The sequence below is a fragment of the Bacillus cereus group sp. BfR-BA-01453 genome (genome assembly GCF_022662915.1).
Classification (GTDB): domain Bacteria; phylum Bacillota; class Bacilli; order Bacillales; family Bacillaceae_G; genus Bacillus_A; species Bacillus_A paranthracis.
This window is the reverse complement of record NZ_JAKUEN010000010.1, coordinates 115,343-173,013: the sequence shown is the minus strand read 5'-3', so window position 1 is coordinate 173,013 and position 57,671 is coordinate 115,343. Positions and strand designations below refer to the sequence as shown.

Genomic DNA, 57,671 nt, shown 5'->3' with positions numbered 1-57,671 from the left:
TAGAAGATGAGAAAAAAGAAGTAGAAAAAGATAAAGATAAAGATAAAGAATAGTATAGTGGGTGGAACCTCTAGTAAGTGAGATACTAGAGGTTCTTCTGTGAATTATTCGAATAATGTACATTTTAATATATTGTTTTAATTATTTAATTTATATAGAATGAAAAGGGTATGTATTAATTCTTTAATAGAAAAAGAGATAAAGAGTTGATATATTTTAATCGTATAATTTATATAAAGAAATTAAATGTAAGGTAATTACATTTAAAACGGTATGGAGGGGTAGAGATATGCTTCAAGGGAAATTAAGGAGAAGTAGTTTAAAAGCAAAGTTACTTGTGTCATTTGTTATCATTTTAGTTCTTCCAAGTATTGTAATTGGTTGGACGTCTTATCAACAAGCGAAGACAAATTTTAATGAAACAATTTTACAATCAGCGGAAGATAACGTAAAGATTTTAAATAATGTTATTAATAAAGAGATAGACAGTAAAAAGGTAGACGCAGTATATTTTACAAAGTTATTTAACGGAGTAAGTTACGGAACTGATCAGCTCCAAAATGTGCAAAATAAATTAGAAGAATATAATAAATTACATCCAGAAATAGAAGCAATTTATACGGGATCTAGTACGGGGCAATTTATTCAATCACCGTCTATTCAAATGCCAGATGGATACAATCCTACCGAAAGAGATTGGTATAAAGAAGCAGCGAAAAAAAGCGGAGAAGTGGTTATCACAGCCCCATATAAGTCAAGTACAACAGGGAATATTGTTATTACAATAGCAAAACAAAATGAGGATAAGAGCGGTGTTCTCGGTATTGATTTAATTATTAATGATATTGTAAATACTTCAAAAATGGTCAATATCGGCAAAAAAGGATATGTAGCAATCTTCGACCAATCTAAACATGTAATAGCACATCCGACGATGAAACCGGGTGACAAAATAGAAGAAAAACTTGAGAAGGAATTGTACAAACAGGAAACAGGCGATTTTAAATTCAAACTCGATGGTGATGATCGTAATGTTACCTTTATAACAAATAAGCAGACTGGATGGAAAATAGCAGGAATTATGCCTTCAAAAGAAATTATTGAAGCAGCTAATCCTATTTTCTATAAAACGCTAACTGTTATTGGTATTTCATTAATAATTGGTGGGATTTTAATTTACTTCATAATTGCTTCTATCATTAGTCCGTTAAAACAACTTGTTATATCATCGAAAAAGATTAGTGAAGGCGATTTAACAGAAACAATTACAGTTCATTCTAAAGATGAAATTGGACAGCTAGGAGAAAGTTTTAATGAGATGGCGGCATCATTACATCAGGTCATTTCCAATATAAATACTTCAGCAAGTCACGTGGCGGCATCTTCAGAAGAATTAACAGCTAGTATGAAGCAGACAAGTGAAGCGACGGAACAAATTACACAAGCAATAGAGCAAGTGTCGAGTGGGGCTGAAATACAAACGAAAGAAGTTGAAGAAGGCGCAACATTATTAGAAGAAGTTACAGAAGGAATTCAGCGTGTTGCAGATAGTTCTTCATTAGTATCCACAGCATCTATGTATACGAAGAAAAAGGCTGAAGATGGTGGGAAGTTAGTTGAACAAACTGTGAATCAAATGCAATTAATCCATGAGTCTGTTTCACAATCAGATAAAGTGATTGTTTTGTTAGATGATAAATCAAAACAAATTGGAGCAATTCTTGAGGTGATTCAACACATTGCAGAGCAGACCAATTTATTAGCGTTAAATGCGGCAATTGAGGCTGCAAGAGCTGGAGAGCAAGGAAGAGGATTTGCAATTGTAGCAGATGAAGTACGAAAATTAGCTGAGCAATCAGGACAGTCTTCTACGGAAATTGGAAAACTAGTGAAAGAGATCCAATTTGATATAAAGGAAACGGTAAGTTCTATGAAGCAAGTTGGGACAGAAGTACAATCAGGGCTTGTAGTTGCAAATGAAACGAAGCAAAGCTTTGCTGAAATACTGAAATCTACGGATGATACAGTTGTACAAATTGATAACATGGTAGATGTAGCGAAGCAAATGACAGTAGATGCAAGACAAGTAAGTGCATCCATTAATGAAATTGCAGCTACGATTGAAGAAAATGCAGCAAGCGTTCAAAATATTGCTGGTTCCTCTGAAGAACAATTAGCTTCAGTAGACGAAATAAATGCAGCAGCAGTTCACTTATCACAAATGGCAGAGGAATTACAAGAGATGATTGGTAAGTTTAAAGTGTAATAATAAATGTTAAGAAACGAGGTAATAATTTTACTTCGTTTCTTTTTTTACGAAGAGAAAAAGAAAGAAATATAGAGTAACCGTGTTATGATTTAAGTATAATTAAAAAAGACTGTATATTCTTTAAATTGTACTTTTAATCATGTTAGGGGAATGGTTTTGAAATTGAAAAAATTAAAACTACAACCGAGAATTACTTTAACAATTAGTACACTTATTTTAGTTGTACTTCTGTTAACAAGCTATTTATTCTATTACATATTGTCTGAAACGGTAGAAGAGCAAATTGGGAAACGTGCTTTGCATGTTGCGAAAACCGTTGCTGCTATACCTGAAATAAAAGAAGCTTTTCAAAAAGAAAACCCAGCTTCTATCATTCAGCCAATAGCAGAGAAAATTCGAATTGATACAGATGCTGATTTTATTGTAGTTGGAAACAAAGAGGGGATTCGATATGCGCATCCAGAGCGAGATAAAATAGGAGAAGCAATGACTGGTGGAGATAATGAAGGGGTTCTATTAGAAGGGAAATCTTATGTTTCGAGAGCAACTGGATCATTAGGCCCTTCATTACGCGGGAAAGTTCCAATCCGTAATCAGGAAAATGAAATTATAGGTGTAGTGTCTGTTGGATTTTCAATGGATGATATTCATGGAGCAGTAGAAGTATATGGAAAGCGTGTATTTTGGATTACAATAATAGGTCTTTTAATCGGGGTAATTGGTTCTATATATTTAGCGGGAAGTATAAAAAGAATGATGTTTGGGATGGAGCCAGAAGAAATTTCATCTTTATATGAAGAGCATAGTACAGTGATTCAATCTGTACGGGAAGGGATTATTGTTATTGATCAAAATGGAATGATTAGTTTAGTCAATCAAGCAGCTTACGATATTCTTTCGCTAGATGAACAACGAAATATTATTGGAGAATTCATTTTAAATATAATTCCTAATTCAACGATATTAGATATACTTCAAACTGGTGAAGAACAGTTTGATCGTCAATTAAATATAAAAGGGCAGGCTGTTATTGCGAATCGTTTACCGATTAAAGTAAAGAATAGAGTAACGGGTGTTGTATCGAGCTTACGTTTGAAATCTGAAATGGATCAGTTAACAGCAGAGTTATCTCAGACGAAGCAATATACAGAGGCATTACGAGCGCAAACACATGAATATAACAACTTATTGTATACGCTTTCAGGACTTATTCAGTTAGAATCATATGAAGATGCTTTAGAGCTAATTCATAAGGAAACAGCGATATATCAAGATTTTGTCCAATTCATTATGAAGCGAATTCAAAATCCATGGTTAGGTGGAATTTTAATTGGATTCTATAATAGAGCAAGAGAGTTGAAGATTGATTTTATGCTAGATCGTGAAAGTAGCTTAAAAAAATTAAGCCCGCATATTGAGAGTAATTATGTCGTTTCTATTTTAGGAAATTTAATTACGAATGCATTTGAAGCAATTGAAGGAAATGAAGAGAATGATAAGAAAGTAAGAATGTTTGTAACTGATATCGGAGAAGAAATAGTAATTGAAGTGGAAGATTCAGGAGAAGGGATTCATGATGAAGTCATTACTAGCATATTCTATAAAGGCTTCTCGACGAAAGAGGGCGGGAAGCGAGGATATGGGTTAGCAAAAGTGAAAGAGTTAGTAGAAGATTTAAATGGAAGTATTGCAATCGAAAAAGGGGATTTAGGTGGCGCATTATTTATTATCGCATTACCAAAAGAGAGAGGCGAATTGTAATGGGTGAGGAGATTGAAGTATTGATTGTAGAGGATGATATTCGAATTGCGGACATTCATCGTCGTTTTACTGAAAAGGTTGAGGGGTTTAAAGTAATTGGAACAGCAACGACTGGGGAACAAGCGAAAGAATGGTTAGATCTTGTGAAACCACAGCTCGTTTTATTAGACGTGTACTTACCTGATATGCAAGGAACGGAACTTGTCACATATATTAGGCATCATTTACATGATACAGATATTATTATGATTACAGCTGCATCGGAAACAGATGTAGTGAGGCACGCCCTGCGGGGCGGAGTAACAGATTATATCGTAAAGCCACTTATGTTTGATCGATTTAAAGCAAGTTTGGAAAATTACCAAAAAAAGCTTGTGCAGTTAAAGAAAAATAACCAATTATCTATCGAACAAATAGAACATCTATGGTCTCAAAGAGGCGTAAAGGGAAATGAAATAGAATATGCGCCGAAAGGTATAGACCCTTTAACTTTAGCAAAAATAAAAAAGCATATGTTAACAGTGAATGAAGAAGGAATTACAGCAGAAATGTTAAGTGCGATGGTAGGAGTAAGTAGGTCGACAGCGAGGCGTTATTTAGAGTATTTAATATCAGGAAAGAAAGTACATGCGGAACTTACATATGGGAGTGTAGGGAGACCGGAGAGACGGTATTTTCTTGTTTCTTCATAATAAAAAAGAGAGTAGAGGATATGTGTCCTCTACTCTCTTTTTGTCTTATATTGGAATAATCCCAATTACTATCCCAGTAATCAACATCACCATTGTCGTTCCAACTGCCCACAATAAAGTGAAGCGTTGATGTTCACCAAAATCAACTTTGGCCATTCCGACTAATAAATAAGTGGATGCGACAAGAGGGCTTAATAAGTGAACAGGTTGCCCGAGTAAGGAAGCGCGTCCCATTTCGGCTGCACTAATTCCGTAAGCAGCGGCAGCTTTCGTTAAAATAGGTAATACGCCGAAATAAAAAGCATCGTTGGACATGAAAAATGTGAACGGCATACTAAGAAGTGCCGTAATAATTGGCAGTTGTGGTCCAAGAGCATCTGGTATAAGAGTGACTACACTTTGAGCCATTGCATCTACCATTTTCGTTCCTGATAAAATACCAGTGAAAATTCCAGCGGCAAATACGAGAGAAACAACCGCTAATACATTTCCTGCGTGAGAAGCAATACGTTCTTTCTGTTGTTCTAAGTTCGGATAGTTAAGCATAACAGCAATAGCGAAAGCAATTGTAAATAAAACAGGTAACGGCATAACTTCTAGTATGAGACAGACAAGTAAAGTAGCGGTTAATAAAAAGTTAATCCATAGAAGTTTAGGGCGCTTATGAACAGCAGATTCCACTGTGGCAGCTTGCTCATCTGTTGTTTGCATTTGTTTTAAATATTGTATATCCATAATTCCTAAACGCTTTCTTTCTTTTTTTCCAAGATAGTAAGCAACGAAAACGACCCAAAGTGTACCAGCAATCATTCCTGGTATAAGTGGTGTAAAGAGCTCTGATGCGTCTAGTCCAAGTGCACTCATAACACGAGCTGTCGGTCCACCCCACGGTGTAAGATTTGTCACCCCTGCACCTAACATAACAACCCCAGCTAATATAAGTGGATTCATTCCAAGGCGTTTATATAGTGGGTACATTGCGGAAACAGTAATCATATACGTTGTTGTTCCATCTCCATCTAATGAAACGATAATCGTAAGAATTGCTGTACCAACAACAATTTTTAAAGGGTCTCCTTTTACAAATTTCAAAATCCGACTAATGACAGGATCAAATAAACCGCTATCAATCATAATTCCAAAATACAAAATAGCGAACATAAGCATAATACCAGTAGGTGCTAGTTTTTGAATTCCTTCTAACATCATAGGTCCCATATTTGCATAAAAACCACCAATTAATGCGAAAGTAATTGGAATTAATATTAATGCGACTAGTGCAGACATACGTTTCGTCATAATTAAAAACATAAAGACAAATACCATCGCAAATCCAAGTAGTGCTAACATGTAATCTCCCCCTCAAAAAATGATTGCGCTTTCAAAATGGAATGAAAATTCAGAAAAAGATTTTTTGTTTATCATAAAAGTATCCATCCAAATGGTAAATAATTTGAAAAATAACATCATTAGAAGCATAATTTTTATTTTGGTCATTTTGTTCACGGTAGTTAATTTGAATTTTTAAAAAGTAAGCTGCTCTCCGTAAGAATGGTAGAATAAGATGAAAATATTGAAGTGTGAAATAGGGAGTAGGTTTTATATGAAAACAAGAATGGAAGAGATTTGTAGTTCTTATGAAGGAAAAGTAGAAGAGATTTTTGTTAATGAATCTTCTTACGTATATGAGTGGGAAAAATTAATGATGATCCGAAAAACTAACGGTGAGCTTGAAAAGGTTGCAGTCGGCATTAGTGGAAATATAAGATTAGTAAATGTAGTTGTTGGGCAGCAAATTTATACAGGTACATTATTAGTTAGGTTGGAAGATGATTTATTAATTACAGGTTGTGAATGATGAGAGGTGTGTAGAGAGAACTACACATCTTTTTTGTTCCATATATTACAAAAGACACATCATTTTTTCACAAATCGCACACAAGTTTTTGATATGCTTCTTGTAGAAGATAGGGTTAGGGGAGAATAATACAATGAGAACAAAGTATGTAATGCTTGCTATATGCTTATTCTTTGTCTTTACAATTGTAGGATGTGGTAAGAAACAAGCAGAGGCTGTGGCAATTGATGAGAAGCATGATAAGTGTGATATTTGCCAAATTGGGGTAATGGATAATCAATTTGCAACAGAAATCATTTTAGAAAATGGAAAAGCATTAAAGTTTGATGATATCGGTTGTATGTATAAATGGATGGAGATTAATCCAGGCGAAAAGACAAAAGAAAAATTTGTTCGAGATTATGATTCGAAAGATTGGGTTTCGTTAGAAGACGCTACTTATGTATATGATAAAACAATTACAACACCAATGGCTTATAATGTCATTTCATTTAAAAACAAAAAAGATGCAGAGAGCTTTGTATCTAACTATAAGGGGAAAGTTCTCTCGTATAAAGAGCTAGCAGAGCATAAATGGGAAATGAATAAAGAAATGATGGGGAACCCGAAAAAGGGAAATCACGGTGGGCATCATTAATACTAGAAAAAGACAACTGCATAGTTGTCTTTTTCTAGTATTATTCAGGTGCAAATATAGAAAAGGTGTAAAATTTTTAGAAGAACGGTTACAATGGAATATAGTAACCTAAAGCAATCATTTACCCCGTATTAACGGGCAGTAAAACTCCCACCTCAGAATTAGGCAGGAGCAAAGAAGTTAGGTGGGAGATCAACAGCCCGTAAATACCCGATTGGTTCAACTAATAATCAGTGGGGTGAACCCTCCCACTGATTAAAGTTTCACTTTATGTACTTTTTAGAAATGTATACAAATACGGTAAAATCGTGCTAAACTAATTGCTTCGCTAATATAAGTTGAGAAACTTAGGTATAAGTTTAGATAATCCGATTAAAGAAGGAATATAAAGGGCTTATGGATAAATGTACTCAAGAAGAGTTATTGTATGTGATGGAGGAATGGTTAAGAAAACATTATCTTTCATAGGAGCTGTAGTTGTGAGAAAACAAAAAATTTTATTATGTATGTTATTAGGACTTTTAATGACGGTAGTGGCTTGCGATAAGCAAGAGGAGCCAGAATCGAAACCGGTTCATGTGAAAAACGAAAAGAAAAAAGAACAGCATAAAGAACAGGAAGAATCTAAAGAAGAAAAAAGTATAAATTTAATGGACAAACAGTTACTACTTTCTGCGACCCTTGGAGACACAGAAACAGCTATGAAGCTGATTCAAGATGGGGCTAATATAAACGTAGAAGGTGACAACGGAGAAACACCTATCCTTGCAGCAACGTATCAAAATCATGTAGAGACAGTGAAAGCATTAATTGGTGCAGGTGCTAATATTGAAAGTAAAGATGAGAAACAAAGTAATCCATTTCTTTATGCAAGTAGAGAAGGATATACAGACATTGTAAAGCTACTAATTAATGCAGGAGTTAATACGAAAGAAACGACTAAATCAGGTGGAACAGCACTCATTTCTGCATCTGAGCGTGGCCATGTAGAGGTCGTAAAAGAATTGTTAGAGCATACAGATATTGATGTGAATTATAAAAATGCTCGTGGTGGAACAGCTTTAGTAGAAGCAATCGTATTAGGAAATGGTAGTGAAAACCATAAGAAAGTAATTCAAATGCTTATTGACCACGGGGCAGATGTAAATATGGCCAATAAGGAAAATATTACGCCACTGCAATATGCTGAAAAAAGAGGTTTTAAAGATATTGCAAATATGTTGAGGGCAGCTGGAGCGAATGAAGTAGTACAGCCACAACAACCAGTAGAATAAAAAACGAAAAATAATCCCATTTAGATAGACAGAATGAAGAAATCAGTTAGCATGATGGATTCAGTAATGTGTATGTAAATGGGTTTTTTGTTTTGGAAAAAATTATTTGAAGAGGGGGGGGATAGATACACAGTAAACAAGGAGGAGAAAACAATTTAAGCAGAAATTTTACTTGTTTATAACCAACTAGGAATAATAAAGTATGTAAATGAACATGGAAATAAGAAAGCCGTATCCAAAAGGATACGGCTTTCTTTAGGAGATAAGGGATCAAAAAAATGAAGAAGTCTTATCTCTTTTATATGAGTAAAGGGTCTAGAATGAATCTTGTCCTTTTCATTATTTGTTTAACTCCATTGCAACTTGTTTGCCATTTACGAAAACCTCTGCCACTGCTACCATAACTTCCATCACTTTTTTCATTTCTCATCTCTCCTTGTTTTTTTGTTTCATTTCTTACTTTTAGTATAAGGAAATATAGCAATTGCAACTATCGAATTGGATGACAAGAGACTTACATTGTTGTAAGGATAATCGCTTTGTTTGTAATAAAAGTGATTCTGAATATGATTTCGGAAATTTCTGTCGTTTTGAACTATAATTATAAAGAGAGTGGTTTAGAAAGAAGGGGATAATATGAAAAGAATTCTTGTTATTAGTGATATTCATGGAGAGATAGAAAAGTTCGAACAGTTATTGGTAGAGGCTCAATACGATGTAAGGCAGGATCAATTAATTTTACTGGGGGATTATGTAGATCGTGGTCCAAATGCGTGTGCAGTAATTGAAAAAGTAAAAGAGTTAAAAGAAGATGGAGCCTTCGTTCTAAAGGGCAATCATGAAGATATGATGATTAAGGCGTTAACGACAGATGAGGAACGTTCATGGAACCATTGGGTAAAAAGGAATGGTGGAGATAAGACTTTATATAGTTATGGATTTGTAGAAGGAGATATTGTGGTTAATGAGGGGAATTTCAAAAAACCGATTTTACAATCTCGTGTATTAGATGAACATGTAAAGTTTATTCAAGAATTAGATCATTACGTTGAAACAGAAGAATATATATTTGTACATGCTGGTGTTGAGCCATTGAAGCATGTTTCGGAATGTGAACCATATACGTTAATGTGGATTCGTAATGAGTTTCATAGTGGGTATAGTGATGAAAAGGTTGTTATATTTGGTCATACGGAAACAAAAACGCTTCATGGTAGTGAGAATTGTGGCGTATATTTTGGGAGCAATCGTATTATAGGAATTGATGGCGGTGCTGTATATGGCGGCCAGCTAAATTGTTTAGAATTGCCGAGTAAAAAGGTATACGTAGTAAAAAATTGAAAGAGATAAGAAGAATCTTATTTCTTTCAATTTTTTATTAAGCTAAATTTAAGGAAGAGCTTGTATAATAAGTCTTCCAAATTTTATGTCGAGAAAAACGTTAAAATGTAATTATAAATAGAATTGAACAATATGGTGGAAGGTGAGAATATGCGCTTACTCGTAGTAGAAGATAATGCTTCTTTATTAGAATCTATTGTCGAAATATTACACGACGAATTTGAAGTAGATACAGCATTGAATGGAGAAGAGGGATTATTTCTAGCATTACAAAATATATATGACGCAATTTTGCTTGATGTGATGATGCCAGAAATGGACGGTTTTGAAGTAATTCAAAAAATACGTGATGAAAAGATTGAAACACCAGTCCTGTTTTTAACAGCGAGAGATTCTTTAGAAGATCGCGTAAAAGGGTTGGATTTTGGTGGAGATGACTATATCGTTAAGCCGTTTCAGGCTCCAGAATTAAAAGCAAGAATTCGTGCTTTGTTACGAAGAAGTGGTAGTTTAACAACAAAGCAGACTATTCGCTATAAAGGGATTGAACTGTTTGGAAAAGATAAAGATGTTCAAGTAGATGGACAAAGTATGAAGTTAACATTAAAACAATATGAGCTTCTAGAGTACCTCGTTCAAAATAGCGGAAAGATTTTAATGAGGGAACAAATTTTTGATCGTGTTTGGGGATTTGATTCAGATACGACAGTGGCAATTGTAGAAGTGTATGTACATCATTTACGTAAAAAATTAGAGCCATTCGGTTATCAGAAAGATATTCAAACCGTTCGAGGTATTGGATATATATTAAAAGAACAATGAAAAAGGGAAGTATGTTTCAGAAGACGCGTATTCGATTGACTATATTGAATTCATTAGTATTTATCATTTTGATAGGCGTATTAGGTAGTATCATTTATTCTTACACATATAAGCGTATTTATAGTGGAGTAAATGAATCGATAGAAAAAGCCGTTCAACATAGAAAGAATGCAGATGATAAAAAACTACCTAAAAAAATTAGGGGATATCCTCCAATTGGGGATCCAAGGATAATGGAGTTAACTTGGCTGGGAAACACGGTGGAGATAGATATTGAAAACGGCAAACGTCGTTTTATCTTTGAAGATAATTTGGAAAAATTTTCTCCAAAGAAATTAGGAACTTTACAAGATATAGAAGTACAAGGACAATATTTTAGAATATTTGCATTTCAGAAAGATGCAAAAATAGTTCAAATTGCAAGGGATATAACAGCTGAAAAAGAAATGTTACATACTTTATTTTTAATTCTTGTGATAGGTTGTAGCGTAGGAAGTTTATGTGCAATAGGAATTGGCTTTTTCTTAGCTGGCAGGGCACTCGTACCCATTCAAAATTCATGGGAAAAACAGCAGCAATTCGTTTCTGATGCATCACATGAACTAAGGACACCGCTTGCAGTTATTCAATCAAAAACAGATGTTTTATTCCAGTCACCATCCGCTACGATAGAAGAAAAAGCGATGGATATTTCTACAATTTCAAAAGAATGTAGGCGGTTATCAAAACTCGTTAGTAATTTATTATTGCTAGCGCGTTCTGATTCTAATCAAATTGAGATGGATAAGAAAACATTTGAACTCGATAAATTGTTAGAAGAAATAGTAGCTCCATATAAGGAGATTGCTTCTTATCAAAAAAAAGAAATGATATTAAAAGTAGAACGTGGCGTATCTTTTATGGGTGATAGAGAGCGGATTCATCAAATGATGGTCATACTGTTAGATAATGCGATGAAGTATACGAATGAAGGTGGTCATATTCAAATCGATTGTACGCAAATGAACAGTTCAATTCGTATACGAGTGAAAGATGATGGGATAGGAGTGAAAGATGAGGATATCCCCAAACTATTTAATCGTTTTTATCAAGGGGATAAAGCGAGAAGTACGTCAGAAGGAGCTGGATTAGGTCTTTCAATCGCAAATTGGATTGTAGAAAAACATTACGGAAAAATATCAGTAGAGAGCAAATGGGGAGATGCTACTTGTTTTGAAGTGATTTTCCCTAAAAACCAAAAAATATAAGTAAGAAGACGATCTTGTTTTTACAAGGTCGTCTTTTTTTAAGGGAAAGTTAAGAAACTATTTTTAACATGTATTGTATACGGAAAGTTCGCCCTATAAAGAAGCGATTATAAAAAGGTATTTGAGTAGATTACATCGATCATAATGTTATTTCGATTATGAATAGGGAATGATGGAAAAGAAAGTGTAAGAGGGAGGAATTAATTTTGAAAAAGAAAATGATGATGGTATTCACTATTGGAGTAATGAGTTTAAGTATATTAGGGGGTGCCTCTCCTTCTGAAACATCAAAAGGAAAGACAGATTACAAGCAGCGCAGCAAAGAACAATTAAACAATGGAAAGATACATGTTGTACATACAGAAGAAAAGGCGGAGAATTTAGGGATTGAAACGGCAGGGAAAGAACAAATTACGCTAGAAAAAGAAATCCATGAGACGGAAGTAGGAAGAGAAGCAGAACAGTTAGGAATTTTGATTGAAGGAAAAGATGTTGGAACTCTTTCAGAAGAAATCTATGAAACAAAAGTGAAGCAAGAAGCGTTAAAGCTAGGCATATCAATAGAAAATACATCAATTGTAAATTTGATTACTCAAATTAATACGATTAAAATTAGCGATGAAGCGGATAAATTAGGTATTTCAACAAATGGAAAAGAAATAGAGGAAATTGCGGAAGAAATCTATGGAACGAAAGTAAGAGAGGAAGCAAGGAAGTTAGAGATTTCACAAAAAGGAAAAGAGATAGAAGAGTTAGCACAAGAAGTGTACGAACAAAAAGTGCAAGAAGAGGCAAAAAAATATCATATTGATTTGTATGGGAAAGATATATATCAAGTATTAAGTGAAATTAATGAACAAAAGGTGTTACAAATGGCAGATGAACTTAATATGGATAAAACGAATAGGAACACTCAAGAACTAGCAGAAAAAATAAAAAAAGATCAGCCTGAAAAAGGAAAAGAACTAAATTTTGTACCGGTAATTCGCACGGATGCTGACGCGTTTTATTCTTATTTAACGAACTAAGAAGGGCGTGAGAGTGATACGAAGGTTTAAGTGGTATATATGCATAGCATTACTAGCTATAGCAGTATGGAACGTATATACAAATGGAATTACAAAGTATGTGGAGAAGTTAACATTCTTCCATATACGAAGCGGAAAACAAGTGGAGTTTGATCGTGATGAAAAGGTCATCTTATCAAATGTACCTTTCATTCAGCAGTTACCAGAGTTAGATAGAGGCTGTGAAGTGACGAGCTTAGCGATGATGTTACAATACGCAGGTATTACAGTGGATAAGATGAAATTAGCAAACGAAATAAAGAAAGTTGATTTTATGAACGATGGTATACGTGGGAACCCAAATGAAGGATTTGTAGGGAATATTTATACCTTTTCTGAATCTGGATATGGTGTATATCATGGACCGCTATTTCAATTAGCGAAACAGTATTTACCTAATAAAGCTGTGGACTTAACGGGGAAGAGTATAGGAGAACTTTATAAGAGTGTAAAATCAGGACAACCGGTAGTTATGATTACAAATGCAACATTTGCGCCATTAGATGAAGATGAATTTACTACATGGGAAACAAATAGTGGAGATGTTTCTATTACGTATAATGAACATTGTGTAGTACTTATTGGATATGATAAGGAATTTGTATACATTCGAGATCCTCTAAGTGATAGTTTAGATGTAAAAGTACCGAGAGAAAACTTTGAACAGGCATGGGTGCAAATGGGGAGTCAGGCGATTAGTTATGTGAAAAGCAATTAGTAAGGAAAGGGATGTAAGGAATTGTAAGAGGAGTTTTTGTGGGGGCTTTTTGTTACGAAATAAGAGAACTTCAGCATATATAATAAGCTGAAGTTCTCTTATTTTTTATGATTACATCTTTAGAAGTAGTGAATATGTAAAAATGCATAATTGACAAAAAAATTACATTTTATCATTATATATTGTTTTATATATGTTGCTTGTATAAAATTACACAAGTATTCACATTCCATAAAGGAGGCTTATTATGCAAAAAATATTTAACTGGGTTAAATGTATGAGTATCAAGAAAAAATTAATCATTTCATTTTTTCTAATTTTAACTATACCAGGACTTATTATCGGTGGTGTTTCATATCAAACTGCCAAAACAAATTTTGAACAACAAATCACAGGTAAAGCAAAGGAAAATATTTCGATTTTAAATACTGTTATTTCTCAAAATATAGAAGAGAAATTTGTTGATGCAGCATACTTTGCAGACATCTTAACAGAGGATACATATCCAAACGGACAAGAAGAAATAGTAAGAACGAAGTTAGCGCAATATATAAAACTTCATCCAGAAGTAGAAGGTATTTATATTGGAACGCAGACAGGAAAGTTTATAAGAGAACCATTTATCAAAATGGATGATGGGTATAATCCAACAGATAGATCTTGGTATAAAGAAGCACATGAAAATAAAGGGAAAGTAATTGTTACTGCACCATATCAATCAGCATCTACAAAAAATATGGTAGTGACAATTGCAAAAGAAGTAAAAGATGGTAAAGGTGTTATAGGAATTAACTTGAATTTAGATAACATCTTGAAAATTTCCAAAATGATTAACATTGGTGAAAAAGGTTATGCAGTTATTTTAGATCAAAATAAGCAAATTGTTAGTCATCCATCTAGAAAACCAGGTGCAAAAGTTACTGACCCTTGGATTAAACCGATTTATGAAGAAAAACAAGGAAATGTCTCTTATACAGAACAAGATGATAAAAAGAATTTAATCTTTGCAACAAATGAGAAAACGGGCTGGAAAGTAGTTGGAGTTATGTTTGATGAAGAAATTACCCAAGCTGCGAATCCAGTATTTTATAAGACTTTTATTGTTATTGCTATCGCTATTGTATTTGGTAGTGTATTAATTTATTTCATTACAAAGTCTATTACAAGACCATTAAGAAAAATAGCTGACTCGGCACATAAAATTAGTAAGGGAGATTTAACAGAGAAAATTACAATCTATTCCAAGGATGACATAGGGAAATTAGGGAATTCCTTTAATGAAATGTCTGCCTCTTTACAAGATGTGATTACTCAAATTAGTTTTTCAGCAGAACATGTGGCGGCATCGGCTGAAGAGTTAACAGCGAGCGTACAGCAAGCAAATGATGCGACAGATCAAATTACAATTGCAATGGAACAAGTATCAGGTGGGGCTGAATCACAAAGTCAAGGTGTTGAAGAAGGTGCGGCTACATTACAACAAGTAAATACAGCAATTCAAGATGTAACTGGAAGTGCAGAATCAATTTCTATCTCCTCATTGCATGCGAGAGAAAGAGCTGAAGAAGGGGAGGAATTGGTTGAACAAACAGCAAAACAAATGCAGTCTATTTCTAGGTCGGTATCCGAGTCAGATGCCATTATTAAACTTCTTGATGAGAAATCAAAGCAGGTAGGAGCTATTTCTGAAGCAATTCAAAATATCGCTACTCAAACGAACCTTTTAGCTTTAAATGCGGCTATTGAAGCAGCAAGAGCAGGTGAACAGGGCCGAGGGTTTGCTATTGTAGCAGATGAGGTTAGAAAATTAGCGGAGCAATCAGGAGAATCATCTGGAGAGATTGCGAATTTAATTGCAGAAATTAAGGCTGATATTGAACATACTGTTAAAGCGATGGATAATGTGAATGAGGAAGTTCAACAAGGTCTTGATGTTGTAACAAAAACGAAAGTAAGTTTTACGGAAATTTTAAGTTCTACTACACATATTGTTTCTCAAGTGAATGAAATGGTAGAAACAACGAAGAGAATTGCTGGAGATGCAAATGAAGTGACAAATGCTATTGATGAAATTGCAGCGGCTGCAGAAGAAAATACAGCTAGTATGCAAAGTGTTGCTGCTTCAACAGAAGAACAAGTGAATTCAATGGAAGAAATTAGTTCAGCTTCACAAAACTTAGCTGAGATGGCCGAAGAACTACAAGCGATGACTAGTAAATTTAAAGTATAATAACAGCAGATAAGTAAGGTGAGAATAATATCACCTTACTTATTTTTCTATTCAGCAATTAGGGGAGTCATTAACGGGATGAAAAAAAGAAAAAGACTATGGAATTTATGGAAAACGATTACATTGTTAGTTTGTACAGTTGTAATTTTTTCTTTACTTGTGACAGATATATTAATTAGTCACAATGTAGAACGGACAACGGAGGATAGCCAAGCAGAGAAAGCAAAAACAATTGCACACATTGTGGCGAATGATTCAATTGTAATTGATGGTTTAATTGGGAAAACAGATACTGCTGCAATCCAAACGTATACAAATAGAATATTAAAAAACACAGGTGTTCAATTTATTGTAGTTATGGACATGAATGGAATAAGAAAGTCACATCCAAATCCTCAAAAAATAGGTCATCATTTTATTGGGGGAGATGAAGGGCCTGTATTGAAAGGAAAGGAACATGTATCGCTGGCAGAAGGAACTTTGGGTATTTCAATGCGAGTGTTTGTACCTATATTTTCTGAAACAGGTGAACAACTTGGAGCGGTGGCCGTTGGTATTTCAGCAGATAATGTAAAAGAGAGAGTTAAGGAAAGTAGACATATCATTTATATTGGAGTTGGAGTTGGGGTACTAGTCGGAATGATAGGAGCAATATTGCTAGCTAGACATATAAAGAAAAGTTTATTTGGTCTTGAACCTCACAGGATAGCGAAAATTCTTGAAGAAAGAAATACGATGCTACAATCTGTAAAGGAAGGTATTATTGCTGTAGATAAAGAGGCCAATGTAACTTTAATAAATAATGAGGCAAAACGATTGTTTAAGAAAAGTGGACTTGAAGAAGATTTTATCGGTAAAGACGTTGAGTTGTATATGCCTAATTCGCGTATAAAGGAAGTATTACAAACTGGAGAGGTACAATTAAACGAAGAACAAAATATTTATGGAATTACGATTGTAACGAATCGTGTTCCTTTATATGTAAAAGGAGAAATAGTTGGCGCGATTGCAACATTTCGTGATAAAACAGAGATTAGAAAATTAGCAGAAGAATTAACTGGTATTAGGTTATATGCAGAAGCATTACGGGCACAATCGCATGAATTTATGAATAAAATGCATGTCGTATTAGGGCTTACACATATGAAACAGTATGAAGAATTACAAAAGTATATAAGTGGTATGGTATCAGAGCATCAATATGAAATTGGTGGGATTATGAAAAGAATAAAAAGTCCAGTATTTGCTGGTTTTTTACTCGGAAAACTGAGCTATGCTAGAGAGAAAAATATAAAATTAATTATAAGTGAAGATTCTTACATGCCAGAAATAGATGATGAAAGTATTACTCATGAACTAATTACGATTGTCGGAAATTTAATTGATAATGCATTAGAGGCAGTGACGAATTGTGAAAAGAAGCAAGTTGAAGTTGAGATACGATATGGGAATACATTAATTATTACAGTGCAAGATACGGGAAAAGGTATACAAGAAAAAGAAATAGAGGCATTATTTACGAAAGGTTATTCCACAAAGGGAGATAACCGTGGTTATGGTTTGTATCTTGTAAAAGAAAGTATACAGCGAATAAATGGGGAAATTCATATGCATTCATTAGTAGGAAAGGGAACAAAGATAACAATTGAAATACCTAAAGGTAGGGATGAGAGGCAAATATGATTAAAGTTTTAATTGTAGAAGATGACCCGATGGTAGCAATGTTAAATACGCATTATTTAGAGCAAGTAGGAGGGTTTGAACTTGTTCAAGCAGTTAATTCGGTAAAATCGGCGATAGAAGTATTAGAGGAATCAAGAGTAGATTTAGTATTACTTGATATTTTTATGCCTGAAGAGACTGGATTTGAGCTTTTAATGTATATTCGGAATCAAGAAAAAGAAATCGATATTATGATGATTTCAGCTGTACATGATATGGGGAGTATTAAAAAAGCATTACAATATGGCGTAGTAGATTATTTAATTAAACCATTTACATTTGAACGATTCAAAGAAGCATTAACTATATATCGAGAAAAACTTACTTTCATGAAAGAACAACAAAAAATTAGTCAATCGGAATTAGATTCGTTAATTTTGCAAAAGGAAAAAAGAGAGCCTACTGTTACTAAAGAGCTTCCGAAAGGATTAACGAAGCAAACGTTGCAATTAATTTGGCAGAAGATCGAGTCGCTGAATGGACGAGCGTTTACAACAGATGAAATGTCACAATTAGTTGGGATTTCAAGAGTTTCTATTCGGAAATATGTAATGTTTTTAACTGACATTGGAGTGTTAGAAAACGAAATGATGTACCAACATGTGGGGAGACCTGTAAGTAAACTAAGATGTGTTGATCAAAAGAAAATAGAGTTTTACGTATAAGCGACTTATTATAAGTCGCTTATACTTTTTTTAATTACAAAATCAATTACAAAACTTACAAAAACTATTTTTACTATTGAAAGCGTTTTAATATTGTTATTAAGAAAATAAGGGGGTGCCATATGGGAATTCAAAAGAATGTGGAAGCGGTATCATTTTCTGAAGGAAATGAAGTACAAAGAGAATCTTTCGCTTCTAAAATTATGAATGTAAAAATCGGTGTTATACCTTTACCGTTATATGTAGTATTGGCTGCTATTATTTATGGGGCATCTGTATATAATAAATTACCAGCAGATATGATTGGTGGATTTGCGGTTATTATGATCATGGGTATTTTCTTAGGTGACATTGGGATGAGAATTCCAATTTTAAAAAATATCGGTGGTCCAGCAATACTTTCGTTATTTATTCCATCATTACTTGTATTTTTTAACTGGATGAATCCAGCTTCAATGGAAGCTGCGACTATGTTAATGAAAAAATCGAACTTTTTATATTTATATATTTCTTGTTTAGTAGTCGGAAGTATTTTAGGAATGAACCGTAAAGTGTTAGTACAAGGTTTCGTTCGCATGTTTATTCCTTTAGTGGTAGGAACGTTAGCTTCTGTAGCGGTAGGATTATTGGTCGGTTCATTATTTGGATTTGAAATGAAGCAGACATTCTTCTTTATCATCGTACCAATTGTGAGTGGTGGTATCGGGGAAGGGATTTTACCATTATCGCTAGCTTATAGTGATATTTTAAACGAATCATCAGCAACATTTGTATCACAGCTTATTCCAGCGGCTATTATTGGAAATATGTTCGCTATTGTGAGTGCAGGGTATATGAAGCGTTTAGGTGAGAAGAAACCGGAGCTTAGTGGTAACGGTGTATTAGTAAAAACAGATAATCAAGCCGAGTTATTAAAAGAACAAAATACAGAGAAGCCAATTGACTTCTCATTAATGGGAGCAGGTTTATTAATCGCGTGTACGTTCTTCATCTTCGGAGGATTTGCTTCTAAGTTCATCGGTATCCCTGGGGCAATCATTATGATTTTCTCAGCAGCACTTGTGAAATACTTTAAATTAATGCCCGCAAAAATGGAGCAAGGAGCATTCCATTTATATAAATTTATTTCGAAGAATTTAACTTGGCCGTTAATGGTTGGACTAGGATTGCTATATATTCCGCTAAAAGACGTAGCAGCAGTTCTTTCAGTAGGATATGTTGTCGTATGTGCATCGGTTGTTCTTACAATGGTAGCGTCAGGTTTTCTTGTAGGGAAAGTGATGAAAATGTATCCAGTTGAATCAGCAATTGTAACTGGATGTCATAGCGGTTTAGGCGGAACTGGAGATGTTGCTATTTTATCAGCTTCAAATCGAATGGAATTAATGCCGTTCGCGCAAATTTCGACTCGTTTAGGCGGGGCAGCAATGGTTGTAACAGCGACAATTTTATTAAAAATGTTTTCATGATCAAACAAGCTAGCTATATAAATATAGCTAGCTTGTCAAATTAAGGGGAGATTATAAGTATGTTAGAAAATCAAATTAATGAGAGATCATTGTTATTGCATAAAGAATTAGTAGGAAAAATTGAGATTACAAGTAAAGTAGAAGTAAATTCAGCGGATGATTTAAGTCTGACATATACACCAGGTGTAGCGGAGTCTTGCAAAGCAATCGCAGCAGATGAAGAAACAGTGTATGACTATACAGCACGTGGAAATATGGTGGCAGTTGTCTCAGACGGAACAGCGGTACTTGGTTTAGGAAACATTGGACCAAAAGCGGCTATGCCTGTTATGGAAGGAAAAAGTATATTATTTAAAAAATTTGCGAATGTAGATGCTTTCCCGTTATGTTTAGGTACGACTGATGTGGATGAAATCGTTACCCTTGTGAAAAATTTAGAGCCTACATTTGCAGGGATCAATTTAGAAGATATTGCAGCACCGCGTTGTTTTGAAATTGAAAAACGATTAAAAGAAGAAACGAATATTCCTGTATTCCATGATGATCAACATGGAACAGCTATCGTCGTCTTAGCAGCTGTTATTAATGCATTAAAAGTTGTTAGCAAACAAATGGATCATGTGAAAATTGTTATTAACGGTGCTGGTTCGGCAGGAATTGCAATTGGAAAATTATTATTAAAGGCTGGTGCAAAGCACATTACGTTAGTTAGCTTAGAAGGTATTGTTTGTGAAGGTGAAGCATGGATGAACGAAGCGCAAATTGAAGTTTCAAAAAAGACAAATCGAGAACATGTGCGTGGAACGTTAAAAGAAGCGATTTATCAAGCTGATATTTTTATCGGTGTATCTGCCCCTAACGTATTAACGAAAGAACTTGTACAGATGATGAATGAGAAAGCAATTGTGTTCGCTATGGCGAATCCAATTCCAGAAATCTTCCCAGAGGATGCATTAAAGGCTGGGGCAGCTGTAGTAGGAACCGGGCGCTCAGATTATGCGAATCAAGTAAATAATGTATTGGCGTTCCCAGGAATATTCCGCGGTGCGTTAGATGTGCGCGCGACTGATATTACAGAAGAAATGAAATTAGCGGCAGCGTATGGGATCGCTAACATCATTACGGACGAAGAACGTAATGCGAATTATGTAATCCCGAATCCATTAGATAAAAGAGTTGTTCCAAGTGTTGCTGAAGCTGTGGCGAAGGCAGCTATTGATTCAGGCGTGGCGCAAATTACGAAAATACCAAGTTATTAATAGCTAAAAGCAGTGCCTAAAAGGCACTGCTTTTTTGAGATAAGAAATCAAAATAATGAAGAAGTGTAAAATTATTTATTTATGTTTCTTCACTATTTATTTAATTCCATTGCAACTTGTTTACCATTTACTAAAACCTCAGTTACTGCTACGATCACTTCTATCATTTTTTTCATCTCTCATCTCTCCTCGTGTCATTTCTTATTTTAAGTATAAGAGAAGAGAGTTACTTCAACTATCGAAGTACATGACGTAGAAATTACATTGTTGTAAGGAAGTGTTTTAGCTTTGTCACTTTACTCAGCAGTAATTACAAACTGATCATAATATTTTTCATTCACGTATATATTTAATACCCATAATCCAGATGAAGGTAGTGACATAGTGAGTGGGAGTTCGGTTGTAGTAGAATCAATTGTATTTGAAGTAGTCCAAGTTGGTTTAGAAGTTTCTTGTTGAAAGAGTACGGGTGTTGGGGTTACTGATCCTTGTTTTAGTGCAATAATAGATAGTTTTCCAGTTGGCATTTCAGGATCTAAAAAGTACCACATCATTTCATTTTTTTCATTTGCGATAATAGGGCTATCAGCCATTGCGATTTTTTCTTCGATACCTTTTAAAGGTGTTTTTTCTTGTATGAAGGAGGGTGTTTCTTCCCAATTTACATCTTTTAAAACGCTAAGATGAAAGAAGGAAGGTGCATTAACTTGGGTGGATGACGTGGCGATAGCTTCTTTTTTAGGTGCTTCTGAATCAGGCTGCAATTGCGAGCATCCAGTGATGAGAAAGGAGAAAAGTAGCATAGTTCCAATTTTTTTCATGGTGTCACACTCCTAATTTTTACTGTTAGTGTAATTGTATTTGCCAGAAAGAGGGACAATTCCTTTAAAGTATAAAAAGAGGTCGTAATTTTTGTACGACCTCTTTTGACATTTTTTATATTTGTTCAGTTGAAAAGGTTGGTTCTCGTTCTTTTTGTGGCATCGTCAAAAAAATAACAGAAAGAACGATACATACGCCGCCTAGTAATTGATACGCTCCAAATGATTCATTTAGCCAAGCGATTGAAACGATAGCTGCTACAAGTGGTTCAATGCTAGATAAAATGCTCGTTTCTGTTGCTGCTAAATATTTCAGACTACCGATATAAAGGAGGAAAGAAAGGGTGCCACTTATGATGATAAGAATAAGCATAGAAAAAGTTTTTAGTGTAAAAGTTTGTGAAAGCTGATCCCATTCAAACGAACGATTACAAATAAGCAGTGCAATTCCTCCAATTAACATCCCCCAGCCAATTACTATGGTTGTTCCGCATTCTTTAATAAGAGAAGCTGGATGGAGAGTATAAAATGCAAATCCAATTGCTGTTAATAGGCCAAAAATAATGGCTTCTTTCGATAAAACAATATTTTCAATTGAACCGTTTGTAATAATAAAGTACGTTCCCGTTAGTGCAGTTATAATTGCGAGTAGTTGCATAGAAGCAGGGAATTTTCGTTGTTCAAATGCGACATAAATGGTAATGAGAACAGGACCTAGAAATTGAAATAATGTTGCTGTGACCGCATTACTGATATGAACTGTTTCGATAAAGGCGTATTGTGCACCGAGCATGCCGAGAATAGAGAAAATAATAAGTTGTATAGAATGTCTAGTGTGTTTCCAAATTTGAAAAATGTTTTGTTTCTTTATCCGTAAAAAAGATAAAATAAATATTCCTGCAAGCAGTAATCGAATTGTTAAAAAATCAATTGATGATAAGTTAGTATGTTGAAATAGCCACTGAATCATCGGGCCAGATAACCCCCATAAGGTAGCTCCTGTAATAATCATAATGAGTCCAATCCGTCTACTATTGTTCATAATCATGCATCTCCTCTCGAGTATTTGATTTTTTATGTGTGACATGATAAAAGGAATTATATATATAATCTGGCACTGTAAAAAGTATCAGATTTCAGTTTTATTAAGGGGTCAGATGTTATGTTAGAATTAACGCCTAATTTAAATACGCAAAGTAAAATAGCGTTATACGTGCAATTGTATGAGTATATAAAAAAAGAAATTAAAGATGGAACGATTCCGGCTTTTACAAAATTACCTGCAAAAAGAAAACTGGCGAGCTATTTACAAGTGAGTAAGAATACAGTAGAAGCGGCTTACGAGCAATTACTTGCAGAAGGTTATATTGAGTCGGCATCGAGAAAAGGTTATTTTGTATGTAAAGTTGAACAAATGATTGATGTAGAAGGAAGCGAAGCGAAAGTAGAAGAAGTATCGTTTCGGGAGGAGAACTATACATTTGATTTCACACAAACAGGGGTTGATACGAATACTTTTCCGTTCACTACGTACCGCAAGCTTATTAATGATGTATGGCAGCCACATAATAATGAGTTGCTTTTTCTTGGACACCCTCAAGGGGAATTGAGCTTAAGGGAGGAAATTGCGAACTATTTGTATGAATCTAGAGGTGTACGTTGCTCAGCTAGTCAAATTGTATTAGGAGCGGGAACACAAATATTAGTGAAACTATTGTTTCAATTGCTAAAGGGAAGCAATTATGCAGTGGAAAACCCAGGGTATCATAGGAAAATGGTCGTTTTTGAACAGGGAGAAGAGAATGTTCAAATGTTGTCTTTAGATAGGGACGGCATTTGTATGGCAGATTTAGAACATAGCAATGCGAATGTTGTATTTGTTACACCTTCCCATCAGTTTCCGTATGGAATGATTATGCCTATTACGAGAAGGACGCAGCTTTTACAATGGGCGAAGAAAGCGAAAGACAGGTATATTATTGAAGATGATTATGATAGTGAATTTCGCTATTCTGGAAAGCCTATACCGGCGTTGCAAGGGTTAGATACAGAGGGGAAAGTTATTTATATGGGGACGCTATCTAAAGCATTATTGCCATCGCTACGGATGAGCTATATGGTGTTGCCGAAGAAATTAATTAAAAAGTATCAACAGCAATATTTATTTTATACACAAAGTGTTTCAAGAATGGACCAAGAAGTGATTAGAAAGTTTTTAAATGAAGGCTATTGGGAAAAACATATTCATAAAATGCGTGTCGTCTACCGGAAAAAGAGGGATCGGCTCGTCTTTGAAATAGAGAAATATTTCTCTAATTGTGTTGAGGTGATAGGGGAAGATTCGGGATTACACATTTTATTAAAAGTGCATAATGGAATGCGAGAAGAGGAACTCATTCAAGAAGCTGCGAAATATAGTATTAAAATATATCCTGTTTCTACGTACTATAAAGACGGTACTGCACCTGAAAATGTAGTTTTACTTGGGTTCGCGATTTTATCAGAAGAAGAAATTGCGAAAGCGATTCAATTATTGCATAAGGCATGGTATACAAGAAAATAAAAAAACATCCTCCAAGCATGAGGATGTTTTTTTATTATTTATTTTCATCTAAGAATAAGACCATATGCTCTTCGTCCCAATATTGTCCGTTATATTTTAATGAACGTTCTTGCACACCGAATGTTTTAAATCCTAATGATTCATAAAGTTTTTTTGCTCCATCGTTGCCAACAACAACATCAAGCATAACTTGTTCCACCTCTAAAGATTTAGCAAGCTCAAGACATTCTTTAATAAGTGCTTTTCCTGCTCCAAGTCCGCGTGCTTTTGGAGATACATATACAGAACCAATTTTAGCTTTATGTTCTTGTTTTACATATGGTTTCGTTTCCAGTGTTGCAACCCCGATTAATTTTCCATCTTTGAATGCGCCTAGCGTATAGTTTTCATCTTGTGCTAATTTTTGTGCTTTATATTCAATCGCACACTCTTTATTAATAATATCTTCATAAGAAGAGCTAAAAGCTTCAGGGTTTTGCTTTAATCCTTCTACACGAAGTTCTAAGTAAATTTCCGCTTCGTCTTTTGTTAATACATGGATATCCAATTATATCACCCTCCAAATCTTTGACAAATGTATCTTTACCCCGCATTAACGGGCAGTAGACTCCAACTTTAAAATCCAGCGAATGCGCGGAAGCTAGATTGGAGATAACTGCCCGTAAATGCCCGATTGGTTCAACCAATAATCCATGGGGTGAACCATTCCATGGATTAAAGTTTCACTTTATTTTATATTGAAATAAGAATAATTTCAAAAGCTTAGCCTAAATGAGCTGATTTTATGAACAAAATAACACCAGTAGTGTTTACTACTACTGGTGTTTTCACACACATATTATTCAAAAGGTAGCTCAATTATAAAGGTTGTTCCTACCCCTAATTTGCTTGTTGTTAGAATGGCACCGTTATGCAATTCCACAATTTCTTTCGCAACAGCTAGCCCGATACCTTTTCCTCCAGTAGCTCTCGTTCTAGATTTATCAACACGATAAAAACGATCGAAAATATGCGGAATATCTTCCTCAGGAATACCTTCACCTTCATCTTGTACACTTATTGTAAAAGAATTTGTTTCTGTGAGTACGCGTATTGTAATAGTGGTGTTTTCTAGCGAATGTTGATAAGCATTGTGTAATAAATTTAACATAACTTGTTCCATACGTCTTTCGTCTATGCAAACTTCTAAATCATCTTTACAATATACATGGAGTTGCATTTGCTTATTCGTTAATGTTGTTTTTGTTTTTTCAACCATTCGCTCTAAAAAAGGCCTAAGAAGCACTTTTTGTTTTTTTATAACAAATTGGTGTTGTTCTAATTGTACAAGCATAAATAAATCTTGAACGAGATCAGTTACACTATCTGTTTCATCCTCAATGATTTGTAAGTATTCTTCTCGCTCTTCTTTCGTTAAAGTGTCTCTCTTTGCTACTTTCGCATAACCTTTCATATAGGTCAATGGAGTTAATAGTTCATGGGCGACACTAGCAAGAAATTCATTGCGTTCTTTTTTCATATAAGTTAGTTCACTGGACAAATCTTCAATCGTTTTTGCTAAGCTTCCAAGTTCATCATTCCGTTTAATACCTAATTGAATTGGCTTATTTAATTTTGACATTTTTTCTGTTGCCCTCTTCATTTTTATAAGCGGTTCTGTAATAACACGAGAAAAAACAAAGACAGAAATAGTCGTTAGAATAACAGTCAAAACACTAATGATAAGAAATTGGTTCATGAGTTTAAGTAACATATTTTCTAAAAAAGATGTTTTTAATAACATATATAACTTTCCTTGAAACTCTGCTGTATTAAGTGGGCTTACCGTTGTGATGAATTTTGATTTTTTCCAGTTCTTTTCGACAACTAATCCGTTGGCTGGAATATGTTCTGTTTTACAAGTAAGTTGTTTTTGCATCGCCTTTGTTACAGGTTCTGAAGTGGAAATGATTTTTCCATTATTGTCCGTTATAATGATAGCTATATCAGAGTTAGCAATTGATTCTGATTCAACTAAGTGTTCAGCCTCATCAGCGATATCGAACTCTGGGTATATAGGACGCTTAGGATTTTTATTGTATTCAGCGCGTTCGCCGTGTTTCTTTTCTTTAGCAAATGCACTCCACTTTGCGCGTTGTGTAATTTTGTTACTATAGCGATTACCTTTTTCTAAAAGAGCTAGTGTTTCTTCCTCAATCCGCATTGTTGAAATACTTTTGTAAAAAGATACGAAAGCAATTGTTTCAATACATAAAGCTAGTATTAAAAAGTATGTCCCAATTTTAAGTGAAAGTTTACTCATTTTCTCACCATACCTTATTTCATATAAAGTGAAACTTTAATCAGTGGTATGGTATTTTCCACTGACCGAAGTAATTATTCACTTTTCCATTTATATCCGACTTTATAGACAGTTTCCAAGTAATTTTCAACTGGAAATCCTTTTTTACGTAATTTATCACGGATATTGCGAATATGTGAATCGATTGTTCTATATTCAATGTCTGTTTCATAACCCCAAATTTTTTCGATTAAATCATCTCGGCTATAAGCACGGTTTGTATTTTGTAAAAATAGTCCAAGTAACGAAAATTCGATAGGAGTCAGTGAGATTTTTTCGTCATACACTGTGACAGTATGTTTCGTTTTATCCCACTCAATACCATTGAAGCTAACAAACCCATCTTTCTTTGTACGGCGTAATATAGCCTCAATTCGTGCAACTAATACATGCTCATCAAATGGTTTTGTAATATAGTCATCTGCGCCGATCGTAAGGCCTTTTACCATATCGTAATTTTGATTACGAGCTGTTAGCATAATGATTGGAACGTTGGAAATTTGACGGATTTGATAGCAAGTATCCCATCCATCCATATTCGGCATCATTACATCTAACAAAACAATATCAAAGTCTTTTTGTTCTATTAACTTTAGTGCTTCAAGGCCAGAGGTAGCTTTCATACAAAAATAGCCACGAGGACTTAAGAACAAATCTAATAATCGTAACATACGTTCTTCATCGTCTACTAATAAAATTTTCACCATAATCTTGTGCACCCCAAACTGTTCATTCTACTTGTATAGTTTACATGAAAATGATAAAAAACTCTTTTTATGTGATTGAGTGGAAGAGTGATTTCTCGCTCAGAGTAATTGACATAAAAAATGCACTAGTTTTGCACAACTATTTTTTATAATAGAAAACGTAGCGACACAAAATACCCTATGTTGCGACATAACGTCATGTCATTTTATTTATAAAATGACAATTCCATTCTATTGTGTATGTGAGATAGAGAGGGTTTTCGTATTCACCTCGCATCGGATAAGAAAAATTTCCTATCTCACACTTTTTTTAAAAGGAGATCATACACATGAATCCAAAAGAAGAAATTTCAAAAAAAGAAAAGCAAGATCGTAATACGGTTGTCATGTGCGTTGCCGTATCTATGGTTATTATTATAAGTTGTGTAAATAAAATTTTGGGGATTTTATAATATAAAAAAAGCTTATTGCTTCTTAAGAAGCAATAAGCTTTTTTCGTTGTTAGGGGGAGTATTTTTATATAATAAACCAAGGTAAAATTGCTAATCCAGAAGTTACAATTGCTGTAGTAAATATTAAAAGCATAGCTCGTTTGTTTTGTTTCATGTCACATTCTCCTCTACATATCAAGTACATGCGATCAGCGTGGGATGTAGTTCCCCACTGAGTAAAGTTTCACTTTATATTTTTAGTATAATGAATGGAAAGGTTTGGTACGATCGATAAAGGTGACATGAAGATTACATTGTTGTAATGAAAAAAGCATCTTTCTTAATAAAAAGATGCTTTTGGAAAACTAGATTGAAGTATTAATCATTTAAGAATAGAACCATATGTTCTTCGTCCCAGTATTGACCGTTATGTTTTAATGAACGCTCTTGTACGCCGTAAGTTTGGAAACCTAATGACTCATATAATTTTTTTGCTGCATCGTTACCAACTACAACATCGAGCATAAGTTGTTCTACATGTAATTTATCGGCATTTTCAATAATTGCTTTAATAAGAGCTCGTCCTGCTCCAAGGCCACGTGCTTTAGGGGAAACAAAAACGGAACCGATTTTTGCTTTATGTTCTTGTTTAATGAAAGGCTTTGTTTCTAAAGTAGCAATGCCGATTAAATCGTTATCTTTGAAGACACCTAGAGTATACTTATCCGGATTGCTTAATCGTTTAGCCATAGCAGCCACAGGATTTTCATGTTTAAGAACATCTTCATAAGAAGAGCTAAAAGCTTCCGGGTTCTTCGTTAAACCTTCCATACAAACTTTTAAATATATTTCTGCGTCCTCTGTCGTTAATAAGCGAATTTCCATCGTTGTAACCTCCTTGGTCGATTTTAAATCAAATAAATCCATTACATATATAAGAATGTGTATGCGTTTTGTTAGCAGTCTCTTTTAATGTGTAAAAGAATGAAAAGATATATGCTACAATATTTTGTTTTTAATTATGTAATGAAATTATATATTAACTTTATTAACTATTCAAGTGTTTAATATATTACATTTTCATAACTAAAATAACTCCTCGATTGAGGAGTTATTTTAGTTATTCGATCGATAACCATCAATTCGATGTGGATGTGTGTAAATATTGCAGGATTCATTTCTAATAAATCCTACGACTGTAATGCCTAAATCATGGGCGAGTTGCAATGCTAGTTTTGTTGGAGCGGACTTAGATAGAACAATTTCACATCCGATTTTTGAAACTTTGAGTAAAATTTCGGATGAAATACGCCCGCTAAATGCAATGATTTTTCCTTTGACAGATATATCGTTACGCAAACAATGTCCATATATTTTATCTAATGCATTATGTCTTCCAATATCCATTCTTGATAGGAGGATATTGTTTCGATCACATAGCGCGGTATTGTGAACACCGCCAGTTTGGCGAAAGGTAGTGGAAGATTGTTGTAAAGTATTCATTAAGTAAAAGCATTCTTCAGGAGTAATTTTTACATGTATATCATGTAAATCTTTTGCTTTTGCTGCATCGTTAACGAAAATAAAACCTTGTCTACCTTTTCCGCAGCAGGAAGTGATGTATCGTTTATTATATAAATTTTGATAGAGCGGATTTATTTTTGATGATGTTACATGGACAATTCCGTTATCTTTTTGCACCCATAGTTCTTCAACATCTTTATAAGAAGAAATAATCCCCTCAGAAATTAAAAAACCAATGACCATATCTTCAATATAATTTGGTGTACATACGACTGTTACATATTCTTCACCATTCAATTTAATTGTAATAGGAGATTCTGTAACAATCTCATCAGTTTGTTTTGAAAATGTACCAGAGTAATAGCGTACAATTGTATAACTCTCTTGCGTAGGCCCCATATGAAATTCCCCTTTTATATGTATTTTCTCCCACATTCATCATAAAACATTGAAAAAATAAAAACAGCTGTTAGAAGGAAGGTATCAGATTATTTTGGTTATTATTGTATATATACGATATAATAGAAATGTAGAATAGTGAAATTTTCAAGCTTTCGTAGTGATGCCTTATAAACATCTAGAATCGACTTCAAAAGAAAAGTATTTGGGCAGGGCGTTTCAAAAATATGTACAGTAATTCATTTATGAAAACGGATTCACAAATGTGTTGTACAGTTGGTTGTAAGGAGAGGGGAAACTATGGCAGAACAGACAGTCCGTGTAACCGTAGATGGTAAAGAATTTTCAGCATCAGGTGAAAAGACGATACTACAATTATTTAACGAGAGTAATTTGGAACATCCTCAAATTTGTCATGTACCAGAAGTAGATCCAATTCAAACTTGTGATACGTGTATTGTAGAAGTAGATGGGAAGTTAATGCGTGCTTGTTCAACGAAATTAGAGAACGGTATGCATATTGAAAGACAGTCACAGCGTGCGAAAGAGGCGCAGACTGAGGCGATGGATCGAATATTAGAGAATCATTTATTGTATTGTACCGTATGTGATAACAATAACGGTAATTGTAAGGTTCATAATACAGTACACATGATGGGAATTGAAGAACAGAAATATCCGTATGAGCCGAAAGTAAGTGCTTGTGAAGTGGATATGTCACATCCGTTTTATCGGTATGATCCAAATCAATGTATTGCTTGTGGACAGTGTGTAGAAGTATGTCAAAACCTACAGGTTAATGAAACGATATCGATAGACTGGAGCTTAGATCGTCCGCGTGTTATATGGGATCATGGTGTAAGTATAAATGACTCATCTTGTGTAAGTTGTGGGCAGTGTGTAACAGTATGTCCATGTAATGCGTTAATGGAAAAATCAATGTTAGGTGAAGCTGGATTCATGACAGGATTAAAATCAGATGTGTTAGATCCGATGATTGATTTTGTAAAGGATGTAGAGCCTGGATATAGTAGTATTTTAGCAGTTTCAGAAGTAGAGGCTGCGATGCGTAAGACGAAAGTGAATAAAACAAAAACTGTTTGTACATTTTGTGGTGTCGGTTGTTCATTCGAAGTATGGACGAAAGATCGCCATATATTAAAAGTGCAACCTGTTTCTGATGCACCGGTTAATGGCATTTCCACATGTGTAAAAGGTAAATTTGGATGGGACTTTGTAAATAGTGAAGATCGAATTACGAAGCCATTAATTCGCCAAGGAGATATGTTTGTTGAAGCTTCATGGGAAGAAGCTCTTGAAGTTGTGGCTTCTAACATGCAACATATTAAATCAGAATACGGCAGCGATGCATTTGGATTTATTTCTTCTTCGAAAGTAACGAATGAAGAAAATTATCTTATGCAAAAACTAGCTCGTCAAATATATGGAACAAATAATGTAGATAACTGCTCCCGTTATTGCCAATCTCCAGCGACTGATGGTTTATTTAAAACTGTCGGTATGGGCGGCGATGCTGGAACAGTGAAAGATATAGCTGAAGCAGGCCTTGTCATTATCGTTGGTGCGAATCCAACAGAAGGACATCCTGTACTCGCGACGCGTGTAAAACGTGCTCATAAATTACACGAGCAAAAACTGATTGTAGCAGATCTTCGTAAACATGAAATGGCAGAGCGTGCGGATTTATTTATTCATCCGCGCCAAGGTACAGATTACGTATGGCTTGCTGGTATTACGAAATATATTATTGATCAAGATTGGCATGATAAAAAGTTCATAGCTGAAAATGTGAAGAACTTTGATGAATATAGCACAATGTTAGAAAAGTATACGCTTGATTATACAGAAGAAATTACGGGAATTTCGAAAGAAAACCTGAAAGAAATGGCTCGTATGGTATATGAAGCAGATGGAACTTGTATACTTTGGGGAATGGGTGTAACGCAAAATACAGGGGGAAGTACAACATCTGCTGCCATTTCCAATTTACTGCTTGTTACGGGGAACTATCGTCGTCCTGGTGCAGGCGCATATCCATTACGAGGTCATAATAACGTACAAGGTGCTTGTGATATGGCGACATTACCAAACTGGCTTCCAGGTTATCAAGCAGTATCGGATGATACGCTTCGTGCTAAGTTTGAAAAAGCATACGGCACAACGATTCCGAAAGAACCAGGATTAAATAATATCGCAATGTTACTTGCGGCAGAAGAAGGAAAACTACGTGGTATGTATGTCATGGGGGAAGAAATGGCTTTAGTCGATTCCAATGCGAACCATGTGCAACATATTTTAGCGAATTTAGACTTCCTAGTTGTTCAAGATATGTTCTTATCAAAAACAGCTCGTTTTGCTGATGTTATTTTACCAGCGGCACCAAGCTTAGAAAAAGAAGGAACGTTTACGAATACAGAGCGACGTATTCAAAGATTATATGAAGTATTAAAACCACTAGGTGATTCAAAACCAGATTGGTGGATTTTACAAAAAGTTGCTCGTGCACTCGGCGGGGATTGGAATTACGAAAGTCCAAGTGAAATTATGGACGAAATCGCATCGCTTGCACCGTTATACTCTCAAGCAACGTACGATCGTCTAGAAGGATGGAATAGTTTATGTTGGGGTAGTCATGATGGTAGTGATACACCGCTATTATATGTAGACGGATTTAACTTCCCAGATAAACTAGCTCGTTTATCACTAGATGAATGGGTACCACCAGTTGTAGCGCCAGATGAGTATGATTTACTTTTAAATAATGGACGTATGCTAGAACATTTCCATGAAGGGAATATGACGAATAAGTCGGCTGGTATTTTATCTAAAGTATCTGAAGTGTTCGTTGAAATTTCACCTGAACTTGCTATAGAGCGCAATGTGAAAGATGGTGGTCTTGTAGAATTAGCATCACCATTTGGCAAAATTAAAGTACAAGCGCTTATTACTGAGCGTGTAACGGGGAAAGAGCTATACTTACCGATGCATGCAACGATAAATGAAGAAGCGATCAATATTTTAACTGGGACGGCAACAGACCTTTATACGTGTACACCGGCGTACAAACAAACGATGGTGAAAATGCGTGTATTACGTGAAAAAGGAAATCGTCCGTTACCATCTTCAAACCCGCGAGATAAAAAGCGTAATCCGCAAAATGGTGTTGAAATCGAGCAAAAATGGCAAAGAAAACAATACGTATCACTCGTGGACTAGGGGGCGGAGATAGTGGCGAAAGAAATTACTTTAATTAAAAAGAAAGTTGTAACAGAGGAAGAACAGAAACAGCAAGTAGCAGATGAACTTCTAAATGAGCTATCTAATAATCGTGAAGCAGTAGAAGAAACGATGCAGCTGTTAGCGCAGTTACAGAAGGCTGGAATATTAGATGCGGCGATTAGTTTACTTGCTGCGAAGGAAGATGTTTCAAAAATCGCTGTGGAGCAATTAAATCGTGAACCAGTTAAAAATGCACTTAACAACATGATGGGGGCGGGGGAAGCACTGTCCTCAGTTGACCCAGAAGTAACAAAGCAAATCACATCGAGTTTAGTCACTGGATTGCAATTTGCAACAGATGAATTAAAGAGTGGTAAAAAAACAAAAGTGATGGATTTCTTTAAAGTGTTAAAAGATCCAGATATCAATAGAGCCATTACATTCGGTTTTAGCTTTTTGAAAGCATTTGGACAAGGGTTAGAGAAAAAATAGAGTAAGTGAAAAAGTGATGGGAAATAGCCATCACTTTTTTCATTATATGTATAAGAGTGTTCATGTTAAGCGGAATATATTATTATTAAAGGGATGGATTAGAACTGGAAATGTGGAATCCATCTCAAATATCGTTTTAGAATGTGGAGGAATATATGCAACACCGTAAAAAACTATCTATACCAGGAGTAATGAGACATTCCTTTCAAACTGTTAGATTTGCCTTTTGGAATGTGTTAACATTCCAACTTGCTTATAAATTGTTAGCAGCGATTGTGTTTATCCCGCTCTTTGGTATTATTTTCAATAAGTTGTTGTACTTTGGTGGGTATGCAAACGCAACAAATGACGAGTTATTAGCATTTTTGAAAACACCATACGGAATTTTGGCGATTGTAATTTTATCTATATTGGCATTGTTCCTGATTTTTACAGAGTTTGCAGTACTTATTATCATTTCGTACTTCGCTCATAAAAGGCAAAAGGTGAGATTACGTCCAATTTTATATAAAACAGTAACGTATTTACCTTCTCTGTTTACATATTGCTTACCTGGCTTTGTTTTGTATGCAGTTGTACTATTACCACTATTAAGTATGGGATATAAATCTGCATTGATTCCTGAAATTCAAATTCCTAATTTTATTACAGGTGAACTATTTAAGACAACAATGGGGCAAGTTGGATATTATACTTTCTTTGCTGTAGTTGCCTATTTGAACCTTCGTTGGATTTTTGTTTTACCTATTATTGTTTTAGAGGAGAAGCCGTTCCGTACGGCAGCAAGCAAAAGCGCAAACTTAGTAAAAGAAAGCTTCTTTAAAGTTTTGTTCTTTTTAGTAGGTTTTTTCATATCTGTAGGAATTGTTTTTCTTTTATGTGTAGGAGTTTATTTACTTTGTCTGTGGGGAGTATATGAATTTACAAACCCAGAAGGGACATTTGCACTACTAGCAGAGTCAACTATTTCAGTTTTCCTAACAAGTACATTGTATCTATTTAGCTTTATTATGACGCCGTTCTATATTATGGCGTTAACAAGATTGTATTTACAAAAGGTTCCAGTCGAAGATGTTTTATTAGAAGAAGGATTAGATTATTCAAAGACGAAGGCAGATAAATGTTTCTTCCAAAAACATCGTTGGAAATTTATTGGTGTATATATTGTAGGAATTATTACGGCTGGAATGGTTGTTGCTTTCATTGTGACCTTTATTACAAACACATATAAAGAACCGATTATTATGGCTCATCGCGGTTATATTTCAAAAGGTGTAGAAAATACGAAAGAAGCTGTGCAGGGAGCTATTGATGCGAAAGCAGACTACGCTGAAATTGATGTACTACAAACGAAAGACGGTGAACTAGCAGTTATACATGATTTGAAGTTGAAACGTCTTGCCAATGCTAATGTTCATGTTTCGGATTTAACGATGGAAGAGTTAAGGCAGCTTACCCTTAGTCAAGATGGTTTTTCAGGACAAATCAGTACGCTGGATGAAATCATTAAGTTGGCAAAGGGAAAAATCAAACTCAATATTGAAGTGAAGCTTCATGGGGGCGAAAAAGACTTTGTAAACAAAGTATTAAAAACGATTAAAGATAATGAATTTGAGAAGCAATGTGTTATTCAAACGTTACATTACCCGCTTATTAAAGAGTTTAAGCGTGCAAATTCAGATATAAAAGTCGGATATATACTATATGCAAGTAGAGCTAACTTAAAGAATGTGAAAGCTGATTTTTATGTAGCGGAAGAATATATGTTAAATAAGAAGTTAGTAAGAGAAGCAAGGAAGTTAAACAAGCCAATTTACGTATGGACAGTAAATGATATGGAAAGTTTAAAGGGATATTATAAGTTAAACGTAGATGGTATCATTACCGATTACCCTGAATCGGCACGTGAAACAATTAAGATGTTAAAAGAGCAAGAAGAGGAAGAAAGTGATCTGTTTGATAAAATTACGGAAACAACAGATGATTTATTTTCCAAGTTATTTATAAGTTACCCAGCTGCTGGCTAAATGCCTGCAGCTGTTTTTTTACAAAAAGAATATATCTCTAAAGTATTGTGTAAATTAATAACTGTATATGTATACGGCATCATTGGTATTTCTTACATTGTTACATTATTGTCGAATAATAAATGATTGCTGCTTATTTTAAAGGAGTATAATAAAAATAGAGTGATAGATAATGAGATGGAACAAAGAGGCTAATAGAATCAATGTTTTATATATTTACACTATTCTAAATATATAAACTTTAAAAATGTAGTATGTTAGCGTTTTCATAACTTTTAAGTTATGCTAGAATAAGGACATAAGTTATTAATTATTACAAAAAGAAAAAAGACTTTCTTTTTTCTGTTAATTATAAGGGGGCATTTCATTATGCGTATTGGGGTACCAGCAGAAATTAAAAACAACGAAAACCGTGTGGCAATGACACCAGCAGGTGTTGTACATTTAATTCGTAACAATCACGAAGTATTCATTCAAAAGGGTGCAGGTTTAGGATCTGGTTTCACAGATGCTCAGTATGTTGAAGCAGGAGCGAAAATTGTTGATACAGCTGAAGAAGCTTGGAACATGGAAATGGTTATGAAAGTTAAGGAACCAATTGAAAGCGAATACAAACACTTCAGCGAAGGTTTAATTTTATTCACATACTTACACTTAGCTCCAGAACCAGAATTAACAAAAGCATTAATCGAAAAGAAAGTTGTTTCTATTGCATATGAAACAGTACAATTAGAAAACCGTTCTCTACCATTACTTGCACCTATGAGTGAAGTAGCTGGTCGTATGGCTGCACAAATTGGTGCACAATTCCTTGAGAAGAACAAAGGCGGTAAAGGAATTTTACTTGCAGGTGTTCCAGGGGTTAAACGTGGTAAAGTAACAATCATCGGTGGTGGACAAGCTGGTACAAATGCTGCTAAAATTGCAGTTGGACTAGGTGCGGATGTAACAATCATCGACTTAAGTGCAGAACGTCTTCGTCAATTAGATGACATTTTCGGAAACCAAGTAAAAACTTTAATGTCTAATCCGTACAATATTGCAGAAGCTGTAAAAGAGTCTGATCTTGTAATCGGTGCAGTATTAATCCCAGGTGCAAAAGCGCCAAAACTTGTAACAGAAGAAATGATTAAATCAATGGAACCAGGTTCTGTTGTTGTAGATATCGCGATTGACCAAGGTGGTATTTTCGAAACAACTGACCGTATTACAACTCATGATAACCCAACTTACGAAAAACACGGCGTTGTTCATTATGCAGTTGCAAACATGCCAGGTGCGGTTCCACGTACATCAACTCTTGCATTAACAAACGTAACAGTACCATACGCAGTACAAATTGCTAACAAAGGCTACAAAGAAGCTTGCTTAGGCAACTCTGCATTACTAAAAGGTATTAACACATTAGATGGCTATGTAACATTCGAAGCAGTTGCAGAAGCTCACGGTGTAGAGTACAAAGGTGCTAAAGAATTATTAGAAGCAGAAACAGTATCTTGCTAATACAAGCATTATACAAAACAAAATCGAACAATATATAAACCAACATGATAAGAGCTAAGAGTGAATATCTCTTAGCTCTTCTTGGCAAAAGGGGGCATACATCGTGGCCAACCTATTTAAAAAGAAATCCGTTACGCAATTGTTAGGGGAAAGTAAAAGTAAAACTTTAACGAAAACGCTAGGGGCATTTGACCTAACAATGCTAGGGATTGGTGCGATAATTGGTACAGGAGTACTAGTATTAACAGGATTAGTAGCAGCAAGAGATGCTGGTCCAGCAGTTATCTTTTCATTCATGATTGCAGCGATTGTTTGTGGATTTGCAGCGTTGTGTTATGCAGAAGTTGCATCTACACTTCCGGTTTCAGGTAGTGTGTACACATATTCATATGCGACGATTGGTGAGTTTATTGCCCATCTAATGGGATGGACATTACTATCTGTATATGTCGTAACAACTGCCGCAGTAGCAGGTGGATGGACAGGTTATTTTAATAACTTAGTGAGTGGATTCGGATTAGAAATTCCAACAGAGTTGTTAAAGATTCCATCACAAGGTGGGATCGTGAATTTACCAGCAGTAGTCATTACATTAGTTTTAACTTGGTTACTATCAAGAGGTACGAAAGAAAGTAAGCGTGTGAATAACATAATGGTATTAATTAAAATTGGTATTGTTATTTTATTCATTGCAGTTGGTGCGTTCTACGTACAACCAGAAAACTGGACACCATTTGCACCATACGGTATTAGCGGAATCTTTGCCGGCGGAGCAGCAGTATTCTTTGCTTTCTTAGGATTTGATGCATTAGCAACTTCTGCTGAAGAAGTAAAAAATCCACAACGTGATTTACCGATTGGTATTATTGCTTCGTTAGTTATTTGTACAATTATTTATGTTGTAGTATGTCTCGTTATGACAGGTATGGTTTCTTATAAAGAATTAGATGTACCAGAAGCTATGGCATATGTGTTAGAAGTTGTAGGACAAGATAAAGTAGCGGGTGTAATCGCAGTTGGAGCTGTAATTGGTATTATGGCTGTAATCTTTGCTTACATTTATGCAACGACACGTGTATTCTTCGCGATGAGCCGTGATGGTTTATTACCAAAATCATTTGCGAAAATTAATAAAAAGACAGAAGCACCAGTATTCTCAACTTGGTTAACAGGTATTGGCAGTGCTTTAATTGCTGGATTTATCGATTTAAAAGAATTGTCGAATTTAGCGAATATTGGAGCATTGTTAACATTTGCGATGGTAGGTGTGTCAGTTATTATTCTTCGTAAAACACATCCGAACTTAAAACGTGGCTTTATGGTACCACTTGTACCAACGCTACCGCTTATTTCAATCGCATGTTGTCTATTCTTAATGTTTAACCTACCATTAACAACATGGATCTACTTCGGTATTTGGTTAGCAATTGGAGTAGTTGTATACTTTGTTTATTCGAAAAAACATAGTCATTTAAAAGACGATGGAAGTTCGCAGGATAATTTAGAACAAGCTAATTAAAAGCTTAGTTAAAAGGGATATAAGTATAGTAAGCCTTGTGCGTCTAGGGAACGCGCAAGGCTTTTTCTTTTGTGTAAAGTGTATATTCTTTTTTGTATGAGAATGTAATGGATGCGGAAAATATGTGTAGATCTTTTTAAAATGTGAACGAAATGTTCAAAAAAATGTATGAGATTTCATTGACACATATGAATGGGCGCTCATATAATAAAGGTATAAGATATATGAATGATTGTTCATATGTTCAAATAAAGAGGTGAGCTATAATGGCTGGAAATAAAGTAGAAACACCACAAGAGACATGTTCTCAAACGATAATTCATGAAGAAGTTGTTGATCAAGTAAAACAAACAATTCCAACGGATGAAAGTTTAAGTAAAGTAGCAGAATTATTTAAAGTATTAGGCGATCGTACACGTACAAGAATATTACATGCGTTATTTGAAGCTGAAATGTGTGTTTGTGATTTAGCGTATTTATTAGGAATGACACAATCATCTATTTCACATCAGCTTCGTGTGTTAAAGCAAGCGAAACTTGTAAAGAATCGTAAAGAAGGAAAGGTCGTTTATTATTCGTTAGCTGACCAACACGTAATTCATATCTTCGAGCAAGCGTTTGAACACGTAAACGAGGAAGAATAAATAGAACGCAAGGAGGGAGAACGATGGCTGAAGCATTAGTGAAAAAGAAACTGATGTTAGAAGGTTTAGATTGTGCAAACTGTGCAATGAAAATTGAAAAAGGCGTTGGGAATATAGAAGGAGTAAATTCTTGCTCTGTAAATTTCGCGACAAAAACAATGGTTTTAGAAACAGCGCAAAATAAAGAAAGCGAAGTTGTTACAGAAGCAAAACAACTTGTTACAAAATTAGAACCGCACATTAAAGTACAAGAAGAAAAAAACACAAAAATGGCAAAAGAAGTGTTTATATTAGAAGGTTTAGATTGCGCAAATTGTGCGATGAAGATTGAAAATAAAGTTAAGGAAATGCCGACGGTTTCAGCAGCAACTGTTGATTTTGTATCAAAGAAATTACGAGTTGAAGTAGCGAATAAAAGAGAATTAGAAACGACTGTAGCCAATATAACAAATGTCGTTCAAAAGTTAGAACCAGATGTGAAAGTTGTTCGTGAAGAAAAGGGTGGTCATGACCATGGACATAGTCACGATCATGGAGAAGCAAATGTGAAAAAGATGGTAGGACGATTAGTGGTTGGCGGAATTTTGACAGCAATTGCTGCATTAGCTGGCTTACCACAAATGATCACAATTCCGTTATTCGTCCTTGCGTATGTATTAATTGGTGGAGATATCGTTTGGAGAGCAGTAAGAAACATAACTCGTGGCCAAGTGTTTGATGAGAACTTCTTAATGGCAATTGCAACACTAGGAGCTTTCGCAATTCAACAATACCCAGAAGCGGTTGCAGTAATGTTATTCTATCAAGTAGGAGAACTATTCCAAAGTATTGCCGTAAACCGTTCTCGAAAATCAATTACTTCATTAATGGATATTCGTCCTGATTACGCAAATGTAAAGATTGGAAATGAAACGAAACAAGTATCACCAGAAGATGTACAAATCGGCGATTATATTATCGTGAAACCTGGTGAGAAAGTACCGTTAGACGGAAAAGTAGTTGAAGGAACATCAATGGTAGATACTTCAGCATTGACTGGTGAATCTGTACCACGTGAAGTTGAAATTGGAAATGATGTATTAAGTGGTTTTGTGAACCAAAATGGTGTATTAACAATTGAAGTTACAAAAGAATTTGGTGAATCAACTGTATCAAAAATTTTAGATTTAGTTCAAAATGCAAGCAGTAAAAAAGCGCCAACAGAAAACTTTATTACGAAGTTCGCGCGTTACTACACTCCAGTTGTAGTAATTACAGCAGCGATCATGGCGTTTATTCCACCACTTATTTTAGAAGGAGCTACATTCTCGGATTGGATTTATAGAGCTTTAGTGTTCTTAGTAATTTCTTGTCCGTGTGCGTTAGTTGTATCTATTCCTCTTGGATTCTTTGGAGGTATCGGTGGTGCATCTAAAAGTGGTGTGTTAGTAAAAGGGAGTAACTATTTAGAAGCTTTAAATGATGTGAAATATATTGTTTTTGATAAAACAGGTACATTAACAAAAGGTGTCTTCAAAGTTACAAAAATGGAACCGAGCGAAGGTATTACAAATGAAGAATTATTAGAGTATGCAGCATTTGCTGAAGTGTATTCTAACCATCCAATTGCACAATCGATTCGAAATGCATATGGAAAATCAGTTGATGAAAAAATGATCGATGATTATAACGAAATTTCTGGTCACGGTACAGTCGTAAAAGTACAAGGAAAAGAAATTTTTGCAGGTAATGCTAAATTAATGAGAAAAGAGAACATTACATTTAAGCAACCAGAAACAGTAGGTACATTAGTTCACGTTGCTGTAGATGGAAAATATGCAGGTTATATTGTTATCTCTGATGAGGTAAAAGAAGATTCAAAACAAGCAATTCAAAAGTTAAAAGAACTAGGTATTAAGAAGACAGTCATGTTAACTGGTGATGCAAAACCAGTTGGTGAAGCTGTTGGTAAAGAATTAGGTTTAGATGAAGTTCACGCAGAACTATTACCGCAACAAAAAGTAGAAGAGATTGAAAAAATTGATGCAGCGAAGCATGGAAAAGAAAAAGTTGCTTTCGTTGGTGATGGTATTAATGATACACCGGTATTAGCGAGAGCCGATGTTGGTATTGCGATGGGTGGTTTAGGATCAGATGCAGCAATTGAAGCGGCAGATATCGTTATTATGACTGATGAGCCATCAAAAATTGCAACAGCTGTAAACATTGCAAAACGTACACGACGCATTGTGTGGCAAAATATTATCTTTGCATTAGGGGTAAAAGGATTAGTTTTACTACTCGGTGCTTTCGGTATTGCAACAATGTGGGAAGCTGTTTTCTCAGATGTTGGTGTAACACTACTGGCAGTGTTAAATGCAATGCGTGTACTAAGAGTGAAAGATTTATAAAAAAGAGGACGCAACCTGCGTCCTCTTTTTTAGGTTATTCTGTTGAAATTGACTCAATAAAATAATAACAAATATTATTTTGAAAATAAATAACGTAATATTAAAATTTACAAATGAAAAATATTTGTCTTGTTATTTTAATATATTTTTTACAAAGATATATAGCATTGAAAAAAACAGAGAAGGGCAGCTTCTCTGTTTTATCCCGCTTTATTGGGCAGTAAGACCCCCACCTCAAAATTTAGCGAAAGCAAAGAATTTAGGTAGGGGATCAACTGCCCATAAAAGTCCGATTGGTTCAACTAATAATCAGTGTGGGGATGAAGAAAACCCCCACTGATTAAAGTTTCACTTTATTTTTGTATATTTTTTTCAACTTGTTCTCGAACAGTTTGAATGTAATTCATTTTATGATCCCAGCATTCTTGACTTAAATCGACAGGGTATTCTTCAGGATTTAAAGTTCGCATATATTCTTCCCAAAATAGTGCGAGACTTTGTTCATTATATTTTTGAATATCTAATATGCCTGGTAGTTCATATGTTCTTTCACCGTTAACGAAAATGTCTTTATGCAGTTCACGCGCTTCAAAGTTTGTTACAAATTTACTTATATAAGTGTGAACAGGGTGAAACATTTTTAAGCGTTCTTCTTTTCCTGGTTCTTCATAATCTAATGCAATATAATCGCCTTCTGCATGATCATTAACTCGATTGATAATGCGATAAATTCGTTTCAGTCCTGGAGTCGTAATTTTTTCCGGATTAGATGAAATTTTAATTGTATCATTTAATTTTCCATCAGTATCTTCAATCGCAACGAGTTTATAAACAGCTCCTAAAGCTGGTTGCTCAAAGGAGGTAATCAATTTTGTTCCAACGCCCCATACATCAATTTTTGCTCCTTGAGATTTCAAATGCATAATGGTGTATTCATCTAAATCGCTAGAAGCAATAATTTTTGTATTTGTAAACCCAGCTTCATCTAATAGCTTTCTTGCTTTTTTTGATAAATAAGCCATATCACCACTATCAAGGCGAATGCCATAAAAATCGATACGATCTCCAAACTCTTTCGCGACGCGAATTGCATTTGGAACACCTGATTTTAAAGTGTCGTATGTATCAACGAGAAAGACGCATTTTTTATGAGTTTCAGCGTACTTTTTAAATGCGACATATTCATCGCGATATGCTTGAACGAAAGAGTGAGCGTGTGTGCCGGCTACGGGTATTCCGAAGCGCTTCCCGGCCCGTACGTTACTCGTAGATGAGAAACCACCGATAAAGGCAGCACGTGTACCCCAAAGGGCTGCATCGAACTCGTGGGCACGTCTTGTGCCGAACTCTAAAAGTTCATCGTTATTTGCAGCGTGCTTCATACGAGCTGCTTTCGTTGCAATTAATGTTTGGTAATTCACAATGTTTAACAGGGCAGTTTCAATAATTTGTGCTTCGCCGAGTGGTGCATCAACACGTAATAAAGGCTCGTTATTAAATACAACTTCACCTTCTTGCATACTTCGAACTGTCCCAGTGAATTTCATATTTTTTAAATACTGAAGGAATTCTTCTTCAAATTGTAATTCTGCTAAATAAGCGATATCACTTTCGGTAAAGCTGAAGTTTTCTATGTACTCTACAATTTTTTCAAGGCCAGCAAAAACAGCATAACCGTTCTCGAATGGAAGCTTTCGAAAGTATAAATCAAACACCGAGCGGCGATTGTGAATACCATCTTTCCAATATGTATAAGCCATATTAATTTGATATAAATCTGTATGTAAGGCATAGCTATCGTCTTTATAATAAGTCATCGCGAAAACACCTCCATAATTTGGTTATAGTATACCAATTTTTCACCGCTCGTAGCAAAGAATGGATATGAAAGAAGAGTCAAGAGGGAAAAAAATGAAATATTGCATATTTTTTAGAAAATTAACATTTATCAATTTATATTTCTCAAGATTTTATGTATTATTAAAGTAATGGGGGTAAATGAGAATGGAGGAGGACAATGCAACAAACATTAGAAAAAATAGGCAAACAAGTCTTTTACAAACGGCTACAGCAAAAAATGACACAAGAAGAATTATGTCAGGGCATTTGTTCTGTCTCATACTTAAGTAAAATCGAAAATGGAAAGATCGAAGCATCAGAAGAGATTCTACAATTGCTCTGCGCAAGATTAGAAATTGCCGTGACGGATTTGAGGGATGTAGAAGAAGATGTGAAGGGGAAGCTGGATGAATGGTTAAACGCATTAGTTCATTTGGACAAGCCACAAGTAGAGCGCATATATGAAGAATTACAAGGTGAAATGAAGCATGTTTTGGATTTTGAAATTATAAATTATTATAAACTGCTTTATACGCGTTATTTAATTATGAAACGAGATTTTCCTGCTGTTGAAGAAGAATTAGAGAGCTTAAAAAAGATGTACAAAAAGTATTCGCCATTCCAGAAATTATTATATACGTATAGTAAAGGTCTATATTATTTTTTACAGCATAAATATAAAACGGCCCTAGATTATTTAGTTCAAACTGAAGTGATGGCGAAAGAACAAGGCTATTATGAAACTGGGATCTATTATAATTTAGCTCTCGTTTATAATGAATTAGAAATAGAACATATGGCTTTACATTTTGCTCATTTAGCTATGGAAGGCTTTAAGAATGAATATAAATTTCGTCATGTGATTAATTGCCAGTTATTGATAGGGTTAAGTTATATACAGAAAAAACAATATAACGAAGCTTTAGGAATTTATAGAAATATTTTAAGAGAAGCTAATTCTTTTGCGGATAAAGATAACATAACAGCGATTGCTCTAAATAACATGGGATATTTACATTACCATTTAAAGGATTATGCAAAAGCGAAAGAGTATTATTTACAATGTTTACAATACAAGAAGGAAGAAGATTTAGATTACATTGATGCTGTATATGAGATTGCATTGCAATGTATTGAATTGAAGCAATTTGAGGAAGTAAAAGAGTGGATTAATAAAGGGATAGAAGTTGCGAAAAGAGATGAGAAGTATAAAAGTATGTTATATACACTTTTAATACTTCAATATAAATATTTTGAAGAGAAGGAGGTGTATAAAAAGTTTTTAGAAACAGAAGCTTTAACATTTTTTAAGCAAGAGGAAAATAAAAAAGATTTAAAAAAGGTATATTTAGAATTAGCAAAATATCATGAGGAAGTATTAGAATTCCAAGAAAGTAATCGATATTATAGACTAACTATTAATTTATTAGAAGAAAAGGGAGGAAGATGAATATGAAAAAAATGATTTTTGGTGCATTAGCATTGGTGGCTATATTAGTAGTGTTAGAACCTCAATATGCTTGGACTGGAGATATGTATGGTCAAGCTAAACAAGTAATAGAAGTAATAAATTCTTAATAAGAACCCCTTTCCAACCGGAAAGGGGTTTTTCAATATTTGTTCCCCAAAATTCTACAAAACTTGAGAAATAAATTAATTGAATTTTTAGTATATTAATAGTGAAAACATAATGCTAATATGAAACTACTCTTTTTCAAAAAAATTTTATTAGGGGGAAGGTTCATGAAAAAGAAAAGTTTAGCGTTAGTGTTAGCGACAGGAATGGCAGTTACAACATTTGGAGGGACAGGCTCTGCATTTGCGGATTCTAAAAATGTGCTCTCTACGAAGAAGTACAATGAGACAGTACAGTCACCTGAGTTTGTTTCTGGGGATTTAACTGAAGCAACTGGTAAGAAAGCAGAATCTGTTGTGTTTGATTACTTAAATGCAGCAAAAGGTGATTATAAGTTAGGGGAAAAGAGTGCGCAAGATTCTTTCAAGGTGAAACAAGCGAAGAAAGATGCTGTAACTGATTCAACAGTATTACGTTTGCAACAAGTATACGAAGGAGTACCTGTATGGGGGTCTACGCAAGTAGCTCATGTAAGTAAAGATGGTTCTTTAAAAGTATTGTCTGGAACAGTTGCGCCTGATTTAGACAAAAAAGAAAAATTGAAAAATAAAAATAAGATCGAAGGCGCAAAAGCAATTGAAATTGCGCAAAAAGATTTAGGGATTACACCTAAATATGAGGTAGAACCAAAAGCGGACTTATATGTATATCAAAACGGTGAGGAAACAACATATGCATACGTTGTAAATTTAAACTTCTTAGACCCAAGTCCAGGAAACTACTACTATTTCATTGAAGCAGACAGCGGTAAAGTGTTAAATAAATATAATAAACTTGATCATGTAGCAAATGAAGATAAGTCACCAGTTAAGCAAGAGGCACCTAAACAGGAAGCGAAACCAGCTGTAAAGCCTGTAACAGGAACAAATGCAGTGGGTACTGGTAAAGGTGTATTAGGAGATACGAAGTCGCTTAATACAACGTTATCTAGCTCATCTTACTACTTACAAGATAATACGCGCGGAGCAACGATTTTCACATATGATGCGAAAAATCGTACTACATTGCCAGGAACTTTATGGGTAGATGCAGATAATGTTTTCAATGCAGCGTATGATGCAGCAGCGGTAGATGCTCATTACTATGCAGGTAAAACATATGATTACTATAAAGCTACTTTTAATAGAAATTCTATTAATGATGCAGGAGCACCATTAAAATCAACAGTTCATTACGGAAGTAAGTATAACAATGCATTCTGGAACGGATCACAAATGGTATACGGAGATGGTGATGGTGTAACATTCACTTCATTGTCTGGTGGAATTGATGTAATCGGACATGAATTAACGCATGCTGTTACAGAGTATAGCTCAGATTTAATTTATCAAAATGAATCAGGAGCATTAAATGAAGCTATTTCAGATGTTTTTGGTACTTTAGTAGAATTCTATGATAACCGTAACCCAGATTGGGAAATTGGTGAAGATATTTATACGCCTGGTAAAGCAGGAGATGCACTTCGCTCTATGAGTGATCCAACGAAATATGGTGATCCAGATCATTATTCTAAGCGTTACACTGGTACTAGTGATAACGGTGGGGTTCATACAAACAGTGGTATCATTAACAAACAAGCTTATTTATTAGCAAATGGCGGTACGCATTACGGTGTAACTGTAACTGGTATTGGTAAAGATAAGCTAGGTGCAATCTATTACCGTGCAAACACACAATATTTCACGCAATCTACTACATTTAGTCAAGCGCGTGCTGGCGCAGTACAAGCTGCAGCTGATTTATATGGTGCGAATTCTGCTGAAGTAAATGCGGTTAAGCAATCATTTAGTGCAGTTGGTATTAACTAAGGATTTAAAGGGTAGCTATTAAGAAAATACCTCAAAAATAAAGAAGGAGCCTATGCTCCTTCTTTATTTTTTTCTCCATTTTTTCCACAAATAATATAATCCGATACAACCTGCGATTGTCACAATCCACTTCGCTTCATTTGTTCCGTTCATAACACGATAGGCCGAATATACTTCGATTAACAAAGCCGGTATTTTCCCTATCGTACTGGCAATACTGAAGGATAGTAATGACATTTTGCCTAGAGCGGCAAATAAAGTCACGATACTTGATGGGATGAAAGGTATGAATCGAAACGATAGAACGAGTAGAAAGGCCTCTCTACCTTCTACATAAAGTAGGCGTTCTACCTTTGGGTACTTATTTACTTTGCTGTGAGTGAATTTCTGAAGGCCTATACGATAAATATAAAACGAGATAATAGCCCCTAATGCCTCACCTGCGATCGAAATAAGGGTTCCATTTGTTACACCAAAGAGCTGTATGTTAATAGCGGTCAAAAAAATACTAGGGATAACACCTAAAAGGCTAATGACTATGTTGATTAAGATACTAAGTGGAATTGCGATTGAATAATAGTCTGTTAAGAAGTTTTGAATTGTTTCAGCCATTGTTTAAAATCCTTTATCTTTTTTTGCATTACACCATATTTCCATTGTATAGGCAAGTGCAAATTTACATAATGTAGAAAACGTTGATAAAACACCATTAATATACCTTATATAGGTATTGGGTATATGTGATAAGGGGTATATTTCAGTGACTTAAAAAACACCAAATAAACCCTTTATTTAAAGGATTTATTTGGTGTTTTTATAGGTGTTTAAACTCGGGAAATAATTATGAAAATATAGGGGTATATTTATAAAAGGTCAAAAATAGCGGTTTTATGAAAAGTAGATGAGGAATTTGAAAAATGCATATGTTTTTTCGGTGTGAAATTGACTTTTAGTGAAGTTACGATAATAATCATGAAAGAGGTGATATGATGAAACGAATAAGTAGTCTTTTCTTGAGTAGTTTATTGGCATTAATACTGATCTTAAGTGGATGTGCAGGAAAAGAACAAAAAACAGAGAAACAAACAGGGAATCAATCGACATCAGTAGAAAAAATTAGTGATAATATTTTAGACGAAATGGAAGGGCCACCTAAAAATGGTCACACGATTGAAAGACATGTCGGTAAATCAGAAGAGGATTTGAAGAATCGCTTGAAGACAGATAAAGTATCAGCAGCAAGTACATACTATGACAAGGAAACAGCGACGAAAGCTGTAAAAGATAGTTTGAAGCAGCATAATAAGGAAATTCAAGATTGGTTAAAAAATTCTAAAGAGGCTCGTCTCGTATTAAATACAACACATTCATTCCCGGTTGGAAAAACGGTAATAAAGAAAAATATGAATGTAAAAGACAAGTTAGTAAAAACCGTTACTGTTTTAGCGAGAGATAAGTCAGGAGATTTAGGATATAAGATCATTACTTCTTATCCATCTGATAAATAAGAAGGGGGAGTAAATATGTATACGACATTACAATATTTTTTCAAATCGTATTGTACGTTAAGTATCCATGAAGATGAAATAGTAGGCGTGATGGAAGAGTTTATAGAGCAAGAAGACGAAGAAATTGTTTTGAAATTACGTGATGAATTATTATATATGAAGAAAAAGGATGCTTGGGAAGAGGCGTGCGTATTAGCTGCGAAGCAAGGAAATCGTATGTGGTCTTTAGAAGAAACGAAAGATCATCTTACAACCTTTTTAGTATTATTGCAAAAGAAAAAGGCGTGATTTACTCACGCCTTTTTTGTTTTTGAAATGTGTTCTTTTAATGGGGTCTTATTGTTTTGGAGCACTTTTATATACGCTTCTTGAAATTTGGCCATTAGATATTACTTCACCGTTTTGTGTTACTTTTTTATACGTAACTGCTGTTATTTTATCATTAGTTCTACTAATTACTTGAGAAGAAACTTCAACATTTTTACCAGTATTTGTACCAAAAATACGTGTAGTAATACTACCTCCATTTGAAAATGCTTGAATATAAATATGATTGCCTGTATTGTTTTTAAATTTTAAATCCGGACCATAATCTGCCACTGCTGCATCTTGCCCAAGTGGTAAATAATTTACGGGCATAGAATGATTGCTTCGAGAAACAATTCCTAAATCTGCTCTTAAAGCTGCGCTATATAAAGTACTACTAACTTGGCAAACGCCTCCGCCTGCACTTTGTATAACCTTACCTTGTGAATATACGGCTGCGGATTTATAACCATGTGCAGCATCCGTTACGCCAACGCGGCCATTAAAACTAAACGTTTCATCAGGTGCGACAATAACGCCACTTAAAGTATTAGCTGACTTATTTACGTTAAAGGATTGATTCCCGTTACGACCAGCCATTGGAGTCGAATATTCAGCGATTACTTCTTTAATCCCCATTTTCTGTATATCTTCTGTAGAGCGTTCAGGTTTTAATAGTGTAACTGGTAACGTAATGTCAGGTGTGCCAGAAGTAATGGCCTGTTTCGTTAAATCAGTTAGCTTTCCTTTATCGATTTTTTCTCCATTTTGACTTTGGCTAATATTTACTGTAGTGCCTTCAATACTTAATTCTGCATTAACAGGATTTTTTAATGTTTCATTATATTTATCCTTCATAAAGCTTTCATAAGCAGTTGTATTTAATTGAGGTGTTAATTTATAGTTACGTTTTAATTCACCGTTTTCAGCCTGCTTCCGCATTTTGTAACGATTTATTGCGTTGCCTTCTTGTTCTTTAAAGATTTTGTCGATAATATCTTTTTCTTTATAATTTATCCCTAAATCTTTCCATGTGTAAGTTTGTTTATCATTTTGGAATATGTACGTAAGTGATTTTTGATCTAGTTCAGTTATTTTTTGATTAATAATGGCTTGAATATCTTTTTTATTTTTTCCGTCGAGAGAAATACCTTCAAATGTAGTATTTGGTAATGCAGTAGTATCTAATTGATTATTTAGTTTGGATACATATTGATATCCACTAACACCGCCTACACAAAGTAATATGCCTCCAGCAATTGCAGAACCGATCAGTATTTTACTTAGCTTCATTTATTTCCCCCCAGAAATTTTTGTATAAATATATGTATTACATTTTTTGTATAAAAATGATGAAAATAACATTATGTACGTACTAGTATACTATTATTTTCACTATGTGTGTAATGTTTTTATAAAAAATGTTACACTGTTGTAATAATTGTCTCTTTTTGTCACAATATGCATGAAAAATATGTTGAAAATTATAATAAAAAGGCTGTCTAGAAAATTCTAGCAGCCTTTTTATTATAATTTTTTATGTTCATTTTTATTCGTAACACCGAGATGTTCTTGTAGTGTTGTCGATATATTATTGACGCTTTTTTCATTTGGAACGTAATAATAAATACCACCTATATATTTATCAGTACCTTCTACTTGCAATTTGTCCATTTTTAAGTTTGAACCCATTGAATTTTTTGCAATTGTCATCATATCATCAAAAGTTAAATTTGTTTTTAAGTCTTTATCGACAGCGTCTAATAGACCACCGATCTTATTAATGGAATTAAGTGATAGTGCTTTTTGAGCGATAGCTTCTAAAACAAGTTGTTGTCGTTGACCGCGCATATAATCACTATCGATATGACGAGTTCTTGCTAGTGCCAGTGCTTCCTCTCCATTTAAATGTTGACGTCCCTTTTTAAGGTGAACAGCATCTGCTTCATCTTTACTATTTTGTTCTGTGAACTCCACTGGAACATCTACAGTAATTCCACCAAGGGAATCGACAATTTTGATAAAGGATTTAAAGTTGAATTTTACATAGTAGTCAACTGGAACATCTAAAAAGTTCTCTACCGTATCAATCGTGCTATCTACACCACCGAATACGTGCGCATGTGTAATTTTATCGTATTTATCACGTGATTTAATGTATACACGTGAATCACGTGGAATACTGACAAGCTTAACAGATTTATCGTTTTTATTAATTGTGGCAAGTAATAGTGCATCTGTACGAGTTGCTTTTCCGTAATTTTTGTCCCTGATTTCACTTTCATCAACTCCCATAATGAGTACAGAAATGTTATCAGTCATAGGTTTAACGGCTTTTTCACGTTTGCTGGATTTATCCCCACGGCCCAGTTCAGAATAGGCATTACTTAACACAGACTTTGCTTTACTGTATATATGGAAGGAATAGCCTCCGGCTCCAAGTGCTACAACCAGTAATGGAATAAGCAGGAACCAAAGTAGGCGTTTTTTCTTTGAGCGTCCTTTTTTGGCTCGAGTATCTTTATTCATATCGGATTTCATCATTTTTTCTCCTTTAAAACTATCAAAGTATATACATCTAGAAGCGCATTTAAACACATAAAAAATATTGTACGCTAAATAAAAGCGATTGTACATGTATAAAAAATAGATGTCTTGATTATTTATAAAGACATCTATTCGTTATTGTATACAAAAGATAGGGAGAAGAAAATGATAAAATTTTACCTAATTACAACATAATGCTTACGATAATTGCAGATAAAATGCTAACGAGAGTTGCTCCGTATAGTAATTTAAGGCCAAATCTGGCAACGACGTTTCCTTGTTCTTCGTTTAATCCTTTTACCGCACCTGAAATAATGCCGATAGAAGAAAAGTTGGCAAAAGAGACGAGGAAGACAGAAATAATACCAACTGTACGAGGAGAAAGGCTATTAGAAATTTTACTAAGATCCATCATGGCTACAAATTCATTCGTTACAAGCTTCGTTGCCATAATGCTACCAGCTGTGACAATTTCAGAACTTGGTACACCGATAAGAAACGCAATTGGTGCAAAGACGTAGCCGATTAATTGCTGGAAAGTAATGCCGAATATAATGAGGAATAGATCATTAATGCAGCTCATTAATGCGACGAATCCGATAAGCATAGCACCGACAACGATAGCTACTCGAAAGCCATCTAGAATGTACTCTCCAAGCATTTCAAAAAAGCTTTGCTTTTCGCCTTTTATTTCTAAAATATCTTCGTCATCCCTCACGTCGTAAGGGTTAATGATAAGTACGATAATAAAGCCGCTAAATAAATTGAGAACGAGTGCGGTTACTACATATTTAGGTTCGATCATTGTCATATAGGCACCTACGATAGACATAGATACAGTTGACATGGCAGATGCACAAAGTGTATAAAGACGGTGTTTTGGAATTTGAGCTAATTGTTTTTTGACCGTAATAAAAACTTCTGATTGGCCGACAATGGCAGATGCGATAGCATTGTAAGACTCTAATTTCCCAAGACCATTTATTTTGCTAAGGAAGTAACCAATCCAACGAATGAGAAATGGTAGTATTTTGAAATGTTGCAATATACCAATTAAGACGGAAATGAAGACAATTGGTAATAAGACAGTAAGGAAAAATGGCATTTCACCTTTATTGGCAAGGCCGCCAAATACGAAGTTTATACCATCAGCAGCATACTCGAGTAGCTCTGTAAACAGACTAGAAATGACCCGAATAAGTATGAGGCCAAATTCTGTATTTAATAATAAATAGGTTAAAATTAACTGTATAATAAGCATGATGAAAATAGGTTTCAATTTAATATGTTTTTTATTGTTACTAGCAATATAAGCAAGGAAGAAAACAACGATAAGTCCTACGAAAAAAGTAATAAATTTCATAGTAAGCCCCCTAATAGAGATATTCTGCTATATATGTTTTTCATTTCAAGGGAGAATATGCATCTTTGGTAAAGAAAGGAATAGAGAGAGTATGAATATATGTAGAGTACACCACGTTGCAATTATTTGTTCAAATTATGATGTGTCAAAAGATTTTTATACTAGGATATTAGGTTTTGAAGAGGTAAATGAGGTATATAGAAAGGAACGAGATTCTTATAAGTTAGATTTATGTGTAGGGGGAGAGTATCAAATTGAATTATTTTCATTCCCAAGTCCGCCTGAGCGCCCGAGTTTTCCAGAAGCGTCTGGACTTAGACATTTAGCATTTGCTGTTACAAATATAGAAGAGGCTGTAAAACATTTAAACGAATGTGGTGTTGAAACTGAGTCGATACGTATTGATGAAATAACCGGAAAAAAATTTGTTTTTTTCCAAGATCCGGATGGTTTACCTTTAGAATTGTATGAGGTTTGAAATTGGTGAATTTTATATAGGGTTGCTTTTGAGTAAATGAAGAAACTAAAGTGAAACTTCTTTTTTAAAGGAGGTGTCACTTTAGCTAAGAAAGCTAAAGGATATATGTGGATATTTTAAAATTACTGATGGTAGTCATTCTTATTGCATTAACAGGTTTTTTTGTAGCTGTTGAGTTTGCAATTATTAAGGTGCGTAGCAGTCGTATTGACCAACTCGTTAGTGAGAAACGACGAGGAGCATTGGCAGCAAAAAAAGTAACTTCAAATTTAGATGAATATTTATCAGCATGTCAGTTAGGTATTACCATTACCGCTTTAGGGCTTGGGTGGTTAGGCGAGCCGACTATAAAACATTTACTAGAGCCGTTGTTTTTAAAACTACACCTATCTTCTGCAATTGCAAGTACCGTTTCATTTATTATTGCTTTTGCAGTTATTACGTTTTTACATGTTGTTATTGGTGAACTTGCTCCTAAGACGTTCGCCATACAAAGAGCAGAGCAAGTTAGCTTATTATTATCGAAACCACTTATTTATTTTTACCGAGTAATGTATCCGTTTATTTGGGCTTTAAATGGTTCAGCAAGGCTTGTAACAGGGTTATTCGGATTACATCCGGCTTCTGAACATGAAGTTGCTCATTCGGAAGAAGAATTACGATTAATCTTATCTGAGAGTTATGAGAGCGGAGAGATTAATCAAAGGGAATTTAAATATGTAAATAATATTTTTGAATTTGATAATAGAGTGGCAAAGGAAATTATGGTGCCTCGTACGGAAGTTGTAGGTTTATATGAGGACGAACCATTTGAAACACATATTAAAATAATCGCACAAGAAAAATATACGAGGTATCCTGTATTTGGTGAAGATAAAGATGAAATCATTGGAATGGTTAATGTAAAGGATTTATTTATTCGTTATATGGATGGTAATCGGGACGAGGAGTGCTCAATTATGCCATATACAAGGCCGGTCATTGAAGTGCTAGAAAATATTCCAATTCATGATTTACTATTACAAATGCAAAGAAAACACATTCCATTAGCTGTGTTGTATGATGAATATGGTGGTACAGCTGGGATTGTTACATTAGAAGATATTTTAGAAGAAATTGTTGGGGAAATTCGAGATGAATACGATGAAGATGAACACCCGCCTATAGAGCATATAAGTGAAGGGTGTAAAATCGTAGAGGGGAAAGTGCTTATTAGTGAAGTAAATGATTTATTTGGCATACACTTAATCGCTGATGATGTAGATACAATTGGTGGGTGGATTATGGTACAAAAGCAAATCGTTGCTGAAGGAGATATTATTGAAAAACACGGCTTTTCTTTTAAAGTTCTGGAAAAAGATATGCATCAAATTAAACGAGTGGAAATAAAGAAGGGAGAAGAATGATTTTCTATAAAAGGTATATATAGAAAATTAAATGTTTGCGCTTTCAAAAAAGGTACTATATAGTGAAGGTGGACACTGAAAAATTCTTCTGAATGATACTCGTATTTTTAGAGGGCGAATTTTTTAAATAGGGATTTAGAATGAAAAGTATAGGTGATGAAAATGATAGCAACGAAGGATATACGTATAGAAAAAGATTTTTTAGGTGAAAAGGAAGTACCAAGTAGAGCTTATTATGGTGTACAAACATTACGTGCGGTAGAAAACTTCCCGATTACAGGATATCGCATCCATCCGTCACTCATTACGGCAATGGCAATTGTGAAAAAAGCGGCGGCACTTGCAAATATCGATACTGGTTACTTAGCGAAAGACATTGGGCACGAAATTGCAGAGGCAGCGCAAGAAATTGTTGATGGGAAATTTCATGATCAATTTATCGTAGATCCAATTCAGGGCGGTGCTGGAACTTCTATTAATATGAATACGAATGAAGTAATTGCTAATCGAGCGTTAGAACGTATGGGATATGAAAAAGGCGAGTATGCAAAAATTAGCCCAAATACGCATGTAAACATGGCTCAGTCAACGAATGATGCGTTCCCAACGGGAATTCATATTGCAACTCTTATGATGTTAGAAGAACTTCTTATTACAATGGAAGAACTTCATGCTGCTTTCCGTGCAAAAGCAAACGAGTTCGATCATGTCATTAAAATGGGACGTACGCATTTACAAGATGCTGTTCCGATTCGTCTTGGACAAGAATTTGAAGCGTATAGCAGAGTGCTTGCGCGTGATATAAAAAGAATTAAACAATCTCGCCAACATTTATATGAAGTGAATATGGGGGCGACAGCTGTTGGTACGGGATTAAATGCAAACCCTACCTACATTGAACAAGTAGTTAAACACTTACGAACATTTAGCGGATTCCCACTTGTTGGTGCAGAGCATTTAGTTGATGCAACGCAAAATACAGATGCATACACAGAAGTATCTGCAGCGTTAAAAGTATGTATGATGAATATGTCTAAAATTGCGAACGACCTTCGTATTATGGCATCTGGTCCACGTGTTGGATTGGCGGAAATTCAATTACCAGCTCGTCAACCAGGTTCATCTATTATGCCGGGTAAAGTAAATCCTGTTATGGCAGAAGTAATTAATCAAGTCGCTTTCCAAGTAATTGGTAATGATCATACAATTTGCTTAGCGTCAGAAGCAGGACAACTGGAGCTCAACGTAATGGAACCGGTGCTCGTATTTAATTTAATTCAATCTATTAGCATTATGAATAACGGATTCCGTGTATTCCGTGAATATTGTATTAAAGGAATTACAGCAAATGAAGAATTGCTGAAGCAATATGTTGAGAAAAGTGTTGGAATTATTACGGCAGTTAACCCTCATATTGGTTATGAAGCAGCATCTCGCATTGCACGTGAAGCAATTGAAACAGGAAAATCTGTTAGGGAGTTATGTTTAGAACATGGTGTGCTAACAGAAGAAGAATTGGATATTATTTTAGATCCATTCGAAATGACGCATCCTGAAATTGCTGGAGCTTCTTTACTAAAGAATAAGAAGATGTAATGTAAAAAAAAACCGATCCATTTGGATCGGTTTTTTTTTAAAAGATATTAAATACAGCGTTTAATTGAAGTAAGCTAATGATAGCTAAGAAGATTAGACTGTATTTCATTGCTGTTTTAAATAGGGCAGATTCTTTACCAACTAGTCCAACTGCTGCACAAGCAACTGCTACAGATTGTGGTGAAACCATTTTTGCCATTGTACCACCTACTACGTTTAATGCAACAAGAGTAGAAGGAACGATGTTTAATTGATCTGCAGTTACTGCTTGAAGCGGTGCGAATAATGAACCACTTGATACTACTGAACCTGTAATGAATACGCCAATCCATCCTAAGATTGGAGAAAGAACTGGGAATGCATTACCAGTAGAAGAGAATGCAAGTCCAAGTGTAGATGACATACCAGAGTAGTTTTCCACGTAAGCTAAAGCGATAACACTACAGATTGTATACACTGGAGCTTTTAGTTCTTTTATTGTTTCAACCATTAATTCTTTAACCATTTTACCTTTTACGCGGTACACGATAAGTGAAACGATAATCGCTAATACGATTGCAGTAGTTGTAGATGAGAATACATCAAATTTGAAAACAGCTGCGAAAGGTGTGTCAGCTTTTGTAATTGGTGTAGTTTTCATAACAGCGTTATGAAGACCAGGGAATTGAATGTTAAATACTAAGTTTGCTAGTGCGCCATCCGGAGCAAATAACGCTTTAATTGGTTTTAAATTAAAGATTGTTACGAATGCAGTTAAGAATACGAATGGAGACCAAGCATATAAAATTTGATTGAATGTATGTGATACTTTTTCTTCTTGTTTTTCTTCTTTAGCAGAAGATTTTGGCTGCCAAACACGTAAGAATAATGCAAGAGAGATCATACTTACAACGGCTGCGAAAATATTAGTAAGTTCTGCACCTAAGAAGTAAGTTACAACGAACTGAGTAATTGCGAAAGAAATACCACTTACAAGAATACCTTGCCAAGTTTCTTTAATACCTTTAATTCCATCGACCATTGAAACAAGTAAGAAAGGTAATACAATACTAATGAATGGTAGAATAAGAACAGTTTGACGACCGATAGTTAATGCATCTAATTCAGTTAATTGTGCTGGTACTGTAACTGGGATACCCATAGCACCCATAGCACCACCAGCGATGTTTGCTACTAAACAAATACCTGCTGCTTTTAATGGGTTAAAGCCCATACCTACAAGTAGTGCAGCTGTAATAGCAACTGGAACACCTAGACCAGCTGCGCCTTCTAAGAAAGCACCGAAAGAATAAGCGATTAATAATACTTGTAAACGTTGATCATTTGTAATACTTGAAATACTATCACGAATGATGTTGAATTGCTCTGTTTTAACAGTTAATTTGTAAAGGAAAATTGCTGCGATAACGATAGTACAAATTGGGTAAAATCCGGATAAAATACCGAATCCGGCAGATGCTACAGCTACTGTTGCTGGCATTTTATAAACGAATATAGCAAGAATAATAGCGACAATCACACTGTAAAGCCCAGCGATATAACTTTTCATTTT

Annotated in this window: 48 protein-coding genes and 2 pseudogenes (2 of these 50 running past the window's edge); 36 read left to right on the top strand and 14 right to left on the bottom strand. The window is 34.8% G+C overall.

Annotated features, from left to right (window positions below; genetic code table 11):
- The 5 genes and pseudogenes from MR070_RS19310 to MR070_RS19295 form a co-directional block, all read left to right on the top strand.
- Nucleotides 1-53, top strand: partial view of a flotillin family protein gene (locus MR070_RS19310; protein WP_242261830.1) — the 3' end only. Its footprint begins 1,534 nt before the window's first position; 53 of the gene's 1,587 nt are visible here — the last part of the coding sequence; its start codon lies beyond the left edge, outside the window; the stop codon is at nucleotides 51-53.
- Between the two features lie 236 nt (nucleotides 54-289).
- Nucleotides 290-1,327 (top strand): annotated as a pseudogene (locus MR070_RS27245) (HAMP domain-containing protein); the annotation flags it as partial.
- The gene (locus MR070_RS27240; protein ID WP_373418828.1) at nucleotides 1,319-2,266 is read left to right on the top strand and encodes a methyl-accepting chemotaxis protein; all 948 of its coding nucleotides are present in this window, start codon (nucleotides 1,319-1,321) and stop codon (nucleotides 2,264-2,266) included. The pseudogene MR070_RS27245 and the gene MR070_RS27240, both read left to right, overlap by 9 nt.
- 153 nt (nucleotides 2,267-2,419) lie before the next feature.
- Nucleotides 2,420-4,030, top strand: a complete 1,611-nt coding sequence (locus MR070_RS19300; RefSeq protein WP_472927050.1) for an ATP-binding protein — start codon at nucleotides 2,420-2,422, stop codon at nucleotides 4,028-4,030.
- Nucleotides 4,030-4,722: a response regulator gene (locus tag MR070_RS19295; RefSeq protein ID WP_000503476.1), complete on the top strand. Its 693-nt coding sequence runs from the start codon at nucleotides 4,030-4,032 to the stop codon at nucleotides 4,720-4,722. Before MR070_RS19300 ends, MR070_RS19295 begins: the two co-directional genes overlap by 1 nt.
- 45 nt (nucleotides 4,723-4,767) lie before the next feature.
- Here the strand turns inward: MR070_RS19295 and MR070_RS19290 are convergent, their stop codons facing one another.
- Nucleotides 4,768-6,072 carry a CitMHS family transporter gene (locus MR070_RS19290; RefSeq protein ID WP_242261827.1) on the bottom strand — a complete coding sequence of 435 codons (1,305 nt, stop codon included), beginning with the start codon at nucleotides 6,070-6,072 and terminating at the stop codon, nucleotides 4,768-4,770.
- A 253-nt stretch (nucleotides 6,073-6,325) separates the two neighbouring features.
- Between MR070_RS19290 and MR070_RS19285 the strand changes: the two genes are divergently transcribed.
- The 14 genes and pseudogenes from MR070_RS19285 to MR070_RS19225 all read left to right on the top strand — a co-directional run bounded on the left by MR070_RS19285 (nucleotide 6,326) and on the right by MR070_RS19225 (nucleotide 21,031).
- Nucleotides 6,326-6,580, top strand: a complete 255-nt coding sequence (locus MR070_RS19285; RefSeq protein ID WP_000857647.1) for a hypothetical protein — start codon at nucleotides 6,326-6,328, stop codon at nucleotides 6,578-6,580.
- Nucleotides 6,581-6,713: 133 nt separating this feature from the next.
- Nucleotides 6,714-7,217 carry a nitrous oxide reductase accessory protein NosL gene (locus MR070_RS19280; RefSeq protein WP_001259403.1) on the top strand — a complete coding sequence of 168 codons (504 nt, stop codon included), beginning with the start codon at nucleotides 6,714-6,716 and terminating at the stop codon, nucleotides 7,215-7,217.
- A 404-nt stretch (nucleotides 7,218-7,621) separates the two neighbouring features.
- On the top strand, nucleotides 7,622-8,491 hold the full coding sequence (locus tag MR070_RS19275; RefSeq protein ID WP_000287350.1) for an ankyrin repeat domain-containing protein: 870 nt from the start codon (nucleotides 7,622-7,624) through the stop codon (nucleotides 8,489-8,491).
- Between the two features lie 636 nt (nucleotides 8,492-9,127).
- Nucleotides 9,128-9,832, top strand: a complete 705-nt coding sequence (locus MR070_RS19270) for a metallophosphoesterase (protein WP_242261826.1) — start codon at nucleotides 9,128-9,130, stop codon at nucleotides 9,830-9,832.
- A 150-nt stretch (nucleotides 9,833-9,982) separates the two neighbouring features.
- A complete protein-coding gene (locus MR070_RS19265; RefSeq protein ID WP_001238608.1) occupies nucleotides 9,983-10,654 on the top strand; it encodes a response regulator transcription factor in 672 nt (223 codons plus the stop codon).
- Nucleotides 10,651-11,901 carry a sensor histidine kinase gene (locus MR070_RS19260; protein ID WP_242261825.1) on the top strand — a complete coding sequence of 417 codons (1,251 nt, stop codon included), beginning with the start codon at nucleotides 10,651-10,653 and terminating at the stop codon, nucleotides 11,899-11,901. The genes MR070_RS19265 and MR070_RS19260 overlap by 4 nt, the downstream gene beginning before the upstream one ends.
- A gap of 206 nt (nucleotides 11,902-12,107) precedes the next feature.
- Nucleotides 12,108-12,929, top strand: a complete 822-nt coding sequence (locus MR070_RS19255) for a transporter (protein ID WP_242261824.1) — start codon at nucleotides 12,108-12,110, stop codon at nucleotides 12,927-12,929.
- 13 nt (nucleotides 12,930-12,942) lie between these two features.
- A complete protein-coding gene (locus MR070_RS19250; protein WP_000621162.1) occupies nucleotides 12,943-13,686 on the top strand; it encodes a C39 family peptidase in 744 nt (247 codons plus the stop codon).
- Nucleotides 13,687-13,933: 247 nt separating this feature from the next.
- Nucleotides 13,934-14,977: pseudogene (locus tag MR070_RS27325) on the top strand (HAMP domain-containing protein); the annotation flags it as partial.
- Nucleotides 14,969-15,916 (top strand): methyl-accepting chemotaxis protein, encoded by a 948-nt coding sequence (locus MR070_RS27320; protein ID WP_438881204.1) that lies wholly within the window; start codon nucleotides 14,969-14,971, stop codon nucleotides 15,914-15,916. The pseudogene MR070_RS27325 and the gene MR070_RS27320, both read left to right, overlap by 9 nt.
- A gap of 78 nt (nucleotides 15,917-15,994) precedes the next feature.
- Nucleotides 15,995-17,599, top strand: coding sequence for a sensor histidine kinase (locus tag MR070_RS19240; protein WP_242261823.1), 1,605 nt, complete (start codon nucleotides 15,995-15,997; stop codon nucleotides 17,597-17,599).
- A complete protein-coding gene (locus MR070_RS19235) occupies nucleotides 17,596-18,303 on the top strand; it encodes a response regulator (protein ID WP_000598678.1) in 708 nt (235 codons plus the stop codon). The genes MR070_RS19240 and MR070_RS19235 overlap by 4 nt, the downstream gene beginning before the upstream one ends.
- 122 nt (nucleotides 18,304-18,425) lie before the next feature.
- Entirely contained in the window at nucleotides 18,426-19,772 is a 1,347-nt protein-coding gene (locus tag MR070_RS19230; protein ID WP_000512725.1) for a 2-hydroxycarboxylate transporter family protein, read from the top strand.
- 59 nt (nucleotides 19,773-19,831) lie between these two features.
- A complete protein-coding gene (locus MR070_RS19225; RefSeq protein ID WP_139896165.1) occupies nucleotides 19,832-21,031 on the top strand; it encodes an NAD(P)-dependent malic enzyme in 1,200 nt (399 codons plus the stop codon).
- Nucleotides 21,032-21,327: 296 nt separating this feature from the next.
- Here MR070_RS19225 and MR070_RS19220 read toward each other — a convergent pair whose 3' ends face one another.
- Nucleotides 21,328-21,852, bottom strand: a complete 525-nt coding sequence (locus tag MR070_RS19220) for a DUF4871 domain-containing protein (protein WP_242261822.1) — start codon at nucleotides 21,850-21,852, stop codon at nucleotides 21,328-21,330.
- A 115-nt stretch (nucleotides 21,853-21,967) separates the two neighbouring features.
- Nucleotides 21,968-22,894 carry a DMT family transporter gene (locus MR070_RS19215; protein WP_242261821.1) on the bottom strand — a complete coding sequence of 309 codons (927 nt, stop codon included), beginning with the start codon at nucleotides 22,892-22,894 and terminating at the stop codon, nucleotides 21,968-21,970.
- Between the two features lie 120 nt (nucleotides 22,895-23,014).
- On the opposite strand from MR070_RS19215, the gene pdxR reads away from it, so the two are divergent.
- On the top strand, nucleotides 23,015-24,415 hold the full coding sequence (pdxR, locus tag MR070_RS19210) for a MocR-like pyridoxine biosynthesis transcription factor PdxR (protein WP_000891919.1): 1,401 nt from the start codon (nucleotides 23,015-23,017) through the stop codon (nucleotides 24,413-24,415).
- 34 nt (nucleotides 24,416-24,449) lie between these two features.
- On the opposite strand, the gene MR070_RS19205 is transcribed toward pdxR, so the two are convergent.
- From MR070_RS19205 to MR070_RS19195, 3 genes are all read right to left on the bottom strand, one after another.
- Complete coding sequence (locus tag MR070_RS19205; RefSeq protein ID WP_000351212.1) at nucleotides 24,450-24,962, bottom strand: GNAT family N-acetyltransferase; 513 nt, start codon at nucleotides 24,960-24,962, stop codon at nucleotides 24,450-24,452.
- Nucleotides 24,963-25,253: 291 nt separating this feature from the next.
- Complete coding sequence (locus tag MR070_RS19200; protein ID WP_000041016.1) at nucleotides 25,254-26,717, bottom strand: HAMP domain-containing sensor histidine kinase; 1,464 nt, start codon at nucleotides 26,715-26,717, stop codon at nucleotides 25,254-25,256.
- A 74-nt stretch (nucleotides 26,718-26,791) separates the two neighbouring features.
- Complete coding sequence (locus tag MR070_RS19195; RefSeq protein WP_000238954.1) at nucleotides 26,792-27,463, bottom strand: response regulator transcription factor; 672 nt, start codon at nucleotides 27,461-27,463, stop codon at nucleotides 26,792-26,794.
- Nucleotides 27,464-27,792: 329 nt separating this feature from the next.
- On the opposite strand from MR070_RS19195, the gene MR070_RS27080 reads away from it, so the two are divergent.
- Nucleotides 27,793-27,915, top strand: a complete 123-nt coding sequence (locus MR070_RS27080) for a hypothetical protein (RefSeq protein ID WP_001068392.1) — start codon at nucleotides 27,793-27,795, stop codon at nucleotides 27,913-27,915.
- A 357-nt stretch (nucleotides 27,916-28,272) separates the two neighbouring features.
- Here MR070_RS27080 and MR070_RS19190 read toward each other — a convergent pair whose 3' ends face one another.
- Together MR070_RS19190 and fdhD are read right to left on the bottom strand one after the other, a co-directional pair.
- The gene (locus MR070_RS19190; protein WP_000405883.1) at nucleotides 28,273-28,779 is read right to left on the bottom strand and encodes a GNAT family N-acetyltransferase; all 507 of its coding nucleotides are present in this window, start codon (nucleotides 28,777-28,779) and stop codon (nucleotides 28,273-28,275) included.
- Nucleotides 28,780-29,010: 231 nt separating this feature from the next.
- Nucleotides 29,011-29,817 (bottom strand): formate dehydrogenase accessory sulfurtransferase FdhD, encoded by an 807-nt coding sequence (gene fdhD, locus MR070_RS19185; RefSeq protein WP_242261820.1) that lies wholly within the window; start codon nucleotides 29,815-29,817, stop codon nucleotides 29,011-29,013.
- A 300-nt stretch (nucleotides 29,818-30,117) separates the two neighbouring features.
- On the opposite strand from fdhD, the gene fdhF reads away from it, so the two are divergent.
- The 7 genes from fdhF to MR070_RS19150 all read left to right on the top strand — a co-directional run bounded on the left by fdhF (nucleotide 30,118) and on the right by MR070_RS19150 (nucleotide 41,632).
- On the top strand, nucleotides 30,118-33,054 hold the full coding sequence (gene fdhF, locus MR070_RS19180; RefSeq protein ID WP_000840640.1) for a formate dehydrogenase subunit alpha: 2,937 nt from the start codon (nucleotides 30,118-30,120) through the stop codon (nucleotides 33,052-33,054).
- 12 nt (nucleotides 33,055-33,066) lie between these two features.
- Nucleotides 33,067-33,549 (top strand): helical membrane plugin domain-containing protein, encoded by a 483-nt coding sequence (locus tag MR070_RS19175; RefSeq protein ID WP_001040528.1) that lies wholly within the window; start codon nucleotides 33,067-33,069, stop codon nucleotides 33,547-33,549.
- 155 nt (nucleotides 33,550-33,704) lie between these two features.
- Entirely contained in the window at nucleotides 33,705-35,576 is a 1,872-nt protein-coding gene (locus tag MR070_RS19170; protein WP_001164722.1) for a glycerophosphoryl diester phosphodiesterase membrane domain-containing protein, read from the top strand.
- 369 nt (nucleotides 35,577-35,945) lie between these two features.
- Complete coding sequence (gene ald / locus MR070_RS19165; protein ID WP_001219742.1) at nucleotides 35,946-37,079, top strand: alanine dehydrogenase; 1,134 nt, start codon at nucleotides 35,946-35,948, stop codon at nucleotides 37,077-37,079.
- Between the two features lie 103 nt (nucleotides 37,080-37,182).
- A complete protein-coding gene (locus tag MR070_RS19160) occupies nucleotides 37,183-38,598 on the top strand; it encodes an amino acid permease (RefSeq protein ID WP_001284877.1) in 1,416 nt (471 codons plus the stop codon).
- 266 nt (nucleotides 38,599-38,864) lie between these two features.
- Complete coding sequence (locus MR070_RS19155; protein ID WP_000918377.1) at nucleotides 38,865-39,242, top strand: ArsR/SmtB family transcription factor; 378 nt, start codon at nucleotides 38,865-38,867, stop codon at nucleotides 39,240-39,242.
- A 23-nt stretch (nucleotides 39,243-39,265) separates the two neighbouring features.
- Nucleotides 39,266-41,632 carry a heavy metal translocating P-type ATPase gene (locus MR070_RS19150; protein WP_000796591.1) on the top strand — a complete coding sequence of 789 codons (2,367 nt, stop codon included), beginning with the start codon at nucleotides 39,266-39,268 and terminating at the stop codon, nucleotides 41,630-41,632.
- A gap of 353 nt (nucleotides 41,633-41,985) precedes the next feature.
- Here the strand turns inward: MR070_RS19150 and MR070_RS19145 are convergent, their stop codons facing one another.
- Nucleotides 41,986-43,449 carry a nicotinate phosphoribosyltransferase gene (locus tag MR070_RS19145; RefSeq protein ID WP_242261819.1) on the bottom strand — a complete coding sequence of 488 codons (1,464 nt, stop codon included), beginning with the start codon at nucleotides 43,447-43,449 and terminating at the stop codon, nucleotides 41,986-41,988.
- A 200-nt stretch (nucleotides 43,450-43,649) separates the two neighbouring features.
- Here MR070_RS19145 and MR070_RS19140 point away from each other — a divergent pair, with 200 nt between their 5' ends.
- The 3 genes from MR070_RS19140 (at nucleotide 43,650) to MR070_RS19130 (ending at nucleotide 46,915) form a co-directional block, all read left to right on the top strand.
- Nucleotides 43,650-44,921, top strand: coding sequence for a helix-turn-helix domain-containing protein (locus tag MR070_RS19140; RefSeq protein WP_242261818.1), 1,272 nt, complete (start codon nucleotides 43,650-43,652; stop codon nucleotides 44,919-44,921).
- A gap of 2 nt (nucleotides 44,922-44,923) precedes the next feature.
- Nucleotides 44,924-45,049 carry an NprX family peptide pheromone gene (locus tag MR070_RS19135; RefSeq protein WP_242261817.1) on the top strand — a complete coding sequence of 42 codons (126 nt, stop codon included), beginning with the start codon at nucleotides 44,924-44,926 and terminating at the stop codon, nucleotides 45,047-45,049.
- Nucleotides 45,050-45,214: 165 nt separating this feature from the next.
- The gene (locus MR070_RS19130) at nucleotides 45,215-46,915 is read left to right on the top strand and encodes a M4 family metallopeptidase (RefSeq protein WP_242261816.1); all 1,701 of its coding nucleotides are present in this window, start codon (nucleotides 45,215-45,217) and stop codon (nucleotides 46,913-46,915) included.
- A 63-nt stretch (nucleotides 46,916-46,978) separates the two neighbouring features.
- On the opposite strand, the gene MR070_RS19125 is transcribed toward MR070_RS19130, so the two are convergent.
- Nucleotides 46,979-47,527, bottom strand: coding sequence for a TVP38/TMEM64 family protein (locus MR070_RS19125; RefSeq protein WP_242261815.1), 549 nt, complete (start codon nucleotides 47,525-47,527; stop codon nucleotides 46,979-46,981).
- 377 nt (nucleotides 47,528-47,904) lie between these two features.
- Here MR070_RS19125 and MR070_RS19120 point away from each other — a divergent pair, with 377 nt between their 5' ends.
- Complete coding sequence (locus tag MR070_RS19120; protein WP_242261814.1) at nucleotides 47,905-48,423, top strand: RNase A-like domain-containing lipoprotein; 519 nt, start codon at nucleotides 47,905-47,907, stop codon at nucleotides 48,421-48,423.
- A 15-nt stretch (nucleotides 48,424-48,438) separates the two neighbouring features.
- Nucleotides 48,439-48,711: a hypothetical protein gene (locus tag MR070_RS19115; RefSeq protein ID WP_070805192.1), complete on the top strand. Its 273-nt coding sequence runs from the start codon at nucleotides 48,439-48,441 to the stop codon at nucleotides 48,709-48,711.
- A gap of 48 nt (nucleotides 48,712-48,759) precedes the next feature.
- On the opposite strand, the gene MR070_RS19110 is transcribed toward MR070_RS19115, so the two are convergent.
- From MR070_RS19110 to MR070_RS19100, 3 genes are all read right to left on the bottom strand, one after another.
- The gene (locus MR070_RS19110; RefSeq protein ID WP_242261813.1) at nucleotides 48,760-50,022 is read right to left on the bottom strand and encodes a VanW family protein; all 1,263 of its coding nucleotides are present in this window, start codon (nucleotides 50,020-50,022) and stop codon (nucleotides 48,760-48,762) included.
- Nucleotides 50,023-50,256: 234 nt separating this feature from the next.
- Nucleotides 50,257-51,273, bottom strand: coding sequence for an LCP family protein (locus tag MR070_RS19105; RefSeq protein WP_044791402.1), 1,017 nt, complete (start codon nucleotides 51,271-51,273; stop codon nucleotides 50,257-50,259).
- A gap of 187 nt (nucleotides 51,274-51,460) precedes the next feature.
- Complete coding sequence (locus MR070_RS19100; RefSeq protein WP_242261812.1) at nucleotides 51,461-52,639, bottom strand: NupC/NupG family nucleoside CNT transporter; 1,179 nt, start codon at nucleotides 52,637-52,639, stop codon at nucleotides 51,461-51,463.
- A gap of 91 nt (nucleotides 52,640-52,730) precedes the next feature.
- Here MR070_RS19100 and gloA2 point away from each other — a divergent pair, with 91 nt between their 5' ends.
- The 3 genes from gloA2 to aspA all read left to right on the top strand — a co-directional run bounded on the left by gloA2 (nucleotide 52,731) and on the right by aspA (nucleotide 56,119).
- Complete coding sequence (gloA2, locus tag MR070_RS19095) at nucleotides 52,731-53,117, top strand: SMU1112c/YaeR family gloxylase I-like metalloprotein (protein ID WP_001017665.1); 387 nt, start codon at nucleotides 52,731-52,733, stop codon at nucleotides 53,115-53,117.
- A 107-nt stretch (nucleotides 53,118-53,224) separates the two neighbouring features.
- Entirely contained in the window at nucleotides 53,225-54,523 is a 1,299-nt protein-coding gene (locus MR070_RS19090) for a hemolysin family protein (protein WP_000353305.1), read from the top strand.
- 162 nt (nucleotides 54,524-54,685) lie between these two features.
- Nucleotides 54,686-56,119: an aspartate ammonia-lyase gene (gene aspA, locus MR070_RS19085; RefSeq protein ID WP_000562151.1), complete on the top strand. Its 1,434-nt coding sequence runs from the start codon at nucleotides 54,686-54,688 to the stop codon at nucleotides 56,117-56,119.
- A gap of 37 nt (nucleotides 56,120-56,156) precedes the next feature.
- Here the strand turns inward: aspA and MR070_RS19080 are convergent, their stop codons facing one another.
- Nucleotides 56,157-57,671: the 3' portion of an L-lactate permease gene (locus MR070_RS19080; RefSeq protein WP_242261811.1), read on the bottom strand. 105 nt of this gene lie beyond the right edge of the window; only the last 1,515 of its 1,620 coding nucleotides appear in the window; the start codon falls outside the window, past its right edge; the stop codon is at nucleotides 56,157-56,159.

What these genes read in the sequence shown, in the direction of transcription:
- MR070_RS27240 (WP_373418828.1), top strand. Translation starts at nt 1,319, where the DNA reads ATGGCGGCATCATTACATCAGGTCATTTCCAATATAAATACTTCAGCA.
- MR070_RS19300 (WP_472927050.1), top strand. Translation starts at nt 2,420, where the DNA reads ATGGTTTTGAAATTGAAAAAATTAAAACTACAACCGAGAATTACTTTA.
- MR070_RS19295 (WP_000503476.1), top strand. Translation starts at nt 4,030, where the DNA reads ATGGGTGAGGAGATTGAAGTATTGATTGTAGAGGATGATATTCGAATT.
- MR070_RS19290 (WP_242261827.1), bottom strand. Translation starts at nt 6,072, where the DNA reads ATGTTAGCACTACTTGGATTTGCGATGGTATTTGTCTTTATGTTTTTA.
- MR070_RS19285 (WP_000857647.1), top strand. Translation starts at nt 6,326, where the DNA reads ATGAAAACAAGAATGGAAGAGATTTGTAGTTCTTATGAAGGAAAAGTA.
- MR070_RS19280 (WP_001259403.1), top strand. Translation starts at nt 6,714, where the DNA reads ATGAGAACAAAGTATGTAATGCTTGCTATATGCTTATTCTTTGTCTTT.
- MR070_RS19275 (WP_000287350.1), top strand. Translation starts at nt 7,622, where the DNA reads ATGTACTCAAGAAGAGTTATTGTATGTGATGGAGGAATGGTTAAGAAA.
- MR070_RS19270 (WP_242261826.1), top strand. Translation starts at nt 9,128, where the DNA reads ATGAAAAGAATTCTTGTTATTAGTGATATTCATGGAGAGATAGAAAAG.
- MR070_RS19265 (WP_001238608.1), top strand. Translation starts at nt 9,983, where the DNA reads ATGCGCTTACTCGTAGTAGAAGATAATGCTTCTTTATTAGAATCTATT.
- MR070_RS19260 (WP_242261825.1), top strand. Translation starts at nt 10,651, where the DNA reads ATGAAAAAGGGAAGTATGTTTCAGAAGACGCGTATTCGATTGACTATA.
- MR070_RS27320 (WP_438881204.1), top strand. Translation starts at nt 14,969, where the DNA reads ATGTCTGCCTCTTTACAAGATGTGATTACTCAAATTAGTTTTTCAGCA.
- MR070_RS19240 (WP_242261823.1), top strand. Translation starts at nt 15,995, where the DNA reads ATGAAAAAAAGAAAAAGACTATGGAATTTATGGAAAACGATTACATTG.
- MR070_RS19235 (WP_000598678.1), top strand. Translation starts at nt 17,596, where the DNA reads ATGATTAAAGTTTTAATTGTAGAAGATGACCCGATGGTAGCAATGTTA.
- MR070_RS19230 (WP_000512725.1), top strand. Translation starts at nt 18,426, where the DNA reads ATGGGAATTCAAAAGAATGTGGAAGCGGTATCATTTTCTGAAGGAAAT.
- MR070_RS19225 (WP_139896165.1), top strand. Translation starts at nt 19,832, where the DNA reads ATGTTAGAAAATCAAATTAATGAGAGATCATTGTTATTGCATAAAGAA.
- MR070_RS19220 (WP_242261822.1), bottom strand. Translation starts at nt 21,852, where the DNA reads ATGAAAAAAATTGGAACTATGCTACTTTTCTCCTTTCTCATCACTGGA.
- MR070_RS19215 (WP_242261821.1), bottom strand. Translation starts at nt 22,894, where the DNA reads ATGAACAATAGTAGACGGATTGGACTCATTATGATTATTACAGGAGCT.
- pdxR (WP_000891919.1), top strand. Translation starts at nt 23,015, where the DNA reads ATGTTAGAATTAACGCCTAATTTAAATACGCAAAGTAAAATAGCGTTA.
- MR070_RS19200 (WP_000041016.1), bottom strand. Translation starts at nt 26,717, where the DNA reads ATGAGTAAACTTTCACTTAAAATTGGGACATACTTTTTAATACTAGCT.
- MR070_RS19195 (WP_000238954.1), bottom strand. Translation starts at nt 27,463, where the DNA reads ATGGTGAAAATTTTATTAGTAGACGATGAAGAACGTATGTTACGATTA.
- MR070_RS27080 (WP_001068392.1), top strand. Translation starts at nt 27,793, where the DNA reads ATGAATCCAAAAGAAGAAATTTCAAAAAAAGAAAAGCAAGATCGTAAT.
- MR070_RS19190 (WP_000405883.1), bottom strand. Translation starts at nt 28,779, where the DNA reads ATGGAAATTCGCTTATTAACGACAGAGGACGCAGAAATATATTTAAAA.
- fdhD (WP_242261820.1), bottom strand. Translation starts at nt 29,817, where the DNA reads ATGGGGCCTACGCAAGAGAGTTATACAATTGTACGCTATTACTCTGGT.
- fdhF (WP_000840640.1), top strand. Translation starts at nt 30,118, where the DNA reads ATGGCAGAACAGACAGTCCGTGTAACCGTAGATGGTAAAGAATTTTCA.
- MR070_RS19170 (WP_001164722.1), top strand. Translation starts at nt 33,705, where the DNA reads ATGCAACACCGTAAAAAACTATCTATACCAGGAGTAATGAGACATTCC.
- ald (WP_001219742.1), top strand. Translation starts at nt 35,946, where the DNA reads ATGCGTATTGGGGTACCAGCAGAAATTAAAAACAACGAAAACCGTGTG.
- MR070_RS19155 (WP_000918377.1), top strand. Translation starts at nt 38,865, where the DNA reads ATGGCTGGAAATAAAGTAGAAACACCACAAGAGACATGTTCTCAAACG.
- MR070_RS19150 (WP_000796591.1), top strand. Translation starts at nt 39,266, where the DNA reads ATGGCTGAAGCATTAGTGAAAAAGAAACTGATGTTAGAAGGTTTAGAT.
- MR070_RS19145 (WP_242261819.1), bottom strand. Translation starts at nt 43,449, where the DNA reads ATGACTTATTATAAAGACGATAGCTATGCCTTACATACAGATTTATAT.
- MR070_RS19140 (WP_242261818.1), top strand. Translation starts at nt 43,650, where the DNA reads ATGCAACAAACATTAGAAAAAATAGGCAAACAAGTCTTTTACAAACGG.
- MR070_RS19135 (WP_242261817.1), top strand. Translation starts at nt 44,924, where the DNA reads ATGAAAAAAATGATTTTTGGTGCATTAGCATTGGTGGCTATATTAGTA.
- MR070_RS19130 (WP_242261816.1), top strand. Translation starts at nt 45,215, where the DNA reads ATGAAAAAGAAAAGTTTAGCGTTAGTGTTAGCGACAGGAATGGCAGTT.
- MR070_RS19125 (WP_242261815.1), bottom strand. Translation starts at nt 47,527, where the DNA reads ATGGCTGAAACAATTCAAAACTTCTTAACAGACTATTATTCAATCGCA.
- MR070_RS19120 (WP_242261814.1), top strand. Translation starts at nt 47,905, where the DNA reads ATGAAACGAATAAGTAGTCTTTTCTTGAGTAGTTTATTGGCATTAATA.
- MR070_RS19115 (WP_070805192.1), top strand. Translation starts at nt 48,439, where the DNA reads ATGTATACGACATTACAATATTTTTTCAAATCGTATTGTACGTTAAGT.
- MR070_RS19110 (WP_242261813.1), bottom strand. Translation starts at nt 50,022, where the DNA reads ATGAAGCTAAGTAAAATACTGATCGGTTCTGCAATTGCTGGAGGCATA.
- MR070_RS19105 (WP_044791402.1), bottom strand. Translation starts at nt 51,273, where the DNA reads ATGATGAAATCCGATATGAATAAAGATACTCGAGCCAAAAAAGGACGC.
- MR070_RS19100 (WP_242261812.1), bottom strand. Translation starts at nt 52,639, where the DNA reads ATGAAATTTATTACTTTTTTCGTAGGACTTATCGTTGTTTTCTTCCTT.
- gloA2 (WP_001017665.1), top strand. Translation starts at nt 52,731, where the DNA reads ATGAATATATGTAGAGTACACCACGTTGCAATTATTTGTTCAAATTAT.
- aspA (WP_000562151.1), top strand. Translation starts at nt 54,686, where the DNA reads ATGATAGCAACGAAGGATATACGTATAGAAAAAGATTTTTTAGGTGAA.